The organism is Mycolicibacterium sp. XJ870, from assembly GCF_053483975.1.
Window position 1 is genome coordinate 399,179 of record NZ_JBEFTI010000001.1, and the last position, 55,646, is coordinate 454,824.

Annotated in this window: 57 protein-coding genes and 1 pseudogene (2 of these 58 running past the window's edge); 42 read left to right on the top strand and 16 right to left on the bottom strand. The window is 65.2% G+C overall.

All coding sequences use genetic code 11. The features are described from left to right. Both rpoB and ABQF30_RS01960 read left to right on the top strand, forming a co-directional pair. On the top strand, positions 1-108 hold the 3' portion of the coding sequence (gene rpoB / locus ABQF30_RS01955; protein WP_448460618.1) for a DNA-directed RNA polymerase subunit beta. 3,405 nt of this gene lie to the left of the window's left edge; 108 of the gene's 3,513 nt are visible here — the last part of the coding sequence; its start codon lies off the left edge, out of view; the stop codon is at positions 106-108. Positions 109-149: 41 nt separating this feature from the next. Beyond that, positions 150-4,103 (top strand): DNA-directed RNA polymerase subunit beta', encoded by a 3,954-nt coding sequence (locus ABQF30_RS01960; protein ID WP_448460620.1) that lies wholly within the window; start codon positions 150-152, stop codon positions 4,101-4,103. A 42-nt stretch (positions 4,104-4,145) separates the two neighbouring features. On the opposite strand, the gene ABQF30_RS01965 is transcribed toward ABQF30_RS01960, so the two are convergent. Further along, the gene (locus tag ABQF30_RS01965; protein WP_448460622.1) at positions 4,146-4,766 is read right to left on the bottom strand and encodes a maleylpyruvate isomerase family mycothiol-dependent enzyme; all 621 of its coding nucleotides are present in this window, start codon (positions 4,764-4,766) and stop codon (positions 4,146-4,148) included. A 92-nt stretch (positions 4,767-4,858) separates the two neighbouring features. Between ABQF30_RS01965 and ABQF30_RS01970 the strand changes: the two genes are divergently transcribed. Then, on the top strand, positions 4,859-5,611 hold the full coding sequence (locus ABQF30_RS01970) for a deoxyribonuclease IV (protein WP_448460624.1): 753 nt from the start codon (positions 4,859-4,861) through the stop codon (positions 5,609-5,611). A gap of 66 nt (positions 5,612-5,677) precedes the next feature. Further along, positions 5,678-6,859, top strand: coding sequence for a phosphatase PAP2 family protein (locus tag ABQF30_RS01975; RefSeq protein WP_448460626.1), 1,182 nt, complete (start codon positions 5,678-5,680; stop codon positions 6,857-6,859). Here the strand turns inward: ABQF30_RS01975 and ABQF30_RS01980 are convergent. Then, positions 6,797-7,063: pseudogene (locus ABQF30_RS01980) on the bottom strand (cupin domain-containing protein); the annotation flags it as partial. The gene ABQF30_RS01975 and the pseudogene ABQF30_RS01980 overlap by 63 nt on opposite strands. Before the next feature lie 139 nt (positions 7,064-7,202). On the opposite strand from ABQF30_RS01980, the gene ABQF30_RS01985 reads away from it, so the two are divergent. From ABQF30_RS01985 to ABQF30_RS02010, 6 genes are all read left to right on the top strand, one after another. Continuing rightward, positions 7,203-7,658 (top strand): peptidoglycan-binding domain-containing protein, encoded by a 456-nt coding sequence (locus tag ABQF30_RS01985; protein ID WP_448460627.1) that lies wholly within the window; start codon positions 7,203-7,205, stop codon positions 7,656-7,658. 16 nt (positions 7,659-7,674) lie between these two features. Then, positions 7,675-8,844 (top strand): hypothetical protein, encoded by a 1,170-nt coding sequence (locus ABQF30_RS01990; RefSeq protein WP_448460629.1) that lies wholly within the window; start codon positions 7,675-7,677, stop codon positions 8,842-8,844. A 53-nt stretch (positions 8,845-8,897) separates the two neighbouring features. Further along, complete coding sequence (locus ABQF30_RS01995; RefSeq protein WP_448460630.1) at positions 8,898-10,523, top strand: acyl-CoA dehydrogenase family protein; 1,626 nt, start codon at positions 8,898-8,900, stop codon at positions 10,521-10,523. Positions 10,524-10,608: 85 nt separating this feature from the next. Next, positions 10,609-11,547: a crotonase/enoyl-CoA hydratase family protein gene (locus tag ABQF30_RS02000; protein ID WP_448460632.1), complete on the top strand. Its 939-nt coding sequence runs from the start codon at positions 10,609-10,611 to the stop codon at positions 11,545-11,547. A gap of 20 nt (positions 11,548-11,567) precedes the next feature. Beyond that, a complete protein-coding gene (locus ABQF30_RS02005; protein ID WP_448463366.1) occupies positions 11,568-12,281 on the top strand; it encodes a PaaX family transcriptional regulator C-terminal domain-containing protein in 714 nt (237 codons plus the stop codon). Beyond that, complete coding sequence (locus ABQF30_RS02010) at positions 12,278-13,042, top strand: crotonase/enoyl-CoA hydratase family protein (RefSeq protein WP_448460634.1); 765 nt, start codon at positions 12,278-12,280, stop codon at positions 13,040-13,042. Before ABQF30_RS02005 ends, ABQF30_RS02010 begins: the two co-directional genes overlap by 4 nt. Positions 13,043-13,123: 81 nt before the next feature. On the opposite strand, the gene ABQF30_RS02015 is transcribed toward ABQF30_RS02010, so the two are convergent. The 4 genes from ABQF30_RS02015 to ABQF30_RS02030 form a co-directional block, all read right to left on the bottom strand. Then, complete coding sequence (locus ABQF30_RS02015) at positions 13,124-14,485, bottom strand: hypothetical protein (protein ID WP_448460636.1); 1,362 nt, start codon at positions 14,483-14,485, stop codon at positions 13,124-13,126. Between the two features lie 583 nt (positions 14,486-15,068). Further along, on the bottom strand, positions 15,069-15,449 hold the full coding sequence (locus tag ABQF30_RS02020) for a MarR family winged helix-turn-helix transcriptional regulator (RefSeq protein WP_448460638.1): 381 nt from the start codon (positions 15,447-15,449) through the stop codon (positions 15,069-15,071). Positions 15,450-15,915: 466 nt separating this feature from the next. Then, positions 15,916-16,320 (bottom strand): DUF3060 domain-containing protein, encoded by a 405-nt coding sequence (locus ABQF30_RS02025; protein WP_448460640.1) that lies wholly within the window; start codon positions 16,318-16,320, stop codon positions 15,916-15,918. Positions 16,321-16,340: 20 nt separating this feature from the next. Beyond that, positions 16,341-16,709 (bottom strand): DUF3060 domain-containing protein, encoded by a 369-nt coding sequence (locus tag ABQF30_RS02030; RefSeq protein ID WP_448460642.1) that lies wholly within the window; start codon positions 16,707-16,709, stop codon positions 16,341-16,343. Positions 16,710-16,849: 140 nt separating this feature from the next. Between ABQF30_RS02030 and ABQF30_RS02035 the strand changes: the two genes are divergently transcribed. From ABQF30_RS02035 to ABQF30_RS02095, 13 genes are all read left to right on the top strand, one after another. Further along, the gene (locus tag ABQF30_RS02035; RefSeq protein WP_448460644.1) at positions 16,850-17,422 is read left to right on the top strand and encodes a DUF3558 domain-containing protein; all 573 of its coding nucleotides are present in this window, start codon (positions 16,850-16,852) and stop codon (positions 17,420-17,422) included. A 1-nt stretch (position 17,423) separates the two neighbouring features. Continuing rightward, the gene (locus ABQF30_RS02040) at positions 17,424-17,948 is read left to right on the top strand and encodes a DUF3558 domain-containing protein (protein WP_448460646.1); all 525 of its coding nucleotides are present in this window, start codon (positions 17,424-17,426) and stop codon (positions 17,946-17,948) included. Between the two features lie 78 nt (positions 17,949-18,026). Beyond that, positions 18,027-18,635, top strand: a complete 609-nt coding sequence (locus ABQF30_RS02045; RefSeq protein ID WP_448460647.1) for a TetR/AcrR family transcriptional regulator — start codon at positions 18,027-18,029, stop codon at positions 18,633-18,635. 297 nt (positions 18,636-18,932) lie between these two features. After that, positions 18,933-19,307, top strand: coding sequence for a 30S ribosomal protein S12 (rpsL, locus tag ABQF30_RS02050; protein ID WP_007167812.1), 375 nt, complete (start codon positions 18,933-18,935; stop codon positions 19,305-19,307). Then, a complete protein-coding gene (rpsG, locus tag ABQF30_RS02055) occupies positions 19,307-19,777 on the top strand; it encodes a 30S ribosomal protein S7 (RefSeq protein WP_448460649.1) in 471 nt (156 codons plus the stop codon). Before rpsL ends, rpsG begins: the two co-directional genes overlap by 1 nt. A gap of 87 nt (positions 19,778-19,864) precedes the next feature. Continuing rightward, complete coding sequence (fusA, locus tag ABQF30_RS02060; RefSeq protein ID WP_448460651.1) at positions 19,865-21,967, top strand: elongation factor G; 2,103 nt, start codon at positions 19,865-19,867, stop codon at positions 21,965-21,967. 83 nt (positions 21,968-22,050) lie between these two features. Beyond that, positions 22,051-23,241 (top strand): elongation factor Tu, encoded by a 1,191-nt coding sequence (tuf, locus tag ABQF30_RS02065; RefSeq protein ID WP_448460653.1) that lies wholly within the window; start codon positions 22,051-22,053, stop codon positions 23,239-23,241. A 268-nt stretch (positions 23,242-23,509) separates the two neighbouring features. Then, positions 23,510-24,316, top strand: coding sequence for a cutinase family protein (locus ABQF30_RS02070; RefSeq protein ID WP_448460655.1), 807 nt, complete (start codon positions 23,510-23,512; stop codon positions 24,314-24,316). A gap of 63 nt (positions 24,317-24,379) precedes the next feature. Beyond that, positions 24,380-25,216 carry an SHOCT domain-containing protein gene (locus ABQF30_RS02075; RefSeq protein WP_448460656.1) on the top strand — a complete coding sequence of 279 codons (837 nt, stop codon included), beginning with the start codon at positions 24,380-24,382 and terminating at the stop codon, positions 25,214-25,216. Between the two features lie 69 nt (positions 25,217-25,285). Then, the gene (locus ABQF30_RS02080) at positions 25,286-25,540 is read left to right on the top strand and encodes a hypothetical protein (protein ID WP_448460658.1); all 255 of its coding nucleotides are present in this window, start codon (positions 25,286-25,288) and stop codon (positions 25,538-25,540) included. Further along, positions 25,537-26,985 (top strand): basic amino acid/polyamine antiporter, encoded by a 1,449-nt coding sequence (locus ABQF30_RS02085; RefSeq protein ID WP_448460660.1) that lies wholly within the window; start codon positions 25,537-25,539, stop codon positions 26,983-26,985. The genes ABQF30_RS02080 and ABQF30_RS02085 overlap by 4 nt, the downstream gene beginning before the upstream one ends. Before the next feature lie 29 nt (positions 26,986-27,014). Beyond that, positions 27,015-28,262 carry an arginine deiminase gene (locus tag ABQF30_RS02090; protein WP_448460662.1) on the top strand — a complete coding sequence of 416 codons (1,248 nt, stop codon included), beginning with the start codon at positions 27,015-27,017 and terminating at the stop codon, positions 28,260-28,262. A 62-nt stretch (positions 28,263-28,324) separates the two neighbouring features. Continuing rightward, positions 28,325-29,176, top strand: coding sequence for a mycofactocin-coupled SDR family oxidoreductase (locus ABQF30_RS02095; RefSeq protein ID WP_448460664.1), 852 nt, complete (start codon positions 28,325-28,327; stop codon positions 29,174-29,176). A 12-nt stretch (positions 29,177-29,188) separates the two neighbouring features. Here the strand turns inward: ABQF30_RS02095 and ABQF30_RS02100 are convergent, their stop codons facing one another. Genes ABQF30_RS02100 through ddaH form a run of 4 tightly spaced genes read right to left on the bottom strand, consistent with a single transcriptional unit; the run spans position 29,189 to position 33,705 of the window. After that, positions 29,189-30,070 carry a universal stress protein gene (locus tag ABQF30_RS02100; protein WP_448460665.1) on the bottom strand — a complete coding sequence of 294 codons (882 nt, stop codon included), beginning with the start codon at positions 30,068-30,070 and terminating at the stop codon, positions 29,189-29,191. Continuing rightward, complete coding sequence (locus ABQF30_RS02105) at positions 30,067-31,575, bottom strand: amino acid permease (protein ID WP_448460667.1); 1,509 nt, start codon at positions 31,573-31,575, stop codon at positions 30,067-30,069. The genes ABQF30_RS02100 and ABQF30_RS02105 overlap by 4 nt, the downstream gene beginning before the upstream one ends. A gap of 28 nt (positions 31,576-31,603) precedes the next feature. Beyond that, positions 31,604-32,842 carry an ornithine--oxo-acid transaminase gene (gene rocD, locus ABQF30_RS02110; RefSeq protein ID WP_448460669.1) on the bottom strand — a complete coding sequence of 413 codons (1,239 nt, stop codon included), beginning with the start codon at positions 32,840-32,842 and terminating at the stop codon, positions 31,604-31,606. After that, positions 32,839-33,705 (bottom strand): dimethylargininase, encoded by an 867-nt coding sequence (gene ddaH, locus ABQF30_RS02115; protein ID WP_448460671.1) that lies wholly within the window; start codon positions 33,703-33,705, stop codon positions 32,839-32,841. Before ddaH ends, rocD begins: the two co-directional genes overlap by 4 nt. A gap of 113 nt (positions 33,706-33,818) precedes the next feature. Between ddaH and ABQF30_RS02120 the strand changes: the two genes are divergently transcribed. The 5 genes from ABQF30_RS02120 to ABQF30_RS02140 all read left to right on the top strand — a co-directional run bounded on the left by ABQF30_RS02120 (position 33,819) and on the right by ABQF30_RS02140 (position 37,624). Further along, positions 33,819-34,265 (top strand): Rv2324 family transcriptional regulator, encoded by a 447-nt coding sequence (locus tag ABQF30_RS02120; RefSeq protein ID WP_448463368.1) that lies wholly within the window; start codon positions 33,819-33,821, stop codon positions 34,263-34,265. Positions 34,266-34,333: 68 nt separating this feature from the next. After that, on the top strand, positions 34,334-35,509 hold the full coding sequence (locus ABQF30_RS02125) for an NAD(P)/FAD-dependent oxidoreductase (RefSeq protein WP_448460672.1): 1,176 nt from the start codon (positions 34,334-34,336) through the stop codon (positions 35,507-35,509). A gap of 121 nt (positions 35,510-35,630) precedes the next feature. Next, on the top strand, positions 35,631-36,197 hold the full coding sequence (locus tag ABQF30_RS02130) for a TetR/AcrR family transcriptional regulator (protein ID WP_448460673.1): 567 nt from the start codon (positions 35,631-35,633) through the stop codon (positions 36,195-36,197). 91 nt (positions 36,198-36,288) lie between these two features. After that, positions 36,289-37,170, top strand: coding sequence for an alpha/beta fold hydrolase (locus tag ABQF30_RS02135; RefSeq protein ID WP_448460675.1), 882 nt, complete (start codon positions 36,289-36,291; stop codon positions 37,168-37,170). After that, a complete protein-coding gene (locus tag ABQF30_RS02140; RefSeq protein WP_448460677.1) occupies positions 37,163-37,624 on the top strand; it encodes a nuclear transport factor 2 family protein in 462 nt (153 codons plus the stop codon). The genes ABQF30_RS02135 and ABQF30_RS02140 overlap by 8 nt, the downstream gene beginning before the upstream one ends. Positions 37,625-37,683: 59 nt before the next feature. On the opposite strand, the gene ABQF30_RS02145 is transcribed toward ABQF30_RS02140, so the two are convergent. Beyond that, positions 37,684-38,961: a VOC family protein gene (locus tag ABQF30_RS02145; RefSeq protein ID WP_448460679.1), complete on the bottom strand. Its 1,278-nt coding sequence runs from the start codon at positions 38,959-38,961 to the stop codon at positions 37,684-37,686. Next, on the bottom strand, positions 38,958-39,473 hold the full coding sequence (locus ABQF30_RS02150) for an RNA polymerase sigma factor (protein WP_448460681.1): 516 nt from the start codon (positions 39,471-39,473) through the stop codon (positions 38,958-38,960). The genes ABQF30_RS02145 and ABQF30_RS02150 overlap by 4 nt, the downstream gene beginning before the upstream one ends. A 118-nt stretch (positions 39,474-39,591) precedes the next feature. On the opposite strand from ABQF30_RS02150, the gene ABQF30_RS02155 reads away from it, so the two are divergent. Then, positions 39,592-40,308 carry a phytanoyl-CoA dioxygenase family protein gene (locus ABQF30_RS02155; RefSeq protein WP_448460683.1) on the top strand — a complete coding sequence of 239 codons (717 nt, stop codon included), beginning with the start codon at positions 39,592-39,594 and terminating at the stop codon, positions 40,306-40,308. Between the two features lie 16 nt (positions 40,309-40,324). On the opposite strand, the gene mftR is transcribed toward ABQF30_RS02155, so the two are convergent. Next, positions 40,325-40,927, bottom strand: coding sequence for a mycofactocin system transcriptional regulator MftR (gene mftR, locus ABQF30_RS02160; RefSeq protein ID WP_448460684.1), 603 nt, complete (start codon positions 40,925-40,927; stop codon positions 40,325-40,327). A gap of 91 nt (positions 40,928-41,018) precedes the next feature. Between mftR and mftA the strand changes: the two genes are divergently transcribed. The 7 genes from mftA to mftG all read left to right on the top strand — a co-directional run bounded on the left by mftA (position 41,019) and on the right by mftG (position 47,541). Continuing rightward, on the top strand, positions 41,019-41,114 hold the full coding sequence (gene mftA / locus ABQF30_RS02165; protein WP_448460686.1) for a mycofactocin precursor MftA: 96 nt from the start codon (positions 41,019-41,021) through the stop codon (positions 41,112-41,114). Positions 41,115-41,173: 59 nt separating this feature from the next. Next, complete coding sequence (gene mftB / locus ABQF30_RS02170; protein WP_448463370.1) at positions 41,174-41,431, top strand: mycofactocin biosynthesis chaperone MftB; 258 nt, start codon at positions 41,174-41,176, stop codon at positions 41,429-41,431. Then, positions 41,428-42,606, top strand: a complete 1,179-nt coding sequence (gene mftC, locus ABQF30_RS02175; protein ID WP_448460688.1) for a mycofactocin radical SAM maturase — start codon at positions 41,428-41,430, stop codon at positions 42,604-42,606. The genes mftB and mftC overlap by 4 nt, the downstream gene beginning before the upstream one ends. Before the next feature lie 4 nt (positions 42,607-42,610). Beyond that, entirely contained in the window at positions 42,611-43,804 is a 1,194-nt protein-coding gene (mftD, locus tag ABQF30_RS02180) for a pre-mycofactocin synthase MftD (protein WP_448460689.1), read from the top strand. 135 nt (positions 43,805-43,939) lie between these two features. Continuing rightward, a complete protein-coding gene (gene mftE, locus ABQF30_RS02185; RefSeq protein ID WP_448460691.1) occupies positions 43,940-44,683 on the top strand; it encodes a mycofactocin biosynthesis peptidyl-dipeptidase MftE in 744 nt (247 codons plus the stop codon). Then, positions 44,680-46,092 (top strand): mycofactocin biosynthesis glycosyltransferase MftF, encoded by a 1,413-nt coding sequence (gene mftF, locus ABQF30_RS02190; RefSeq protein ID WP_448460693.1) that lies wholly within the window; start codon positions 44,680-44,682, stop codon positions 46,090-46,092. Before mftE ends, mftF begins: the two co-directional genes overlap by 4 nt. Before the next feature lie 45 nt (positions 46,093-46,137). Next, positions 46,138-47,541: a mycofactocin dehydrogenase MftG gene (mftG, locus tag ABQF30_RS02195; protein WP_448463372.1), complete on the top strand. Its 1,404-nt coding sequence runs from the start codon at positions 46,138-46,140 to the stop codon at positions 47,539-47,541. On the opposite strand, the gene ABQF30_RS02200 is transcribed toward mftG, so the two are convergent. After that, the gene (locus tag ABQF30_RS02200; RefSeq protein WP_448460695.1) at positions 47,528-49,102 is read right to left on the bottom strand and encodes an MFS transporter; all 1,575 of its coding nucleotides are present in this window, start codon (positions 49,100-49,102) and stop codon (positions 47,528-47,530) included. The two genes, mftG and ABQF30_RS02200, sit on opposite strands and share 14 nt — an antisense overlap. 88 nt (positions 49,103-49,190) lie before the next feature. Between ABQF30_RS02200 and ABQF30_RS02205 the strand changes: the two genes are divergently transcribed. Beyond that, a complete protein-coding gene (locus ABQF30_RS02205; RefSeq protein WP_448460697.1) occupies positions 49,191-49,853 on the top strand; it encodes a TetR/AcrR family transcriptional regulator in 663 nt (220 codons plus the stop codon). Here the strand turns inward: ABQF30_RS02205 and ABQF30_RS02210 are convergent. After that, positions 49,819-51,069, bottom strand: a complete 1,251-nt coding sequence (locus ABQF30_RS02210) for a cytochrome P450 (protein ID WP_448460699.1) — start codon at positions 51,067-51,069, stop codon at positions 49,819-49,821. The genes ABQF30_RS02205 and ABQF30_RS02210 overlap by 35 nt on opposite strands. A gap of 114 nt (positions 51,070-51,183) precedes the next feature. Between ABQF30_RS02210 and ABQF30_RS02215 the strand changes: the two genes are divergently transcribed. After that, positions 51,184-52,773 (top strand): carboxylesterase/lipase family protein, encoded by a 1,590-nt coding sequence (locus ABQF30_RS02215; RefSeq protein WP_448460701.1) that lies wholly within the window; start codon positions 51,184-51,186, stop codon positions 52,771-52,773. A gap of 4 nt (positions 52,774-52,777) precedes the next feature. Beyond that, positions 52,778-53,131: a YybH family protein gene (locus tag ABQF30_RS02220; RefSeq protein WP_448460703.1), complete on the top strand. Its 354-nt coding sequence runs from the start codon at positions 52,778-52,780 to the stop codon at positions 53,129-53,131. On the opposite strand, the gene ABQF30_RS02225 is transcribed toward ABQF30_RS02220, so the two are convergent. Beyond that, the gene (locus ABQF30_RS02225) at positions 53,119-53,598 is read right to left on the bottom strand and encodes a hotdog fold domain-containing protein (protein ID WP_448460704.1); all 480 of its coding nucleotides are present in this window, start codon (positions 53,596-53,598) and stop codon (positions 53,119-53,121) included. The genes ABQF30_RS02220 and ABQF30_RS02225 overlap by 13 nt on opposite strands. Before the next feature lie 499 nt (positions 53,599-54,097). Between ABQF30_RS02225 and rpsJ the strand changes: the two genes are divergently transcribed. The 3 genes in view from rpsJ to rplD are tightly spaced (at most 14 nt apart) and all read left to right on the top strand, a layout consistent with a single transcriptional unit that may run on beyond the window. Then, complete coding sequence (gene rpsJ, locus ABQF30_RS02230) at positions 54,098-54,403, top strand: 30S ribosomal protein S10 (protein WP_003883485.1); 306 nt, start codon at positions 54,098-54,100, stop codon at positions 54,401-54,403. A 14-nt stretch (positions 54,404-54,417) separates the two neighbouring features. After that, complete coding sequence (gene rplC / locus ABQF30_RS02235) at positions 54,418-55,071, top strand: 50S ribosomal protein L3 (RefSeq protein ID WP_448460706.1); 654 nt, start codon at positions 54,418-54,420, stop codon at positions 55,069-55,071. Continuing rightward, positions 55,071-55,646: the 5' portion of a 50S ribosomal protein L4 gene (rplD, locus tag ABQF30_RS02240; protein WP_448460708.1), read on the top strand. 81 nt of this gene lie beyond the right edge of the window; only the first 576 of its 657 coding nucleotides appear in the window; its start codon is at positions 55,071-55,073; its stop codon lies beyond the right edge, outside the window. Before rplC ends, rplD begins: the two co-directional genes overlap by 1 nt.

A 55,646-nucleotide genomic window follows, 5' to 3' on the forward strand; every position in this document is an offset into this window, starting at 1 on the left:
GCAATCGAGATGCGTGACGGTGACGACGAGGACCTGGAGCGCGCTGCCGCGAACCTGGGAATCAACCTGTCCCGCAACGAGTCCGCGTCGGTCGAAGATCTCGCCTAAGTGTTATTGGCTACAAATCCCGCAAGGGGAAAGGGAGTTACGTGCTAGACGTCAACTTCTTCGATGAACTCCGCATCGGCCTCGCCACCGCGGACGACATCCGTAACTGGTCCTTCGGCGAGGTCAAGAAGCCGGAGACCATCAACTACCGCACGCTCAAGCCAGAGAAGGACGGCCTGTTCTGCGAGAAGATCTTCGGACCGACTCGCGACTGGGAGTGCTACTGCGGCAAGTACAAGCGCGTCCGCTTCAAGGGCATCATCTGTGAGCGCTGCGGCGTCGAGGTCACTCGCGCCAAGGTGCGTCGTGAGCGGATGGGCCACATCGAGCTGGCCGCGCCCGTCACGCACATCTGGTACTTCAAGGGTGTGCCGAGCCGGTTGGGCTACCTGCTCGACCTGGCCCCGAAGGATCTCGAGAAGATCATCTACTTCGCGGCCTACGTGATCACCTCTGTCGACGACGAGATGCGCCACAACGAGCTGTCCACGCTGGAGGCCGAGATGGCCGTCGAGCGTAAGGCCGTTGAGGACCAGCGTGACTCGGACCTGGAGGCCCGCGCCCAGAAGCTCGAGGCCGACATGGCCGAGCTGGAGGCCGAGGGTGCCAAGTCCGACGTGCGCCGCAAGGTGCGCGACGGCGGCGAGCGGGAGATGCGTCAGCTCCGCGACCGGGCCCAGCGTGAGCTGGACCGGCTCGAGGAAATCTGGACCACCTTCACCAAGCTGGCTCCCAAGCAGCTGATCGTGGACGAGGTGCTCTACCGCGAGCTGCAGGACCGCTACGGCGAGTACTTCACCGGCGCCATGGGTGCGGAGTCGATCAAGAAGCTCATCGAGACCTTCGACATCGACGCCGAGGCCGAGAGCCTCCGCGAGACGATCCGCAGTGGCAAGGGCCAGAAGAAGCTGCGTGCGCTCAAGCGGCTGAAGGTCGTCGCGGCGTTCCAGACCAACCGGAACTCGCCGATGGGCATGGTGCTCGACGCCGTGCCGGTGATCCCGCCGGAGCTTCGCCCGATGGTGCAGCTGGACGGTGGCCGCTTCGCGACCTCCGACCTCAACGACCTGTACCGCCGCGTGATCAACCGCAACAACCGGTTGAAGCGACTGATCGACCTCGGCGCGCCCGAGATCATCGTCAACAACGAGAAGCGCATGCTTCAGGAGTCGGTGGACGCGCTGTTCGACAACGGCCGTCGTGGTCGTCCGGTCACCGGACCGGGCAACCGTCCGCTCAAGTCGTTGAGCGATCTGCTCAAGGGCAAGCAGGGCCGGTTCCGTCAGAACCTGCTCGGCAAGCGCGTCGACTACTCGGGCCGTTCGGTCATCGTGGTCGGCCCGCAGCTCAAGCTGCACCAGTGCGGTCTGCCGAAGCTGATGGCTCTGGAGCTGTTCAAGCCGTTCGTGATGAAGCGTCTGGTCGATTTGAACCACGCGCAGAACATCAAGAGCGCCAAGCGCATGGTGGAGCGTCAGCGTCCCCAGGTGTGGGATGTCCTCGAAGAGGTCATCGCCGAGCACCCGGTGCTGCTGAACCGTGCACCTACGCTGCACCGCCTCGGCATCCAGGCCTTCGAGCCTCAGCTGGTGGAGGGTAAGGCCATCCAGCTGCACCCGCTGGTGTGTGAGGCGTTCAACGCCGACTTCGACGGTGACCAGATGGCCGTGCACCTTCCGCTGTCCGCGGAGGCGCAGGCCGAGGCCCGCGTCCTGATGCTGTCCTCGAACAACATCCTGTCGCCTGCGTCGGGTAAGCCGTTGGCCATGCCGCGTTTGGACATGGTGACGGGGCTGTACTTCCTGACCACCGAGGTCGAGGGCGACACCGGCGAGTACGTGGCCGCAGCCAAGGACAGCCCGGAGAGCGGTGTGTACAGCAGCCCGGCGGAGGCCATCATGGCCCTGGACCGCGGTGCGCTGTCGGTTCGCGCCAAGATCAAGGTGCGGCTCACCGATCTGCGTCCCCCCGTTGATCTCGAGCACCAGCTGTTCGAGAACGGCTGGCGCCCGGGCATGGCGTGGACCGCCGAGACCACGCTGGGTCGCGTGATGTTCAACGAGCTGCTGCCGATCTCGTACCCGTTCGTCAACGAGCAGATGCACAAGAAGGTCCAGGCCCGGATCATCAACGATCTGGCCGAGCGCTTCCCGATGATCGTTGTGGCGCAGACCGTCGACAAGCTCAAGGACGCCGGCTTCCACTGGGCCACCCGCTCGGGTGTCACGGTCTCGATGGCCGACGTTCTGGTGCCGCCGCAGAAGCAGGAAATCCTGGAGCGGCACGAGGCCGAGGCCGACGCGATCGAGCGCAAGTACCAGCGTGGTGCCCTGAACCACAAGGAGCGCAACGACTCGCTGGTCAAGATCTGGCAGGACGCCACCGAAGAGGTCGGTAAGGCGATGGAGGAGTTCTACCCGGCGGACAACCCGATCATCACGATCGTGCGGTCGGGCGCCACGGGTAACCTCACCCAGACCCGCACCCTGGCCGGCATGAAGGGCCTGGTGACCAACCCGAAGGGTGAGTTCATCCCGCGGCCGATCAAGTCCTCGTTCCGTGAGGGCCTGACGGTGTTGGAGTACTTCATCAACACCCACGGCGCCCGTAAGGGTCTGGCGGACACCGCTCTGCGTACCGCTGACTCGGGTTACCTGACCCGTCGTCTGGTCGATGTGTCGCAGGACGTCATCGTCCGCGAGACCGACTGCGAGACCGAGCGCGGCATCACCGTCACGCTGGCCGAGCGACAGGCCGACGGTTCGCTGATCCGCGATGCGCACGTCGAGACGAGTGCGTTCGCCCGGACGCTGGCCACGGATGCGGTCGACGCCAAGGGCAACGTGATCGTCGAACGCGGACACGACCTGGGCGACCCGGCGATCGACGCGCTGCTGGCTGCCGGCATCGACCACGTCAAGGTGCGTTCGGTGCTGACCTGCACCTCGGCCACCGGTGTGTGTGCCAGGTGCTACGGCCGCTCGATGGCCACCGGCAAGCTGGTCGACATCGGCGAGGCCGTCGGCATCGTCGCCGCCCAGTCCATCGGTGAGCCCGGTACGCAGCTGACCATGCGTACCTTCCACCAGGGTGGTGTTACCGGTGGCGCCGACATCGTCGGTGGTCTGCCCCGCGTGCAGGAGCTCTTCGAGGCTCGTGTTCCGCGGAACAAGGCACCCATCGCCGACGTCGCGGGCCGGGTCCGGCTGGAGGAGAGCGACAAGTTCTTCAAGATCACCATCGTTCCCGACGATGGCGGCGAGGAAGTTGTCTACGACAAGCTCACCAAGCGTCAGCGGCTGCGCGTCATCACGCACGAGGACGGCTCGGAGGGCGTGCTCTCCGACGGCGACCACGTCGAGGTCGGCGACCAGCTGATGGAAGGCTCCGCGGATCCGCACGAGGTGCTGCGTGTCCAGGGCCCCCGCGAGGTGCAGATCCACCTCGTCAAGGAGGTCCAGGAGGTCTACCGGGCGCAGGGTGTGTCGATCCACGACAAGCACATCGAGGTCATCGTCCGACAGATGCTGCGGCGCGTCACGATCATCGATTCGGGTGCGACGGAGTTCCTGCCCGGCTCGCTGACCGAGCGTGCCGAGTTCGAATCCGCGAACCGTCGGGTCGTTGCCGAGGGTGCTGAGCCCGCGGCCGGCCGTCCGGTGCTGATGGGTATCACGAAGGCATCGCTGGCCACGGATTCGTGGCTGTCGGCGGCGTCGTTCCAGGAGACCACGCGGGTGCTTACCGATGCGGCGATCAACTGCCGCAGCGACAAGCTGCAGGGTCTGAAGGAGAACGTGATCATCGGCAAGCTGATCCCGGCAGGTACCGGTATCAACCGGTACCGCAACATCCAGGTGCAGCCGACCGAAGAAGCCCGCGCTGCGGCGTACACGATCCCGTCCTACGAGGATCAGTACTACAGCCCGGACTTCGGCCAGGCGACCGGAGCCGCGGTTCCGCTGGACGACTACGGCTACAGCGACTACCGCTAGCTAGTCAAGGAAAGAGCCCTCGCTTCGTGCGGGGGCTCTTTTCTATGCCGCGAGGTAGGCGAGGCCCGGGCCGTCGAGCTCGTCGAGCGCGACGTGGCGCCCGGAGACGACGAGTAACAGGGCGAGTGCCGTTCCGAGCACCTCCGGGCCCTGGCCGATCGACAGATCAGCATCGGTGGCCGTCACCCTGACTGTTGTCAGGAGTTCTTTGGCCCCACCGAACGACACCGACATGCGGGCCTGCTGGCGCAAGGACCTGACGACGGCCGCGGTGGGATAGGCCCTCGAGAGTCCAAGAGGCCGACGGATGTCCTCGCCGTGGACGACTTCCTCGACGAGCCGTGTACCGAGAGGCGCGGGCGGAGTCGTCGTCCGCGGGGCCGCTCGGCGAAGCCGTTGCAACGTCTCGTGCGGGGACGCTCCGCGGGCACGTGCGACGCCCCGCGCGTTCTGCCGGTCGAAGTCGAACCGCGCCAGTGCCATGTCGACCATGAAGCCAGTAGGCGTCGTCACCGCCACGTCGACCAGATGAGCGACGACGTCGTGCACCGTCCAGCCGTCGCACAGCGACGGCGTCTCCCACTGGGCGTCGTCGAGATGCTCAAGGTCGGCGATCAATGCGGCGCGCTCTGCGTGCACCATCGGCCATATGCCGTTGTCCATAGTGCTTAGGACCGACGTGGACCGGGAAACTCATCGTCGCGCCCGGACTGCTGCCGGAGGAGCTGTCGGCCGGTCTCACTAGACTTGGCGGCGTGCTCATTGGCTCGCATGTAGACAACGCTGACCCGCTGGCCGCGGCCACCGCTGACGGCGCCGACGTCGTGCAGTTCTTCCTCGGCAACCCGCAGAGCTGGAAGAAACCCAAGCCGCGCGAGGACGCCGAGGTGCTCAAGGCGTCGACGGTCCCGCTGTATGTGCACGCGCCGTACCTGATCAATGTCGCGTCGGCGAACAACCGCGTTCGGATCCCGTCACGCAAGATCCTGCAGGACACCTGTGATGCGGCGGCCGAGATCGGTGCGACGGCCGTGATCGTGCACGGTGGACATGCCGACGACAACGACATGGAGGCCGGCTTCGAGCGCTGGGTCAAGGCGCTGGACTACCTCAAAACCGACGTGCCGGTGTACCTGGAGAACACTGCGGGCGGTGATCATGCGATGGCCCGCCACTTCGACGTGATCGCCCGGCTGTGGGATCAGATCGGCGACAAAGGCATCGGTTTCTGCCTGGACACCTGCCACGCCTGGGCGGCTGGTGAGGCATTGATCGACGCCGTGGAGCGCATCAGGGCCATCACCGGGCGCATCGATTTGGTCCACTGCAACGACTCGCGGGATGCCGCCGGCTCCGGGGCGGACCGGCACGCGAATTTCGGTGCCGGTCAGATCGACCCGCAGCTGTTGGCCGCCGTCGTCAAGGCCGCCGATGCGCCGGTGATCTGCGAGACCGCCGATGCGGGCCGCAAGGATGACATCGCGTTCCTGCGCGGACACGTCGGATGAACACAGTTCGGTAACCGAACGGCTGCCCAACGCTGGGTGATGTCGAGGTGAACTACGCTTATCTGAGTGACCGCAATTGACGAGTCGTCAATTGCGCTGACGCCTGCCCTTGAACCGGCCCCAAAGCGTGAGCGCATCCTGAAGATCGTTCGGTGGGTAGCGATCGTGGTTTGGGCCGCAATCGTCATATACCGCACCGCCACCGACGGGTTCGCGTTCAACCGCGAGCTGTTGCTGCTCTACATCTGCAGCGGGCTGGCGGCGGCGAGCATCGGTCAGGGCCGCCGCGTGCTCTACGTCATCCGCGACTGGCTGCCTTTTGCATTGGTGCTGGTGGCCTATGACCTCAGTAGGGGAGCGGCGGATCTCATCGGCCGGCCGACGATGTGGCACTGGCAGGTCGATGCTGACCGGTGGCTGTTCTTCGGGACGATGCCGACAGTGTGGCTGCAGGAGCGGCTGAAGCTGGCGCACCCGCCCTGGTGGGAAGTTGCGATCAGCACGGTCTACATGTCGTTCTTCATCCTGCCGTACGTGGTGGCCGGAGTGCTTTGGCTGCGCAACCGCGACGAATGGAAGGCGTTCGTGCGGCTGTTCGTTGGGCTGTCGTTCGTGGCGTTGGCGATCTACGCCATACTTCCGGCCGCACCGCCGTGGGCGGCTGCGCGGTGCACGGCCGGCGATGTCGAGGGCGGGCCCTCGGGGCCGCGGTGCATGTTCCGCCCAGCACGCGGCGTTCCTGACGGCGGCCTGCTCGGCAACATGCAGTTCAGTCAGGACGGCGCCAACGATTGGATCGAACGGATCGTCGCCCGCGGCTGGGGCAAGCTCAACCTTCACTCCGCCACTGCATTGATCGACCAGGGGCAGGCGAGCGTCAATCTGGTGGCGGCCATTCCGTCGTTGCATGCGGGGTTGACGGCTGCGGTGGCGGCGTTCCTGTGGCACCGCGTACACCGGGGTTGGCGGCCGCTGCTGGTGGCGTATCCGCTCGTCATGGCTTTCACGTTGGTGTACACCGCAGAGCACTTCGTCGTCGACATACTGCTGGGCTGGGCATTGGCGGCCGTGGTGGTGTTCGCGCTGAACAGGTTTGACGCGTGGCGCCGGTCACGCGCCGGTGAGATAGACCTTCCGGAGAGTCTCGGTGACGGTCCAGACTGTGCTGCGGTCCGCCTTCAACCGGACGACGGCCCCGGGCCCGAGCTGCAACGTCGGGCTGCCGTCGTCGAACTCGACCCAGCCTGAACCTGACAGCACGACGAAAACCTCGTCGGCTTCCACATCGGTCATCACGCCCGGCGTCATCTCCCAGACGCCGATTTCCACGCCGCGGAAGTCGTCCAACGCCACCGCCCCTGTCCGCGGTGCGCCGCTGACCGATTGCTCGGCAGGAACGCGCTCGAGTTCCAGATCGAGGTCGGCGGCGGGCACGAGGGTGTTCGGTGTCATCACCGGACCAGTATGTGCGGAGTTGCCGCGCCATCACTTTCGCGCCGGCGAATTCGGGTAGTCCACTACTCGTGCTGCCGGACGCATACGGAATTTACGCTCCTCTGCATCACCGACACGATGACGTGAGGGGCTCATCATGGCTTTCACCGCAAACTCCCTGAGGCGCGGCGACCGCGGAGACAATGTCAGGAAATTGCAGGCGCGGCTCAATCGGGATTATCCGGAGTATTCCGATCTGGACGAAGACGGCGATTTCGGCGCGAAGACCGAAATGGTGGTCCGCGAGTTTCAGCGACGGTCCGGGTTGCCGGACTCGGGGATCGCCGATGCCGCGACTCTGGCGCGGCTCGGCCTGACATCTGAGAATGGCGACGACAAGTCGTGCGGTGACGGCCTTCTCGTCAGTCCGACGACGTCTTGTGAATTCGCCAGAAACGTCCGTGCGGGGTACTTCGCCGTGCCCGGGGACTCCGTTGAAATTGACGTCTTCAGCCCGGCCACTCAGAAGACCTACAGAATGGCGTGCGTCCGGACCGGCGACCGCGTCACCTGCCGAGGTGGGAACGCCGCGGTGGTCACGTTCCACTTCTGATGGCTGAAGGCACACCGTGAGCATCATCGAGGCACCACCGAACTCGTCGCCGGCGGTGCCTGCTGTCTCCGCCGTCCGGCCCGTCGGAGGTCCCGTGTCGGTGGCCTGGCGGGAGGGCACCCTGACGCGGGCCTACGAACTGGAGACGTTGGTCGACTACCTCGCAGTAGGCAATCCGCGCGATGTCGGCGGTGCGCTCTCCACGGCGATCAAGAGCCATCTGGACGCGGCTCGCGACGCGGCGGGGGGAAAGAAGCCGGCATTCGCCAACCGAATCCGGTTGCCACGCACCGGTCCTCTGCTGGAACGTGCGATGAGCAACCTCGATGCCGCAGAGGCGCAGTTGCTCAACCTGGCCCCGCCCTCCTATCTGGCTGGACAGCTCCCTTCGCTGCTCAGGCATGTCCAGCGTCATCTCCGATCGACGGACCCAGGACGTCAGGCGATGGAGCGGCTCGCCAAGACCCTCGCCAGTACAGATCGCGGTTCCCTGGCGGCGGTGATGGAGCAGGAACGGGACACGGTCGTCTCCACGGTTCGGGCGGCCAGCTCTGAGGCGCTGCGAGAGAACGTCCGGCTGCGGAGTTTTCGCAACATCGTGGTCAGCACAACCGTGCTGCTGTCGATGCTCGTCGTCGGTCTAGCGATCATCGGCTACAACGAGCCGAAGTTGATCCCGTTGTGCTTCGCGCCTGAGGACGCCAACGAGGTGACGGTGGTATGCCCCACCAGCCAGTCCCCGCCGTTTGAACCCCAGCGAGCCGGCGTCGACAACAATCGCGAAGCACGCGAAATCGACGATGTGGTGGCCGAGACCGCCGGCGAGTGGGATCTGATCGTCGTCGTGCTCGTCGGGCTGGTCGCCGCCGCGATCGCCTCGGCGGCCACGATCAGCCATGTCAAGGGATCCTCGGAACGCTATGGGATACCTGTGGCTCTGGCGGCGCTCAAGCTGCCGACCGGTGCGCTCACCGCAATTCTCGGTCTGCTGCTGATGCGGGGTCAGTTCGTGCCCGGCCTCAACGCCCTGGATACCCCGGCACAGATTCTCGCGTGGGCACTGGTGTTCGGGTATGCGCAGCAGATCTTCACCAGGCTCATCGATCAACAGGGCCAAACCGTCCTGAACAGTGTTCGGTCGGCCGAACCCGCGAAGCAGTCCGATCAGAAGCCGCCCGCGGCCTGACCCGGGAGTATTACAAGTATTGTGCGACTGTCGAGAAACTGTAATAGTGGGGTATGGCTACACACGTCGTCACCAACCAGGTGCCTGCCCTCGAGGACTACAACCCCGCCACCTCACCGGTTCTCGCCGAAGCCCTCATTCGCGAGGGCGGTGAATGGGGCGTCGATGAGGTGACCGCGCTCGGGGCCCTCAGCGGCAGCAGGCAGGCCCAGCGGTGGGGCGAACTGGCTGACCGCAACCAGCCGATCCTGCACACCCATGACCGCTACGGCCATCGCGTCGACGAGGTGGAATACGATCCTGCCTACCACGAGTTGATGACGGTTGCCGTCGGCCACGGACTCCATGGCGCACCATGGGCCGACGACCGCGACGGCGCGCATGTGGTGCGCGCGGCGAAGACCTCGGTGTGGACGCCCGAACCCGGGCACATGTGCCCGATCTCGATGACCTACGCGGTCGTGCCCGCACTGCGGTTCAACCCGGAGCTGTCGGCGATCTACGAGCCGCTGCTGACCAGTCGGGTCTATGACCCCGAGTTGAAGCTCGCGACGACGAAAGCCGGTATCACCGCCGGCATGTCGATGACCGAGAAGCAGGGCGGGTCTGACGTCCGTGCCGGCACCACACAGGCCGTCCCCAACAGTGACGGCAGCTACTCACTCACCGGCCACAAGTGGTTCACGTCCGCCCCGATGTGCGACGTCTTTCTGGTGCTCGCGCAAACGGGGAGCGGCCTGAGTTGTTTCTTCCTGCCTCGGGTGCTGCCCGACGGCAGCCGCAACCGGATGTTCCTGCAACGCCTCAAGGACAAGCTGGGCAACCACGCCAATGCCTCGAGCGAAGTCGAATACGACGGCGCCACAGCATGGTTGGTAGGCGAGGAGGGGCGTGGCGTGCCGACCATCATCGAGATGGTCAACCTGACCCGCCTCGACTGCACGCTGGGCAGTGCCACCAGCATGCGCACCGGCCTGAGCCGGGCGGTTCACCACGCCCAGCATCGAAAGGCGTTCGGCGAGTATCTGATCGATCAACCACTGATGCGTAACGTGCTGGCCGACCTCGCGGTCGAAGCCGAGACCGCGACAATGCTGGCCATGCGGATGGCGGGTGCCACCGACAAGGCGGTCCGCGGCGACGAACGCGAGACATTGCTTCGCCGTATCGGTTTGGCGGCCGCGAAGTATTGGGTGTGCAAGCGGGCGACTCCGCATGCCGCTGAAGCCATGGAATGCCTGGGCGGCAACGGCTATGTCGAGGAATCAGGGATGCCGCGGCTGTACCGGGAAGCCCCGCTGATGGGCATCTGGGAAGGCTCGGGCAACGTCAGTGCGCTGGATACCCTGCGCGCCATGGCCACTCGTCCCGAGTGTGTCGACGTGCTGTTCGATGAGCTCGGCAGAACCACCGGCCACGATCCGCGCCTCGACGCTCACGTCACGACACTCCAACGCGATCTGCAAGACCTGGAGACCATCCAGTACCGGGGACGCAAAGTCGCCGAAGACATCTCGCTGGCGTTGCAGGGTTCACTGGTCGTGCGCCACGGCCACCCGGCGGTCGCCGAGGCATTCCTGGCCAGCCGGCTCGGCGGCCAGTGGGGCGGTGCCTTCGGCACCTTGCCCACCGGACTGGACCTCGCGCCGATCATCGAGCGTGCGTTGGTCAAAGCATGATTTTTCTCGCCGAGCAGACGCAAACTCGCACAATGCGGGGTCATTTCATGCGAGTTTGTGTCTGCTCGTGCGGAAAGGTGAGGGCATGACTCACGCGATCAGGCCCGTGGACTTCGACAACCTCAAGACCATGACCTACGAGGTCACCGGCAGGGTAGCTCGCATCACGTTCAACCGGCCCGACAAGGGCAATGCGATCGTCGCCGATACGCCCCTTGAGCTCTCGGCGCTGGTCGAGCGTGCCGACCTGGACCCGAATGTGCATGTGATTCTGGTATCGGGTCGAGGCGAAGGATTCTGCGCCGGTTTCGATCTCGGTGCCTATGCGGAAGGTTCGTCGTCGGCGGGCGGCGGCAGCCCGTACCAGGACACCGTGCTGTCGGGCAAGACCCAGGCCGTCAATCACCTTCCGGATCAGCCGTGGGATCCGATGGTCGACTATCAGATGATGAGCCGGTTCGTCCGTGGCTTCTCCAGCCTGATGCGCGCCGACAAACCGACCGTTGTCAAGATCCACGGCTACTGCGTGGCGGGCGGCACCGACATCGCCCTGCATGCCGATCAGGTGATCGCCGCCTCCGACGCCAAGATCGGCTATCCGCCGATGCGGGTGTGGGGGGTGCCCGCCGCCGGGCTGTGGGCACACCGGCTGGGGGATCAGCGTGCGAAAAGGCTGTTGTTCACCGGGGATTGCATCACCGGGGCGCAGGCCGCCGAATGGGGACTGGCTGTCGAGGCGCCGGAGCCGCAGGATCTGGATGCGCGCACCGAACGACTCCTCGAACGCATCGCGGCGATGCCGGTCAACCAGCTCATCATGGCCAAGCTGGCCTGTAACACCGCCTTGCTGCAACAGGGGGTGGCGACCAGCCAGATGGTCAGCACGGTGTTCGACGGCATCGCGCGGCACACACCGGAAGGTCATGCATTCGTGGCCGACGCGCGCGAACACGGTTTTCGCGAGGCGGTGCGTCACCGGGACGAGCCGATGGGCGATCACGGGCGCAAGACGTCCGGGGTGTGACAGTGGCCGCGCTCAACCGGATGACGGCCCGGTCGGTGGTGCTGAGCGTGCTGCTCGGTGCCCATCCGGCCTGGGCCAGCGCGGCCGAATTAGTGCGGCTGACAGCAGATTTCGATATCAGGGAACCGACACTTCGGGTGGCACTGACCCGGATGGTCAGCGCAGGCGATCTGGTGCGCTCGGAGGACGGCTACCGGTTGTCCGACCGGCTGCTGGGCCGGCAGCGCCGCCAGGACGACGCCATCGACCCCAAGCTGCGTGCGGACAACGGCGATTGGCTGACCCTCGTCATCACCAGCGTCGGCACCGATGCCCGCACGCGTGCGTCGGTGCGGAACACCCTGCAGCAGTATCGTTTCGCTGAGCTGCGCGAAGGGGTGTGGATGCGCCCGGACAACCTGGATCAGATCCTGCCCCGGGAGATCGCCGACAGAGTCCGCGTACTGCACACCCGCGATGACGACCCTGCTGAACTGGCCGGCCGACTCTGGGATCTGCCCGGTTGGGCGCGCACTGCCGAGGTGTTGCTCGACGAAATATCCTCGGCCGCTGATGTACCCGGACGTTTTCTGGCGGCGGCAGGCATCGTGCGGCACCTGCTCGCCGATCCGGTGCTGCCCGAGGGGCTGCTGCCCGGACATTGGCCAGGCGCAGCTTTGCGCAAGGCCTACAACGACTTCGCCGGCGAACTCGTCGCGCGGCGTGACAGCACCGAACTGATGGAGGCGACGTGACCGAGCCTGTCCGGGTGGAGCGCAACGGTGCGGTGACCACCGTCATCATTGACCGGCCGCATGCCCGCAACGCCGTCAACGGGCCCACCGCTGCGGCACTGTTCGCCGCGTTCGAGCAGTTCGACGATGATGAATCCGCCTCGGTCGCGGTGCTCACCGGCGCCGGTGGAACATTCTGTGCGGGAGCAGATCTCAAGGCGTTCGGCACTCCGGATGCCAACCCGGTGCACCGGAGCGGCCCAGGTCCGATGGGCCCGAGCCGGATGGTGTTGTCCAAACCGGTGATCGCGGCCATCAGCGGTCACGCGGTCGCAGGCGGTCTGGAGCTGGCGCTGTGGTGCGATCTGCGGATAGTCGAGGAGGACGCCGTGCTGGGGGTGTTCTGCCGCCGCTGGGGTGTGCCGCTCATCGACGGGGGCACTGTGCGGCTGCCGCGGCTGATCGGTCAGAGCCGCGCGATGGACCTGATCCTGACCGGTCGTGCGGTCGACGCTGCCGAAGCGCACGCCATCGGTTTGGCCAATCGGGTGGTGCCCACGGGAAAGGCCCGTCAAGCGGCCGAAGAACTGGCCGCCGAACTGGCGAAACTTCCGCAGCAATGCATGCGGGCGGACCGCCTCTCGGCGCTGCACCAGTGGGGTGAATCAGAGCAGGCGGCAATGGACTTCGAGTTCGCCAGCATCTCGCGGGTCAAAGACGAGGCAACTGAAGGCGCGGGACGTTTCGCGGCGGGCGCCGGCCGGCACGGTGCCGGTGCGTGAAATCGGCCTGACATACGCAAGACGCTCGGCCGAGGTATCCCGACCGAGCGCCTTGCGTGATCTTCCGGTTATGCCGCGGCGTCAAGCCGCCGTCTGGGGCTTGTCGTTCTGATCGGCGCCAGCGCGGTGTTTGCCGCCATTGCTGCGCGTTTCGGCTCCGCGGTTTTCATGCTTGGCTGCGCGGCGTTGTGCCTGGGCCTCCCGCTTCGCGGCTTTGGCCTTCTGCTTGGCCGTCCGCTTGGCCTCTTTCGCGGCGTTCCGGTCTTCCCCGCCGGTGTTCTTGTCCGCGGCGGCGTCCGCCTCGGTGGTCGAATCAGTGCTGACGCCGGATCCGGCGTCAGCACTGCCGGTTTCGGCTGACGAACCAGTGGTTGGGGCGTCCGCGACTGCGCGTTGCGGTGCGATGGACAGCGTGACGGTTTTGACCGTATCGAGAGCAGAGGCGGTGCTCTCGGTGATGCGGCTCGCATCGGCACGACCAGCAACAGGCCCGCCCAGAATCTGGGCCGATGTGGAGGTCTCGTCCGTTTCCACCGGCAGTTCTGCTGCGACGGCTTCCTGCGCCGGCACGGCGCTGGGACCTTGCCAGCCAATGGCTTTCGCGATTGTCTGCGGAACGGTCACCAGCAGAGTTTCGACCAGACCCCTGTTGAGCTCGGATGTCGCCGGCGTGAACAGGCCGCTTGTCATGCCGCCGGTTCCATGGGTGTACCCGCTCAGGATGGCGCCGGTGATCACGGCGGGACTGTTGAGGACCGAAGTGAACGCCGCGGCCGAATCACCATCGTTGAGCGCATCGAGCACGCTTTGGGCGCTGTCACCGAACGCATTGACCGCACCCTGCACCGGATTCAGTACCCCCAACCCCAGAGGCATCAACATCTGTGGCACTGCAGCGAGGACGTTCATAGCGTTCTGGCCCATTGCGATAGGGATCTGCATGGTGTTGATGAGCGGGTTCGCAAACGCAAAGAGGCGGAACAGGATAGTGCTGACAATAGCCGCCGCGTCGGTGACGTTGCCCGCCGCGAGGTAGTCGGAAGCCAGGCCGACGAAGTACTTCAGCCGGTAGTCCTCATCCGACGTGAAGAACTGGATGTAGCTGTCGGCGGCGGCTTGGACGGATGTGGAGAACAGTTGCCCGTAGCCCGCTTGGTTGGCGATGACCTGGTTCAGGACCGGCATTGGGTTGGCTGACATGTCGTTACCGATTTGCTTCACGTTGTCGAATGCAGTCCCGAAGACACCCAGCCATCCTGTGACGGGGTCGGTCAGAGCTGGATCCTCAAGCATGGCGGTGAGAGCGGTGAGTTCGACCGACGCCGATGAGACATGAGGTGTCGCAACCACGTCGGACAGCGGTGAAGTGACTGGGCTGATCGGACTTACCGCGATCATCCCGGCCCCGGCCAGCGCGATCCCAGCAGTCAGTGGAGATCGCATAGCTAATTGCATAGAAGTTCCATTTCTGTACGTGATTTTGAATGCATCTGAAGATACTTCAGGTGACGCAGGTAGTTGCCGATGTAAGGAAATTGGACGCTGGTCGGGGAGCGGCGACCGCGCATCGGCTATCCGCGATCTACGCAAACACGGTGTTCGCAGGCTGTCAGATCGCCCACGGCAAACTAGAACGCAGGCGAGAATATTTCACTACGCAAGCAGTTCAGACACAATTGGAACGTGTTCATCGTCCCCGGAGGGGTATCGGCATGCTGCATACAAGGCCACTCTGGAGGCTTGTTTAGTCAAGCTCGCTGCTTGGTTCTTCGATTCGGACCATGAATAATCGTCGTCTCGGTCCGCGAACGAAGAGTCCGATGCAAGCAACTTCGGCTGGTACGCCGGACGGTGTGTGCACTGCGTGCAATCGACGCAGATCGAACAGCGTTTCCATGTCCGGCATGAACCGTCGGACCCCTCGCGAAGGCGGAGAAGCAGAATCCGCCGAGAACCCTCCGTCGGGAGGCGCAGAGTCGAGGCAGGTTGATCCCAGCAAACTCGATATTGATTCAGGAAGGCTCGACTACACGTTGTCGAACCACGTGTGATCCGGCGGCAGGGCGACGTTGACTCGTCGGCAGCTGTCGGCCATCGCCGTCATCTGGTTACGCGATAGAGGATTCAGATAAAACTCCCGGACGGCACGTGCGTAGCTACGCATCGCCTTCCCTCCGCATGTTCGACCCGCGTGGGTAATGCTGGCCTGCACTGACCGGCGGTCCTGCGGGTCAGTTGCACGCACCACGAGCCTGCGTGATTCCATCCGCCGGATCCGGGCGGTGACGCGGCTCGGAATCAGCCTCAGGGATCGGGCGAGTTCACCCATCCGGGCGGAGCCGCCATCCGACTTGGCAAGCGCATCGAGCAGCAGAACATCAACCAGTGCGAGATCGTGCTCGTCCATCAACCGTTGGTTCACGGACCGGCAGAGCTGCGTAGATGAATCGAAAAAGCTCTGCCAGCATTCCTGCTCGGCATCCTCGAACTCGGGAAGAGCGCTAGCTGGTCGGCTCGTGCTCGTCTGTCCCACAGTGCGTGATGCTAACAAGCTGAGGGCACGCGGGAAGGTCAGTTTCGAAATAATGTATTCACAGTGAACTCCCAGGCACTGGCTCTGGTCAACGAGGTATATCCATGCCGCGAAAGGGAATTCGAGAAGCGGGAGCGTTCTGAACGCGCGTGTCTCCGGCTGATCAATCGCAAGTAGTATTCAAAATCGTGCTGATCAGATACGGCAGGCAGAGGCCACCGAGGCGGTCATGCCGCCCGGTGCGTGCGTATGCGAGAAATTGCTGACTCGTGGCGAGCGGACACCAAAGTGCCCAAAACTGGTTGTTCTAGGGCTCTTTCGCGTCTGCCCGCGCAGGAACTCAGCCCTTGCTGATCTTGTTGCCGCTGCCCGTGTCGTTGATCTTGGGGTCGCCGTCCCTGTAGGTGACGGTGTTGTTGAGCCCGACGACCGCCAGGTCTTTGTCGATCCGGTCGATGGTGATCGTGTTGTCGGACCCGCCGATGTTCACGTTGGCGCAGGTGCCCGTCACCGTCAGGTTGTTGTTGGCGCCACCGACATTGAGGGACTTGCCGTCAGCGCAGTCGATGTCGGCCGTGGTGCCGACCGATCCGTAGTTGATCGTATTGCCGACCTCGACGTTGATTCCGGACGAACCCGCCGTCGCCGACGGGGTGTTCGTGTCCTGACTGTCCGAGCCGCAGGCCGCCAACCCGAATGCGGCGACTGCCGCCGCGGTGGCGCCAAGAATCCTGGTGATGCGCATGTGCTCCCTTGCTTTCTTCCTCAGGCGGGTACCCGGTCGAGCCGGTTCGTCATACCCAGTTCGCGGCCGCGGTCGATCAGTGCCGGTGCGCCGTTCTTGAAGAACACCGTCTGGTCATAGCCATACACCGTGATGTCGTTGATGACGTTGTCGGCAATGACGACGTTCGACGAGCCCTGCACGGTGACCGCCCAGCACGTGCCTATCGCATTGATCGTGTTACCGGTGCCGTTCACGATCAGGGTGGACTCATTGCAGTCCAACGTCTGCTCGATGCCCTGGCCCGTGATGTGGGTGTCGCCGTTCTTCGCCCCAGCGGTGGGCGCGCCCACCGTCAGTCCCACAGGCAACGCGACGAGGCAGGCGGCCACAGTCCGGCCCACAGTCATCCAATGCACGATGCTCCCCTTCCGATCCGCTGCCTGGAAGAGTACGTGGCGGCTGCGGATTCCCGGCACCTGTTCGTCACTTCCTCCCGCTGAGGCCGACGGGTCGCGGGAGTTGGCGGTGCTCGGTAGCGTGTTGTGCGATGTACCGGCGTGTTTTGCAGGCTGCTGCCGTCGCGGTCACAGCCGTGGCCGCCGCGGCGTGTTCGCACACCGTCTCCGGGACGGCGCAGCGGGCCGAGCCCGATCCCGCTGATCCGAATCGGAGCTACGGCTACGTCGATGACCGGTGTGGGCTGCTGGCCGACAGCACCGTGCAGGAGATCCTTGCCGCCGACAATCTGGTTCGGCCGTACAGCGGCGCGGTATGCCAGTACGTCCTGTCCCGAAAAGCCCCGCACGCCGCACCGGAGGCAGCGGCCCCTCCGGTCATGGTCGACGTCGTCTTCTCATGGTTCGAAACCGGCAGCCTGCAACGGGAACGCGCGGTGGCGCAGCAGCGCGGCGCGCAGATCACCGACACGATCGTCGAACGACACCAGGCCGTCCTCGCGCGCCGCGACGTCACCGGGGCGGCGTGCTCGGCGACTGCGGCAGCAGGTACGGGTGTGCTCAGCTGGTGGGTGCAGTTCCGCGCTCAGGACGGTCCGAACAGTGGCGATCCCTGCGAGGACGCCGAGAAACTGCTGTCCCAAACTCTCCGATCGGAACTCTGAGGTGTCCCGGGCCCGGCCATTGCTGGTCGGCTTCGCCGTCGGAGTCGTCCTGCTGACCGCGTGCGGTTCACCCGACCCTTCCGAACATCCCGCGTCCCCGGCTCCGACGGGCGACGGATTCCGCAGCGCTGACTGCAACGGCGTCTCCGACGCCGATGTCGCCAGCGCCGTCGGCTCCGCGATGTTCACCAAGGCGGTGGTCAGCGATGCCGGCTGCTTCTGGCAGGAGAACTCTGTGCTGGGCACCTTCGGTGCAGGCATGGGCATCTCGACGTGGTGGTACCGGGGCAGTGACATGGATACCGAGCGGGCATTGGAACAGCGGGCCGGCCGCAGCCTGACCGAACTGTCCCTCGACGGCAACAAGGGCTTCAAAGCCGCCGACGCCAACGTCTGCAGCATTTACGTGGCCAAAGGCGGCGACGTCATCACCTGGTCGATCCAGACGATGAACCCCGCATCGTTGCCCGAGCTGTGCACGATCACCGAGCAACTCGCCCAACTCAGCCAGGACCGAGTGAACTGATCTGAACGGATCGAGGGACTAGAGTTTCACGGCGACCCACTCCTGGGTCATCATCGCCGACCCGAAGGCAGGGCGCACATGTCAGTTCGGCCCGAGCAGCCGTCGACTGGCAGCCGAACGCGTCCGGCTCGGACCACCAGGCTCAGCCGCGACGCGATCGTCAACGCCGCACTGTCCTTTCTGGACCGTGAGGGTTGGGACGCGCTGACCATCAACGCGCTGGCCAGCCAGCTCGGCACCAAAGGCCCTTCGCTGTACAACCACGTACACAGCCTCGAAGACCTGCGCCGCACCGTCCGGATGCGCGTGGTCGACGACATCATCTCGATGCTCAACACAGTCGGCCAGGGCCGCACGCGCGACGACGCCGTGATAGCGATGGCCAGCGCATATCGCAGCTACGCCCACCATCATCCCGGCCGGTATGCGGCCTTCACCCGGATGCCGTTCGGGGGTGACGATCCGGAGTACTCGGCGGCCACCAAGGCTGCCGCCGGCCCGGTCATCTCAGTACTGGCGTCCTACGGGATGGAGGGGGAGGACGCGTTCTACGCTGCACTGGAGTTCTGGTCGGCGTTGCACGGGTTCGTCCTACTGGAAATGACGGGCGTGATGGACGACGTTGACACCGATGCGGTGTTCACCAACATGCTGCTGCGCCTGGCCTCCGGGATGGAGCGTCGATAACCGTAGGCTCTGACCTGCGATTAGACAGCCGCGGACGAGTTTGGTTCGGCGCGGTCGCCCCTGGTATTGTGGTGGATCGTGCCTGGCCGGAAAGGCGCATGCGGCTGAGTTCGTTCGCAAGCGTGCCCGCACGCCGGGCCAATTCGCATGTCTAACACGCATCGAAATTTTGGCGGTACGGACAGGTGCGACACGCCCGGATGCGGGGTACGTAGCCGGGGGATAACTGCAGCACAGAGAACTTCAGAACGACTTACGAGCCACGAGCAACACAAGCAACACAGAGAAAGCCGGTAGATGCCAACCATCCAGCAGCTGGTCCGCAAAGGCCGCCGCGACAAGATCGCCAAGGTGAAGACCGCGGCCCTCAAGGGCAGCCCTCAGCGTCGCGGCGTGTGCACCCGCGTGTACACCACCACCCCGAAGAAGCCGAACTCGGCGCTTCGGAAGGTCGCGCGCGTCAAGCTGACCAGCCAGGTGGAGGTGACCGCTTACATCCCAGGTGAGGGTCACAATCTGCAGGAGCACTCGATGGTGCTGGTGCGCGGCGGCCGGGTGAAGGACCTGCCCGGTGTCCGCTACAAGATCATCCGCGGCTCGCTCGACACCCAGGGTGTGAAGAACCGCAAGCAGGCCCGCAGCCGCTATGGCGCGAAGAAGGAGAAGAGCTAATGCCGCGCAAGGGTCCCGCACCGAAGCGCCCGTTGGTCAACGATCCGGTCTACGGATCGCAGCTGGTCACCCAGCTGGTCAACAAGGTCCTGCTCGATGGGAAGAAATCGCTGGCTGAGCGCATTGTTTATGGTGCCCTCGAGCAGGCCCGCGACAAGACCGGCACCGATCCGGTCGTCACCCTCAAGCGCGCTCTCGACAACGTGAAGCCGGCCCTCGAGGTCCGCAGCCGCCGCGTCGGTGGCGCGACCTACCAGGTTCCGGTCGAGGTCCGCCCGGAACGTTCGGTCACGCTGGCCCTGCGCTGGCTGGTCAGCTTCTCCAAGGCACGTCGCGAGAAGACCATGATCGAGCGCCTGGCGAACGAGATCCTGGATGCGAGCAACGGCCTGGGTGCCGCTGTGAAGCGTCGTGAGGACACTCACAAGATGGCCGAAGCGAACCGGGCTTTCGCGCACTACCGCTGGTGATACCCGCGCCCGGCATCCAGCGTCGGGTGCCGGCCGGCGCGCAATCGAACACCTAATCAAGCAAGCGAGAGAGTTGGGAAGACTTCCGTGGCACAGGACGTGCTGACTGACCTGAACAAGGTCCGCAACATCGGCATCATGGCGCACATCGACGCCGGCAAGACGACGACGACAGAGCGCATCCTCTATTACACCGGCGTCAATTACAAGATCGGCGAGACGCACGACGGTGCCTCCACGACCGACTGGATGGAGCAGGAGCAGGAGCGGGGTATCACCATCACCTCCGCGGCCGTCACCTGTTTCTGGAACAACAACCAGATCAACATCATCGACACCCCCGGGCACGTCGACTTCACCGTCGAGGTGGAGCGCAGCCTGCGGGTTCTCGATGGTGCCGTCGCGGTGTTCGACGGTAAGGAAGGCGTTGAGCCCCAGTCCGAGCAGGTGTGGCGGCAGGCCGACAAGTACGACGTGCCCCGGATCTGCTTCGTCAACAAGATGGACAAGCTCGGTGCGGACTTCTACTTCACCGTGCAGACCATCAAGGACCGCCTCGGCGCCAAGCCGCTGGTGATCCAGCTGCCGATCGGTGCCGAGAACGACTTCGAAGGCATCATCGACCTGGTCGAGATGAAAGCCAAGGTGTGGCGCGGCGAGACCAAGCTCGGCGAGAGCTACGAGACCGTCGAGATTCCTGCCGATCTGGCCGAGAAGGCCGCGCAGTATCGCAGCGAACTGATGGATACGGTCGCGGAGACCGACGAGGCGCTTCTGGAGAAGTACTTCGGCGGCGAAGAGCTCACGATCGATGAGATCAAGGGCGCGATCCGCAAACTGACCGTGAGCAGCGAGCTGTACCCCGTGCTGTGCGGCAGCGCGTTCAAGAACAAGGGCGTGCAGCCCATGTTGGACGCCGTGATCGACTACCTGCCCTCGCCGCTGGACGTCGAGTCCGTCAAGGGTCACGTCCCCGGCAAGGAGGACGAAGAGGTTCTTCGCAAGCCGTCGGTCGACGAGCCGTTCTCGGCACTGGCCTTCAAGATTGCCGTGCACCCCTTCTTTGGCAAGCTCACCTACGTCCGTGTGTACTCCGGCAAGGTCGAGTCCGGTGCGCAGGTCATCAACGCCACCAAGGGCAAGAAGGAGCGGCTGGGCAAGCTGTTCCAGATGCACGCCAACAAGGAGAACCCGGTGGAGTCGGCTTCCGCCGGTCACATCTACGCGGTGATCGGCTTGAAGGACACCACCACCGGTGACACCCTGAGCGACCCCAACAACCAGGTCGTGCTGGAGTCGATGACCTTCCCCGATCCCGTTATCGAGGTGGCCATCGAGCCCAAGACCAAGAGCGACCAGGAGAAGCTCGGTACCGCGATCCAGAAACTCGCCGAGGAGGATCCGACCTTCAAGGTGCACCTGGATCAGGACACCGGCCAGACCGTGATCGGCGGCATGGGCGAGCTCCACCTGGACATCCTGGTGGACCGCATGCGCCGCGAGTTCAAGGTCGAGGCCAACGTGGGCAAGCCGCAGGTGGCTTACCGCGAGACCATTCGCCGCAAGGTGGAGAAGGTCGAGTTCACCCACAAGAAGCAGACGGGTGGATCCGGCCAGTTCGCGAAGGTCCTCATCGACCTCGAGCCGTTCGCCGGCGAGGACGGTGCCACCTACGAGTTCGAGAACAAGGTCACCGGTGGCCGTATCCCGCGTGAGTACATCCCGTCGGTCGACGCCGGTGCGCAGGACGCCATGCAGTACGGCGTGCTCGCCGGCTACCCGCTGGTCAACGTGAAGGTAACGCTGCTCGACGGCGCCTACCACGAGGTCGACTCCTCGGAAATGGCGTTCAAGGTGGCTGGCTCGCAGGTGCTGAAGAAAGCGGCACAGGCAGCCCAGCCGGTCATCCTCGAACCCATCATGGCAGTCGAGGTCACCACGCCCGAGGACTACATGGGTGAGGTGATCGGCGACCTGAACTCCCGCCGTGGTCAGATCCAGGCCATGGAGGAGCGCAGCGGTGCACGCGTCGTCAAGGCGCAGGTTCCGCTGTCGGAGATGTTCGGCTACGTCGGCGACCTTCGGTCGAAGACCCAGGGCCGGGCTAACTACTCCATGGTGTTCGATTCGTATGCCGAAGTGCCGGCCAACGTGTCGAAGGAAATCATCGCGAAGGCCACCGGTCAGTAACCGGTAGCGTCGCAGACCACACAACTGAACACATCTGAAACTGCTTTAAGTAAAAGCACCAACAAGTCCAGGAGGACACCACAGTGGCGAAGGCGAAGTTCGAGCGGACGAAGCCGCACGTCAACATCGGGACCATCGGTCACGTTGACCACGGCAAGACCACGCTTACTGCAGCAATCACCAAGGTTCTGCACGACAAGTACCCCGAGTTGAACGAGTCGCGCGCATTCGACCAGATCGACAATGCGCCTGAAGAGCGTCAGCGCGGTATCACGATCAACATCTCCCACGTGGAGTACCAGACCGAGAAGCGTCACTACGCACACGTCGACGCCCCCGGTCACGCTGACTACATCAAGAACATGATCACCGGTGCCGCCCAGATGGACGGCGCGATCCTGGTGGTCGCCGCTACCGACGGCCCGATGCCGCAGACCCGCGAGCACGTGCTGCTGGCCCGCCAGGTGGGTGTGCCCTACATCCTGGTCGCGCTGAACAAGTCGGACGCGGTGGACGACGAGGAGCTCATCGAGCTCGTCGAGATGGAGGTCCGCGAGCTGCTGGCGGCACAGGACTTCGACGAGGACGCCCCGGTCGTTCGGGTTTCGGCGCTCAAGGCGCTGGAAGGCGACGAGAAGTGGGTCAAGTCGGTCGAGGAGCTCATGGAAGCCGTCGACGAGTCGATCCCGGATCCGGTCCGTGAGACCGACAAGCCGTTCCTGATGCCCGTCGAGGATGTCTTCACGATCACCGGCCGCGGCACCGTGGTCACCGGTCGCGTCGAGCGTGGCGTGATCAACGTGAACGAGGAAGTCGAGATCGTCGGCATCAAGCCGACCGTCACCAAGACCACGGTCACCGGTGTCGAGATGTTCCGCAAGCTGCTCGATCAGGGCATGGCGGGCGACAACGTCGGTCTGCTGGTCCGCGGCATCAAGCGCGAGGACGTCGAGCGCGGCCAGGTCGTCGTGAAGCCCGGCACCACCACGCCGCACACCGAGTTCGAGGGCCAGGTCTACATCCTGTCCAAGGACGAGGGCGGCCGCCACACGCCGTTCTTCAACAACTACCGTCCGCAGTTCTACTTCCGTACCACGGACGTGACCGGCGTGGTGACCCTCCCCGAGGGCACCGAGATGGTGATGCCCGGTGACAACACCGACATCTCCGTCAAGCTGATCCAGCCCGTCGCCATGGACGAGGGCCTGCGCTTCGCGATCCGTGAGGGTGGCCGTACCGTCGGCGCCGGTCGGGTTACGAAGATCAACAAGTAGTAGTTTCTCTGCGCGAGCAGACGCGGAAGCCCCCGAGATCTCCGGATTTCGGGGGCTTTTTCGTGTCACCGGCGCCGAGTGTGCGGTTCAATCCGCGCGCGTCGGCGAGCCGCGTATGAAACCGCACATCGACACAATTTTCATCCTCCACCACGGCGCGCAGCCCCCCGGATAGCTGCTCGCCGAACGGCGGTGTAACGCATGTGACCCGTGGGGCGATGAACAGCTCGTACACCACGGGTAGGGGGTTCTGCTGATGTTTCGACGGATGAGTGCGCTGGTCGGCGCCGCCGCAGTCGCTGGTGCGGCACTGATCGGTTTGTCGGCCGGCACGGCATCGGCAAGCCCCGAATGTCCGGACCTGCACTGGATCGGTGTCGCCGGTTCAGGTGAGCGGGACGGAAACCCGACGGCCAACGGCGGGATGGGCCGCGTGGTCTACCAATCCCTGCAGGATCTTTCCCGGCTGGTCGAACAAGATGGCCGCACCATGACGGCGGAAGCGGTCGCCTATCCCGCGACCGCGGTGCCCGTCGACGGCGACCTGCTGGGCTGGGGCGGCTTCATGGGCAGTGTGGACACCGGAGTGGCCGCGCTCGGTAACCAGTACGCGGCGTTCACCCAGCGGTGCCCGAGCAGCAAGGTGGTGCTGGCCGGTTACTCGCAGGGCGCGATGGTGGTGCACCGCAACCTGCACGCGCTGGCGGCTAGCCCGAACCTGGCCGCCGCATTGCTGGTCGCGGACGGCGATCGGTTGCCGACGGACCCCACCCTCAACCTGGGCACCGCGGTGCCCGGCGGCGACGGACTGGGCGTCGCGCAGGATTGGCCGATCCTCGCCCACGCTCCGGCACCACTGCCGGCTTCCGTGGGGAGCCGCACGATCAGCGTGTGCGACCGCGGCGACGCAGTCTGCGACTATGACCCGGAAGCCGAAGAGGTGACGGCATACGCGGTGGCCGTTCACACCGGCTACGCCCGCAGCGGCAGCAGTGGGCTCGCCTGGACGTGGCCGCTGTACCAGCTGCTCACGCAGTCGACGATGGGTGGACAGACGGTGCCCGCAGGGGCCTGACTAACGCCCCAATTGACGCCCTCGACGTTAGGCTGATTCCCGGCCGACCGACGGGAGCAGGCGATGTCGACTTTGTGGCGGTACATCCGCATTCAGGCGTTCGTCCTGTTGTGCGGCATCGTAGGGCCGATCTTCCTGGTCATCTACTTCATGAGCGGTGCCCAACCGATGATGAAGTGGATGTTCTGGGCCGGTCTGCTCATCACTGCGGTCGACGTGTTGATAGCACTGGCGATCACGGCCTACGGCTCGAAATCAGCGGCGAAGAATCAGCAGCTCGAGCAGGACGGCGTGCTGGCCCTGGCCCAGGTCACCGGCATCCACGAGACCGGCACCCGGATCAACGACCAGCCGCTGGTGAAACTGGATCTGCAGATCTCCGGGCCCGGTATCGCGCCGTTCACGAGCCAGGACCGGGTGATCGCGTCCATCACGCGGTTACCGATGATCACCAACCGCAAGCTCGTCGCGATTGTCGATCCGACCACCAATGAGTATCGAATCGACTGGGAGAGAAGCAGTTTGGTGGGCGGGCTGATGCCGGCCACCTTCACCATCGACGAGGACAACACCACCTACGACCTGACCGGCCAGACCGGACCGCTCATGGAGATCCTGCAGATCCTCAAGGCGCACAACATCGGAATGGACCACATGATCGATCTGCGTGCCAATCCCGCGGCGCGCGAACAGGTGCAGTCGATCGTGCGGCGGGCAGCTGCATCGCAGGCCGCACCGGCGCCCGCGCCCCAACCCGCCTCGCCGGCCGCCCCGTTCCTGACTGCCCCGGAGCCCTCGACCGCGCAGCGCCTACAGGAACTCGAGACATTGCGCGCTACCGGCGCTGTCACCGAGGACGAGTACGCCGCGAAACGGCAGCAGATAATCGCCGATCTGTAACCATGCTGCCATGCGGCGGTGGTAACGTCGCCAGTCGTGCGATCGAATACATCGCAGGACGTATGAACGATGGCGGAATCGCCAGCGCCCCAAGCGGTTCGGCCGTCTTCGCTGGCTGATGCCATCATTCCCCTTGTCGCACTCGCGGTTCTGATCGCGAGCTCCGTCGCGCTGTTCGGATTGGGCGGCCTGGACGGTCCCATTCTGGTTGCGCTGGTGCTGTGCTGGCTGGTGGCCGCGCTCATCGCGCCGCCGCTCAGCGTGATTTACGGGGACACCGGGTTCAAAATCGTCAGATTGCAAGGAATCGGGGACGAGACATGACCTCCACTGAAGGACAGACCGAGAAGGCCGAAGGCAAGGTCAGTCTCCTCACGCTGACCGCGATGGTCGTCGGTTCGATGATCGGATCAGGCGTCTTCCTGCTGCCCCGGCGATTCGGTGTGGAGACCGGCGTTCTCGGCGCGCTGATCGCGTGGTCGATCGCCGGCGCCGGAATGTTGATGCTGGCCTTCGTATTTCAGCGCCTGGCCACCCGGAAACCCGATCTGGATGCCGGCATCTACGCCTACGCGCGGGCGGGGTTCGGCGACTACGTGGGCTTCAACTCCGCGTTCGGTTTCTGGGCCTCGGCGTGTGCGGGCAACACGTCGTACTGGGTGTTGATCATGACGACCACCAGCGCGCTGTTTCCAGCGCTGGGCGCCGGGGACACTGTGGCCGCGGTGATCTGCTCGTCCATCGGGGTGTGGCTGTTCTTCTACCTGATCCTGCGGGGAGTCAAGGAGGCGGCGATCATCAACAGGATCGCCACCATTGCCAAGGTGATCCCGATCCTGGTGTTCATCGTCATCGCGATCATCGCCTTCAAGGCGGATGTCTTTGCCGACAACTTCTGGGGCGGTGACGGCAACTACTCGTGGAACTCGCTGTTCGAACAGGCCAAGGGCACGATGTTGATCACGGTGTTCGTCTTCCTGGGCATCGAGGGCGCCAGCGTGTACTCCCGGTTCGCCCGCAAGCGGGAAGATGTCGGCCGGGCGACCGTCATCGGGTTCTTGTCCGTGTTGTCGGTGTTCATGCTGGTGACCTTGGCGTCGTACGGCGTGATGTCGCAGTCGGATTTGGCGAGCGTGGCGCAGCCTTCGATGGCTTCAGTACTGGAGTCCATTGTCGGGGAATGGGGTTCGGTCTTCATCCGGGTGGGCGTGATCCTGTCCGTGCTGGGCGCCTATCTGGCCTGGACCCTGATGGCTGCCGAGATCCTCTACATACCGGCCAAGGCCGAGGACATGCCGAAATTCCTTGCCAAGGAGAACGCCAACGGTGCACCGGTGAACGCGCTCGTCATGGCCGGCGCGTTGGTCCAGGGGTTGCTCATCCTGTTGCTTTTCACCTCCGAGGCACTGGATTTCATGCTCGATCTGACCGCGGCGCTGGCCTTGATCCCGTACCTGTTGGCCGCCGGGTACGCGCTGAAACTCACCATCACCCGGGAGACCTACGAAGATCGGCGGTCACTGGTTCCGGACATGGTGATGTCGGCGCTGGCCACCATCTACACGTTGTTCCTGGTGTACGCCGCGGGCTGGGACCATCTACTGCTGTCCTGCATCCTGTACGCGCCCGGCGCGCTGCTGTATTGGATGGCACGCCGTGAGCGCAACCTCCGACTGTTCACGCCCGCAGAGGCGGTGCTGTTCGGAATCATCGCGCTCGGTGCGGTTCTGGGCATCTTCGGCTTGATATCCGGCTCGATTCAGATCTAGTTCGCCGACGAACCATCGAAAGGACCGAGATGAGTAATCCCTCTGAGCGCTACGGCGTCCATTCCGAGGTCGGCAAGCTGCGCAAGGTTTTGGTGTGCTCGCCGGGTTTGGCGCATGAGCGGTTGACGCCCACCAATTGCGATGACCTGTTGTTTGACGATGTGCTGTGGGTACAGAACGCGCGACGGGACCACTTCGACTTCATGGACAAGATGCGCGACCGCGGGGTCGAGGTGGTCGAGCTGCACAACCTGCTCACCGAGACCATGGACATCCCCGAGGCGAAGGCATGGCTGCTGGACCGCAAGATCGTGCCCAACGAGGTGGGCCTGGGACTCGTCGACGACACCCGCGGATTTCTCGATTCGCTGGTATCGCGCCGGTTGACCGAACTGTTGATCGGCGGCATGTCGATTCGGGACCTGCCCGCCGAAATGCAGTCGGGCTACCGGGCTTTGGCGCGTGAGGCCACCGGGGTCACCGAGTACCTGATGCCGCCGCTGCCCAACACGCTCTACACCCGCGACACCACCTGCTGGATCTACGGCGGGCTGACGCTCAACCCGTTGTTCTGGCCGGCGCGTCACGACGAGACGCTGTTGATGAAGGCGATCTACGAGTTCCATCCGGATTACGTCGGCTCCACGGTGTGGTGGGGGGATCCCGAACAGTCCTGGGGTCTGGCGACCATCGAGGGCGGCGACGTGCTGGTTCCCGGCAACGGCGTCGTGCTGATCGGGATGAGCGAGCGGTCGTCGCGGCAGGCGATCACGCAGGTGGCGGCCAAGCTGTTCGCCGAGAACGCCGTGGAGAAGGTGATCGTGGCGGGGATGCCCAAGCTGCGCTCGGCGATGCATCTGGACACCGTGTTCACCTTCGCCGACCGGGACGTGGTCACGATCTACCCGGACATCGTCGACTCGATACAGACGTTCGTCCTGCATCCCAGCGACACCGACCCGGGCGTGGAGGTCGAGGAGGCCGCCAAGCCGTTCGTGGAGGTCGTCGCCGATTCACTTGGGCTGAGTAGCCTGCGCGTCGTCGAAACGGGCGGCACCAAGTACGACTCCGAGCGCCAGCAGTGGGATAGCGGCAACAACCTCGTCGCGGTCGAGCCCGGAGTGGTGTTCGCCTACGACCGCAACACCCACACCAACTCACTGCTGCGCAAGGCGGGTGTCGAGGTGATCACCATCGTCGGTGCCGAGCTGGGCCGGGGACGTGGTGGTGGGCACTGTATGACCTGCCCGATCATCCGCGATCCGCTCGATTGGTAGGGATCTGGAACACGTTCTACTTTGGCTGTTAGCCTGGGCCGGGGATCGCGAAAGGACCGGTGATGGCGGCAGGTAAGGGAACGCTCGAGGGGCGCGTGGCATTCATAACCGGCGCAGCCCGCGGGCAGGGGCGTGCACACGCGATCCGGCTGGCCAACGAGGGTGCGGACATCATCGCCATCGACGTGTGCGCAGCGGTCGACGAGACCATTACGTACCCGCCGGCGACATCCGAGGAGCTGGCCGAGACGGTTGGCGCGGTCGAGGCGGCGGGTCGCAAGGTGCTCGCCCGCGAGGTCGACGTCCGCGATCTGGCTGCGCAGCAGCAGGTGGTCGCCGACGGCATCGAACAGTTCGGCCGTCTCGACATCGTCGTGGCCAACGCCGGGGTACTCAGCTGGGGCCGGATGTTCGAGATGTCGCCAGAGCAGTGGGACACCGTCATCGACGTCAATCTCAACGGGACGTGGCGCACCATCCGGGCTGCCGTGCCCGCGATGATCGAGGCCGGCAACGGCGGGTCGATCATCGTTGTCAGCTCGTCTGCCGGCCTCAAGGCCACCCCGGGCAACGGGCACTACGCCGCGTCGAAGCACGGCCTGGTCGCCCTGACCAACTCATTGGCACTTGAGGTGGGGCAGTACGGGATCCGGGTGAACTCCATCCACCCGTACTCGATCGACACCCCGATGATCGAGCCGCAGGCGATGGCGGCGGTGTTCGCCGAGAACCCGAGCTATCTGCACAGTTTCGCACCGATGCCGCTGCACCCGGTGGGGCAAGATGCCGAGGGACTGTCGACCTTCATGACGCCCGAAGAGGTTGCCGATGTGGTGGCCTGGCTGGCCGGTGACGGCTCGGCGACACTGTCGGGCAGCCAGATCGCCGTTGACCGCGGCGTCATGAAGTACTGATTTTCTCCGCGACTAGCCGGGCAGCACGAGAACTGGAACCGGGCTGTGCCGCAGGATCTTTGACGCGCGTTCACCGAGGAACACCCGCGCCACCGCGCCCGTTGGCGAAGTACCGATGGCCAGGATCTCGCCGTCGAGCCACTCGACTGCGTCGAGTGCCTCGTCCCAGCCGTCCCCGGTGACGACCTCAAGTTCGATGTCTGCGCCGACGATTCCATCGATCCTCAACTGCTGCAAGGATGTCCGGGCCTGCTCGGCCCATTCCTTGAGGATGGAATCCTCGGCGCGCAGCCCCACGAGCGGCGGATACATGCTGCGTCCGCGGACCGCGAAGGTCACCACCCGCATCGACGCGTCCAACTGCTCGGTGAGCGTGATGATCTGCCGCACCACGCCGACGGATTCGCGGCTGCCTGGGTAGGCGCAGGTGATCCGAGACAGTGCACCGCTTTTGGGCCGCCGGTACCCGCGCGGGCTGATCGCCAGTGGCACCGGGCAGGAATGCAGTAATCGGTCGGCGGTGGACCCGACCACCACTTGGCCCAGTTTCCCGTCCGCGGCCGAGCCCAGCACCAGTGCCTCGGCGCCCAGTGACGTGACCGCCTCGAGTAGACCGTCCGAGACCGAGCGGTGCGCGAACTTGTGGAAGCTGACCTCGAGCTCGTCGTCCAGGGCGGTGATGCACTCGCGGGCCTGATCCGCCGACGACGCCGCGAGTTGCGCTGCGTACTGGGCATATTCGGCGTCGATGCGAGCCGGCGACGGCGTCATCCACGGTCGTGGTACCACCGTCGCGACTGCCAGCGACGTCTTGAGGGTCTTGGCCGCGCCGACCGCGAGGTGCAGCGCCGACGATCCACCCTTGCCTGCCAGGTATCCGACGATGACGGTCACGACGAGGCCTCGGGCGGATGCGTGGTCATCACGTCGTCCTCGCCCGCGGCCGGGCCGGGGATGTAACCGTCGCCCCCGTCATTGAGCGCACTGTGATGGCGGCTCCAGAACAGGTAGAACAGCAGAACCGCACCGACCCACAGACTGAACCACAACCAGGTGACCGGCGGCAGCCCATAGAGCACGAACAGGCAGGCGATCACCGAGAGAATCGGTGTCACCGGGTAGCCCGGAACTTTGAACGAGCGAGGCAGATCCGGTTCGCGGACCCGTAGCAGGATCACCCCGATCGACACCACGATGAACGCGACGAGCGTGCCGATCGACACGAGGTCCCACAGGTAGTCGAGTGGCACGAAGCCGGCCAGGGTGCCGGTGACGACGGCCACGATGATCGTGTTGTTCACCGGGGTCATGCTGCGCGGATTGACCTTGGCGAAAAGCGGTGGCAGCAGGCCGTCGCGCCCCATGGCGAACAGGATGCGGGTTTGGCCGTACATCACCACCAGGGTGACCGAGAAGATCGAAATAACAGCGCCCGCAGCAAGAATGGTGCTTGCCCAGGTCTGGCCACCCAAGATGTTGGTCAGCATCACCGACAATCCGGCTTCGGCCTGTTCCTCGGATCCGAACTCGTCGGCCGACTGGGTGCCCAGCCCGGCGAACGCCACGAGGATGTAGACACTGGTGACGACGATCAACGCTCCGATAATGGCCCGCGGCATGGTCTTCTGCGGATTCTTGACCTCGTCGCCGGCCGTGGAGACGGCGTCAAGTCCGATGAAGGTGAAGAAGATCGTGCTGGCGGCCGCCGTGATTCCGACGAAACCCTTGTCCCAGAACCCGGCGAAGTGATCGGTGGTGAATGCGGTGAACGCGACTGCGACGAACAGGCCCAGTACGGCAAGCTTGAGAATCACCATGATGGTGTTGGCTATGGCGGACTCGCTCGCACCGCGAATCAGCAGCAACGCGCACATGACGATCAGAATCGTGGCGGGCAGGTTCATGATGCCCGGCGATTCGCCCCACGGTGCCGCGGTCAGCGCGTGTGGCAATCGGACACCGAACAGGTTGTCCAGCAGTTGATTGAGGTAACCACCCCAGCCGATCGCGGTCGCCGACATGGAAACGCCGTATTCCAACAGCAGGCATGCGGCCACACCCATCGCTACGAACTCGCCCATCGTGGTGTAGGCGTACGAGTAGGTGGAGCCCGAAACCGGAACGGCAGAAGCCATTTCCGCGTAGCAGATGGCCGACAGCCCGGCTGCGATACCGGCGACGACGAATGACACGAGAACGGCGGGCCCGGCTTCGGGCACCGCTTGCTGCAGCACGATGAAGATGCCCGTGCCGACTGTCGCGCCGACACCGAACAACGTGAGTTGGAAGGTGCCGATACTTCGCTTCAGGTGATCGGACGCGCCGTGGGCAACCGGTGCGCCGAACACCGGCCTGCGTCGCATCATCTGACCGGGCAGGCTCGTGGCTGGGGCTGACATGATGCCTCCTAGGGTGCCGATCCGGCGATTATGCGCGCGCCGCGGCAAGGGCGTCGGCAAATTGCTCAACGGCCCAGTCGATCTCGTCGAGCGTCACGACCAGCGGCGGCGCGAACCGCAACGTCGAACCCTGGGTGTCCTTGACCAGCACTCCGCGTTCGGCCAGCGCCATGCTGAGTTGCTTGCCGGTACCCAGGGCGGGGTCGACGTCGACGCCCGCCCACAGGCCCAGACCCCGCACGGCGAGCACCCCGTGACCGATCAGCGCGTTCAGCCGTGTGTGCAGATGCGCGCCGAGTTCGGTTGAGCGGAGCTGAAATTCGCCACGGCGAAGCATCGCCACCACGGTGTTGCCGATCGCGGCCGCCAAAGGGTTGCCACCGAATGTCGATCCGTGCTCGCCGGGGTGCAGCACGCCGAGCACGTCGCGGTCGGCCACCACCGCCGACAGCGGAATCACGCCGCCGCCGAGCGCCTTGCCGAGCAGATAGACATCGGGAACCACACCCCAGTGCTCACACGCGAAGGTCCGTCCGGTGCGGGCCAGCCCGGACTGGATCTCGTCGGCGATCATCAGCACCATCCGCTGCGTGCAGACCTCGCGGACCCGGGGCAGGAAGTCTGCGGGCGGCACGATGACGCCCGCCTCGCCCTGGATCGGCTCGATCAACACGGCGACCGTGTTCTCGTCGATAGCGTCGGAAACAGCGCCGGCGTCCCCGAACGGCACCGAGCGGAACCCCGGCGTGTACGGGCCGAAGCCGCGGCGCGCCGTCTCATCGTCCGAGAAGCTGATGATCGTGGTGGTCCGGCCATGGAAGTTGTTCTGTGCCACAACGATATTGGCCTGACCGGCCGGGACACCCTTGACGTCGGCGCCCCACTTACGGGCCACCTTGATGCCGCTCTCGACTGCTTCGGCGCCGCTGTTCATCGGCAGCACCATGTCCTTGTCACACAACTCGGCAAGCGCTTGAGCGAACGGGCCCAGCTGGTCCGAGTGGAAGGCCCGGCTCACCAGGGTCAACCGGTCCAGCTGGGCGTGCGCGGCGGCGATGACCTCCGGGTTCCGGTGGCCGAAGTTGACTGCGGAATAGGCAGCCAGGCAATCCAGGTAGCGGCGACCGGTGACATCGGTGATCCAGGCACCGGCCGCGGAGGTGGCCACCACCGGTAGCGGTGAGTAGTTGTGTGCGACATGGCGATCGTCGAGTGCGATTACCGCCGCTGTGGTGGCGTCGTTGTCCACGCTGTCCAGGATGGTCATTGATGCAGTTCCAAGGTGCAGCATTTGACGGATCCGCCGCCTTTGAGGAGTTCGGAGAGGTCGACGCCAATCGGTTCGAATCCGGCTTGGCCCAGCTGTTCGGCGAACGCGGTGGCGGCCGCGGGCAGCACCACGTGCAGACCGTCGGACACCACGTTGAGGCCCAGCACGTAGGCGTCGGCGGTGGCGACTTCGATGGCATCAGCGAACAGTTCGCGCAGGCGGTGGCGGGACGCGTCGCTGAATGCGGGCGGGTAGTAGGCGATCGTGGTGTCATCGAGCACCGCCAGCGCGGTGTCCAGGTGGTAGAAGCGTGGATCGACGAGTTCGAGGCTTTCCACTGGCAGCCCGGTGATTGCCGCAATCTCGTCGTGGGCACGGCGGTCGGTACGAAACCCCCAGCCCGCCAACAAGTTTGACCCAACGAGCAACAGGTCGCCCTGGCCTTCGTTGACGTGCCGGGTATGCGTGGGCTGATATCCTCGCGCAGCCATCCAGTCGGCGTAGGCGTCGGCTTCGGCCGCGCGTTGCGGGTAGGCGAACCGGGCGACCACCGCGGTGCCGCCCACCAGGAATCCGCCGTTGGCCGCGTACACCATGTCGGGCAGGGCGGGGCGCGGCGTGACCAGTTCAACGGTGTGGCCGAGATCGGTGTAGACACCGCGCAGCGTCTGCCACTGACTCAGCGCGCGACCGGTGTCGACAGGCGTGGAGGTATCCATCCACGGATTGATGGCGTAATCGACGGTGAAGTACTCCGGGGCGGTCATGGCGTAGTGGCGGGTGCTCGCTCTGCGGGCAGGAGTCGGCGCGGCGACGGGCGCAGCCATGACCGCCGGCAGGATTTCGTCGGAAATCGTCATTGATCGACGATATGTACATGTGTTCGCGCAATCAATCACCACCCGTTGCGCGCAGGACATCGATATATTGCAGGAACGCACTGACAGCGGCGGTTTATTGCGTGGGAGTTGATGTGGAGCGTCTGGACGAGACCGACGAGCAGATTCTGGCCGAGCTCGCCGAGCACGCCAGGGCCACTTACGCCGAGATCGGATTGCGGGTGAACCTGTCCGCGCCGGCGGTCAAGCGGCGGGTGGACCGCATGCTGGCCGACGGGGTCATCCGCGGCTTCACCACGGTGGTCGATCGCAATGTGCTGGGTTGGCGCACTGAGGCTTATGTGCAGGTGTTCTGTCACGGCACCATCGCCCCCGACCAGCTACGCGCGGCCTGGGTGGATATCCCTGAAGTGATCGGCGCGGCGACCGTCACCGGCACCGCAGACGCCATTCTGCATGTGCTGGCCCGCGATATGCGGCACCTGGAAGAGGCGCTGGAGCGGATACGGTCGTCGGCCGACATCGAGCGCAGCGAGAGCATCGTCGTGCTGTCCAACATCATCGAACGGACGCGACCGTGACACGTCGATCAGCGGCGCAAATGCAGGGTGGCGCACAACGCTCGCGCGTCATCGTGTAAAAAGCCCACGTGACTACATCTGGGGGCATTGTGATCGTCGGCGGCGGCCTGGCCGCGGCCCGGACTGCCGAACAACTGCGGCGTTCGGAATACAGCGGGGCGATCACGATCGTCAGCGACGAAGACCATCTGCCCTACGATCGGCCTCCGTTGTCCAAGGAAGTGTTGCGCGCCGAGACCGACGACGTCACGCTCAAGCCGGCCGAGTTCTATCAGGAGAACGACATCACGCTGCGGCTCGGGTCTGCAGCACAATCGGTCGACACCGCCGCCAAGACGCTGAAGCTGGCCGACGGCACTGAACTTGCCTACGACGAACTCGTCATCGCTACCGGCCTGGTGCCGAAGCGGATTCGTTCCTTCCCAGACCTGCCGGGCATCCGGGTGCTGCGCTCGTACGACGAGAGCGTGGCCCTGCGCGAGGACGCAGGCAATGCCCGGCGCGCTGTCGTGGTCGGCGCCGGATTCATCGGCTGCGAGGTGGCGGCCAGCCTGCGCAAGCTCGGGGTGAACGTGACCCTTGTGGAGCCCCAGCCGACGCCGCTGGCCTCGGTGCTCGGCGAGAAGATCGGCGCCCTGGTGACGCGGCTGCACGAGGCCGAGGGTGTCGACGTGCGCTGCGGTGTGGGGGTTACCGAGGTGCGCGGCACTGACCGCGTCGAACAGGTGGTGCTGGGCGACGGCACCGAACTCGATGCCGATCTGGTGGTCGTGGGCATCGGCTCGCATCCGGCCGTCGACTGGCTGGAAGGCAGCGGTATCGCGCTGGACAACGGCGTGGTGTGCGATGAGGTCGGCCGGGCCGGCACGGCCAACGTGTGGGCGATCGGCGATGTGGCCTCCTGGCGGTCTGCGGTGGGAGACCAAGCGCGCGTTGAGCATTGGAGCAACGTCGCCGATCAGGCGCGGGCCATGGTGCCGGCGCTGCTGGGGCAGGAAGCCTCGGCCGTGGTGTCGGTGCCGTACTTCTGGAGCGATCAGTACGACGTCAAGATCCAGTGCCTCGGTGAGCCTGAAGCCGAGGACATCGTGCATGTGGTCGAGGACGACGGCCGCAAATTCCTGGCCTACTACGAGCGCGACGGTGTCGTGGTCGGCGTGGTCGGGGGCGGCATGCCGGGCAAGGTGATGAAGGCCCGCGGCAAAATCGCCGCCGGGGCTCCCATCGCCGACGTCCTCGGCTGACTTTCCTGCCGCGAGCAGACACAGAATCGCCCTTTTAGACCCTGGAAAGTGCGATTCAGCGTCTGCTCGCCGAAGATCAGTAGCATGGAGAACGATTGTTCTCAGTGTGAGGGGATGTGCCATGCCCGACGAATCGGACAAGCATCGGGTGCTGGCCGCAGCGCAGCAGCTGTTCAATGAGCGCGGTGTGCAAGCCGTCGGGATGGACGCCATTCGGGATGCCGCCGGAATTCCGCTGAAACGGCTCTACCGGTACTACCCCTCGAAAACTCAGCTGGTGACCGCTGTGCTCAAGCAGCGTGACCGCGAAATCCAGCGCGGTATGGCCGAGTTCGTGGACAGCCGGACTGATGATCCGCGCGAGCGGGTCCTGGCGGTCTTCGACTACCTCGCGCAATGGTTCGCCGAACCCGATTTCCGCGGTTGCATGTTCATCAACTCCGTCGGCGAACTCGGCGGTACATCCACTGACGTCAAGCGCATCGCCCGGCACAACAAGCTGGCTTTGCGGGCCTATATTGCCGACCTCGCGGAAGCGGCGGGGTTGACCGGCAAGATCGCCGAACAACTCGCGATGCTCGCCAACGGAGCGATAGTCGCCGCCACCATTTACGACGGCGCCCACGCCGCGGATGTGGCACGCGAAGCGGCTGCCGCCCTCTTGGACACGGCCGAACGCTCCGGATAGCCCTTGCGCAGAGAACGATCGTTCTCCTACACTGGCGACGGCGGGGAGAACGATCGTTCTACCAGCGCCCGGAAACCGAAGGAGCTTTGAGATGGCCAGTTTCGACACACGATTCAGGACGACGACGGTTGACGGTTGGGAGGTGTTCTACCGGGAGGCCGGCGATCCGCGAAATCCCACACTCGTGCTGCTGCACGGATTTCCGAGCAGCTCACACATGTACCGCAATCTGATTGCCGAGCTGTCCGACGAATACCACCTGATCGCGCCGGATTACCTGGGCTTCGGCAACTCGGCAGCGCCTTCGGTCGACGAGTTCGCCTACAGCTTCGACGCGTTGACAGCCATTGTCGAGGGACTGTTGGATCAGGTGGGCGTGCAGCGCTTTGCGCTCTACATCCAGGATTACGGCGCGCCGATCGGGCTGCGGATCGCCAGCCGCCACCCCGAGCGGGTGACGGCGTTGGTGAGCCAGAGCGGAAACGCCTACGTCGAGGGTTTCACCCCGTTCTGGGACGTCCTGTTCGCACATGCCAAGGATCGTGCCGCGAACGAGGCGGGAGCTCGGGAGTTCTTGCAGCCCAAAGCGACTCGCTGGCAGTACACCCATGGTGTGCCCGCCGACCGGTTGGACCGTGTCGCGCCGGAGACCTGGCAGCTGGACCAGGCCGGCCTCGATCGGCCCGGCAACGAGGCAATCCAGCTGCAACTGTTCTGGGACTATCAGTTCAACCTCGACGCATACCCGGCGTTCCAGGAGTACTTCCGGACGCACCAGCCGCCGACCCTGGTGGCGTGGGGCCGCAACGACGAAATCTTCGGTCCGGCCGGTGCCGAGGCCTACCGTAAGGACCTGCCCAATGCCGATGTTCATCTGCTCGACGCGGGACACTTCGCCCTCGAGACCCACGGCGCGGAGATCGCCACGCTCATCCGCACCTTCCTCGGGAGGGTCGGCGGTCGTCATGGCTGAAACCCGTCCGCCGTTCCCGCCGTTCACGCTGGAAACGGCGATCCAGAAGGTGCAGGCTGCCGAGGATGCGTGGAACACCCGGGATCCGGATCGGGTGAGCTTGGCCTACACGCCGGATTCGCAGTGGCGCAACCGCGACGTGCACATCGTCGGACGGGAACAGATCGTCGCCTTCCTCACCCAGAAATGGCAGCGGGAACTCGACTACGCGTTGCGCAAGAGCCTGTGGGGGTTTCGCGGCAACCGCATCGGTGTCCGGTTCCAGTACGAATGCCGAGATACCGCCGGGCAGTGGTACCGCAGCTACGGCAACGAACTGTGGGAGTTCACGCCGGACGGGTTGATGTCGCGGCGCGAAGCCAGCATCAACGACGTCAAGATCGACGAATCGCAGCGCCGTTACTTCGGTCCGCGGCCGGCATCCGAGCACGGGCAAGACATTCCATTGTGGTGACACCTGCGATTTGTGGAGTTTCAGCCGTGCGCAACACGGCTGAAACTCCACAAATCGCACTAGAACTGGCCGAGGTAGAAGCGGCCGCCCTGGTCGTCGGTGCATTCTGCCGTCAACCCGTACGGCTGCTGGGCCGGTTCGGCCAGCACCGTGCCGCCGGCCTCGCGGACCCGCGCCACCGCGTCCTCGATATCGGCGACGGTCCACATCGGGACCGTCGTGGCCGCGGTATTTCCGCCGGCCAGGCCTGACATCGGCTGACTGCCCTGCACGCCCCAGCCGTCGTCGATGCGCCCGGGCTCAAATGTCCAGAAGAGCACCCGGCTGTAGAACGCCTTGAACGCCGTCGAGTCAGGCACCTCATAGGTGATGTACGAAAGTTCGCCTGGCCCAGAGCCATTGAGTTCTGGACGCGGGGTGCCCGGCGGGGGCTGGAACACCGCGAACGACGTCCCCGAAGGATCGGTGGCATCCAGGACGGTGCCGAAGTCGAACTCACGCTGCTCGCCGACCTGTCCGCCGCCATCGGCGATCGCCTGTCGGGCGCCGTCCAGATCGGCCACCGCGTAGCAGCAGAACAGCGTGGCGGGCCGGGCGACGCTGAAGATGCCGATGTGCTGTCTGGTATTGGTGACCTGACGGGTGCGGGGATCGTAGGTCCAGCCCAGCACGTGACCGTAGAAGGCCGCGGCACGGTCGGCGTCCGGGACCCAGACCGACACATAGCCGACGTCGCCGTGCTGGATGGTGACGGCCGCACCGGTGACCGGCCCGGACAGCATCCACCGGTGACCGAACGGGTCGACGAGCGTCGCGTTGCGGGCGCCGTAGTTCTCGTAGGATTCCCGCTGCACGACCGCCCCACGCTCACGCGCCCGTTCCAGGGTGGTGTCGGTATCGGCCACATGGAGCATCAGGCTCACCGAACTCGTCTGTGGGTCAGGTGCTTTCAGGCCGAGCTCGGGGTACTCGTCGGCCAGGTACAGAACACCGTCGCCGATCTGCAGTTCGGCGTGGCCGACGCGCCCGTCGTCCATCTCGTACATCTGTCCGACGAGGGAGGCGCCGAACGCGTCGGTGTACCAGGCGATGGCCGCGCGTGCATCGGGTACGGCCAGGTACGGGATTGCGGCGGAGCGCGGGGGAGCGGCTGCCTCAGCGGGTTCATTGAGTTCTGCGATTGCGGTGTCGGTGCCGGTCATGACGACTCCTTCGGTTCGGTTCGGAAGTGTGAGAGCCGATTCCAGACGTGCGCGCAGCCGAGCGGCGAAATCGGGGTCCGGGGCAACCGGAAGCTCGTCGCCATTGAGCACGGTCAGCGGATCGTGGTCGTTCACGGCGTCCCTCCTTCCCGCTGTGGATATTGCGCTCGGAATGCCCGACGGGCCCGCACCAGCAGCGCCTCGGTGGCGTGCACGGTGCGGCCGATCAACTCGGCGCATTCGGGCACCGTGCGGTCGTCCATGTAGCGCAGGGCAAGGACGGTGCGGTGTTGTTCGGGCAGTCGGGCCAGAACGCTTTCGGCGACGATGCGATCCAGTTCGGCGTCCCAGTCGTCGGCTGGAACCACCGGTTCTGGCAGGTCGGCCACCGGGACGGTGAACCGGTCGTGCCGCCGCCGGTAATGGTCGGCCAGTTTGTGCCGCGCAACCCCGATCAGCCAGGGCACCGAGAGCTGCGGCGGAGCGGGCTTGCGGGCGGCATCCATTGCCGCGAGGAACGTCTCCGACGTCAGGTCCTCAGCAGTTCCGCGGTCACCGCAGCGCCGGATGAAGTACCCGTACACCACCGGCAACGCCTCGTCGTACAGCGTCAGCAGGGTGTGCGGAGCATCTGTTTCGGCGCTCACATCTCTATCGTCGCCCCTGGAGGCCAAACTCCGACGGGTCTGTGCAAAGTTTTTCAGGCCGCTTGTTCTGGCGGGAAACCACTGGCATCCCGCGAACCGTTACGTCAATGTGGTGACAGTGATCGATGTCAATGCATTCATGCACGACGGATTCGTCATGCTCGAACAGGCGGCGCCGTCTGAGATAGCCGATGCGGCAAGAGTTCTGCTCTGGAAGCAGATCGGACTGTCGCCGGACGAACCCGAAACCTGGACCCAGCCCGTGGTGTGGGCGGCAGACCTCACCGGTCAGGGGCCGTTCAGTCAGATTGCTCGTAGCGCGACGCTCGCGAGCGCGCTCGATCAACTGTGCGGCAAGGACGGCTGGACGCCGCGTTACGCGCTCGGGAACATCCCGGTCCGATTTCCCGTCGCGCCGCCTGCCGAGGACCGGGGCTGGCACATCGACGCCAACACCCCGCTGTCCGCTGACCGCTGGGTGGTCAGCGGGCGGCCGCACACGATGCTCCTGTTGACTCTCCTGTCGGAGGTCGGGCCCGACGATGCGCCGACGCGGATCAGGGTGGGTTCGCATCGTGACGTCGCCGCCGTGCTCGGTTCGGAACCGGTCGAGTTCGCCGAATCGGGCGCTTTGGTGGACGAGGCCAGCGCCGGACGCCCGGTGGCCCATGCGATCGGGCGGCCCGGCGACATGTATCTGGTTCACCCGTTCACGGTGCACGCCGCTGACGAACACCGAGGCAGGACACCGCGATTCATGGCGCAGGCGCCGGTCATGTTGGCCGAGCCACTTGCCCCGCAGAGTTCGTCGCCGCTTGCTCAGGTGTGGCGCTAGTCCTTCGCGCCACCGCTCATCGGTGCTCCAGCGCGTCCAGGCCCGGCCAGGCGACGTCGAAGGCTTCGGCGATCGCGTGCGGGAGCGACACCGACTCGTCGGCCAGCCAGTGTTCATAGGCCGACAGCGCCACCCCCAGCATCAGCCACGCCACGGTCTGCGGCATGAGATCGCTGGTTCGTTCACCGATCCGGTGCGCCACATAGTCGGCGATGACGTTGCGCCAACCGGCGTACATCGTCATCGAATAAGCCTGTAATCCTTCAGTTTCCAGGATCACCCGCATGCGCTGACGATGCTGCGCCATCTCGTGTTCGCCGTATGTGTTGAATGCCAGTAGCGCCTCGCGCAGTGCCTCACCCAGTGACACCTGCGGGCTCAACGTCGACAGCAACTCACGTAGGTGTTGCAGGTGCGCATCGAAATCGCCCCACGGTATGGCGTTCTTGGAGGGGTAGTACCGGAACAGCGTCCGCCGGGAGATGCCCGCCGCCGCCGCGAGGTCGTCGACGCTGACCTCGTCGAATCCGCGTGCGGCGAACAGCTCGATCGCGACCCCGGCGATGTGGTCCTGCGTCGTCGAGCGGCGCCGTCCCACCCGGGACGCGGATACCTGCATCAAACCCACCCTTCCATTCTGGCACTCGATGCCATATCCTTGCGATCTCGATCACAATTATCGAGACCCTACGGGATGAAAGGCAGCTCTCATGGACCAGAATCAGCACGTTGAAACCGAGGCCGAGCTCGTCACCGAGACCCTCGTCGAAGAGGTTTCGATCGACGGCATGTGCGGGGTTTACTGACCGTGTCTACTCAGGTCGCCGACGCGGCTGAGCAATTCGGCGTCGCCTTCGACCCGGATATGAGCTGGCGGATGCACCACCAGGTGGCGGTGCGGCCGGAACCGTTCGGCGCCCTGCTGTACCACTTCGGTACCCGCAAGCTGTCCTTCCTGAAGAACCGGACGGTCGTCGAGGTGGTCAACTCGTTGGCCGACCACCCCGACGCCCGATCGGCCTGCCGGGCAGCCGGGATCGACGACGCCGATCAAGCGCCCTACCTGCACGCGCTGAGCGTGCTGGTCCAGTCCAACATGCTGATACCCGGGAATTCCAAATGACTTCTGTTCAGCCCGTGCCCCGGCTCGTCGAACAGTTCGAGCGTGGTCTTGACGCGCCGATCTGTTTGACCTGGGAGCTCACCTACGCCTGCAACCTGGCGTGCGTCCACTGCCTGTCGTCCTCCGGCAAGCGCGACCCGCGCGAGCTGTCGACGCAGCAGTGCAAGGACATCATCGACGAGCTGGAACGCATGCAGGTGTTCTACGTCAATATCGGTGGCGGGGAACCCACTGTGCGCCCGGACTTTTGGGAGCTCGTCGACTACGCCACCGCCCACCACGTCGGGGTCAAGTTCTCCACCAACGGGGTACGCATCACCCCCGAGGTGGCCACGAAACTGGCCGCGAGTGATTACGTCGACGTCCAGATATCGCTGGACGGCGCCAACGCCGAGGTCAACGATGCCGTGCGGGGCAAAGGCTCGTTCGACATGGCGGTCCGCGCCCTGGAGAACCTGAACGATGCCGGTTTCAAAGACGCCAAGATCTCGGTGGTGGTGACCCGGCACAACGTCGACCAGCTCGATGAATTCGCCGCGCTGGCCGCACATTACGGTGCCACGCTGCGCATCACGCGGCTGCGCCCGTCCGGGCGCGGTGCCGATGTGTGGGACGACCTGCACCCCACCGCCGAGCAGCAGCGTCAGCTGTACAACTGGCTGGTGGCCAAGGGCGACGGGGTGCTCACCGGTGACTCGTTCTTCCACCTGTCGGGTCTGGGCGCGCCCGGCGCGCTGGCCGGTCTGAACCTGTGTGGCGCCGGCCGGGTGGTCTGCCTCATCGATCCGGTCGGCGACGTGTATGCCTGCCCGTTCGCCATTCACGATCGTTTCCTGGCCGGAAACATCGTGTCCGACGGTGGTTTTGACAGTGTGTGGAAGTACGCGCCGCTGTTCCGCGAGCTGCGTGAGCCCCAATCTGCGGGCGCTTGCGGAAGCTGCGGGCATTACGACAGCTGCCGCGGAGGCTGCATGGCGGCCAAGTTCTTCACCGGTCTGCCACTGGACGGGCCCGATCCCGAATGCGTCGAGGGCTGGGGCGCGCCGGCCTTGGAGCAGGAGCGGATCAAACCCAAGCCCAGTGGTGACCATTCCCGCGGCACCAAACAGGGCCCGATTCCACTGAAATTACTGACCAAACCCCCGGCCCGAATCTGTAACGAAAGTCCGGTGTAATCCCATGGCACGAGATACCTGGTTCGAGACCGTCGCGATCGCACAGCAACGTGCCAAGAAGCGGCTGCCCAAGTCTGCCTACTCGTCGCTGATCTCCGCCAGTGAGAAAGGCGTGACGGTCACCGACAATGTCGAGTCGTTCGCCGAACTCGGCTTCGCCCCGCATGTCGTCGGCGCATCGGAGAAGCGTGAGCTGGCCACCACGGTGATGGGTCAAGACATTTCGATGCCGGTGATCATCTCACCGACGGGTGTCCAGGCGGTCCATCCCGACGGCGAGGTCGCGGTTGCCAGGGCTGCTGCCGCCCGGGGCACCGCGATGGGTCTGTCATCGTTTGCCAGCAAGCCGATCGAAGACGTGATCGCGGTCAACGGCAAGATCTTCTTCCAGATCTACTGGCTCGGCGATCGCGCCGCGATCGCCGCCCGGGCCGAGCGGGCGCGCGCCGCGGGTGCGGTCGGGTTGATCGTGACGACAGACTGGAGCTTCTCCCATGGGCGCGACTGGGGCAGCCCCAAGATCCCGGAGAAGATGGATCTGAAGACCATCGTCAAGATGAGCCCGGAGGTCGTGACCAAGCCGCGCTATCTGTGGCAGTGGGCCAAGACCATGCGGCCGCCGGCTCTGTCGGTGCCCAATCAGGCGGCCAGAGGTGAGGCGGGCCCGCCGTTCTTCCAGGCCTACGGCGAGTGGATGGGCACCCCGCCGCCCACCTGGGAAGACATCGCCTGGCTGCGTGAGCTGTGGGGCGGCCCGTTCATGCTCAAGGGTGTGATGCGGGTCGACGACGCCAAACGTGCTGTTGACGCGGGTGTTTCGGCAATCTCGGTGTCCAACCACGGCGGCAACAACCTGGACGGCACCCCGGCGTCCATCCGCGCGCTGCCTGTGATCGCCGACGCGGTCGGCGATCAGATCGAGGTTCTGCTCGACGGCGGCGTCCGGCGGGGCAGCGATGTGGTGAAGGCCGTTGCGCTCGGCGCCCGCGCAGTCATGATCGGTCGCGCCTACCTGTGGGGCCTGGCGGCCGAGGGGCAGGCCGGGGTTGAGAATGTGCTCGACATCCTGCGCGGTGGCATCGACTCGGCATTGATGGGATTGGGCCGTTCGTCGGTACACGATCTGGTTGCCGAGGACATCTTGGTTCCCGACGGCTTCACCCGCGCCCTCGGCGTGCCGAGGGACTCTGGTTCCTGACCGAGGCCCCTCGGCAGATCTCCGTCCGACGTGACAGGGGTGGCAGAAGGGGCGCACGTGATGCCGACGGGGGGTGCCGGGGAAAATTCCGGGAAATCAATTGCTGCGCATGCTCCAACAATTGGCGCACGCCAGGTGAATTCGGCCTACCATCGGCACGTGGCTTTTCCCAGCGGGCTCGGGAACTCAACGTCGAGGCAGCTACGCGGCATGTCCCCAATGTTGATCACCCCGGTTGGTTCTACCGAACAGCACGGTCCGCACTTGCCGCTGGACACCGACACGCGGATCGCTACCGCTGTGGCCCAGGCCGCGGCAGAACGGCTTGACGCGCCGGTGGGCGGCGAATGGATCGTGGCGCCTGCGGTGAGCTACGGGGCCAGCGGGGAGCACGAGGGATTCCCCGGCACGGTATCGATCGGAACCGCCGCGCTGCGCCTTTTGCTGGTGGAGTACGGCAGGTCGGCGGCGAGTTGGGCGCCCCGCTTGGTGTTCGTCAACGGGCACGGTGGGAATGTCGAGGCGCTGGCGTCCGCAGTCGCGTTGCTCCGCGACGAGGGTCGCGACGTCGGATGGGTCGCGTGCAGCTCAGTCAATGCCGATGCGCACGCCGGTCACACCGAAACATCTGTATTGCTACATATTTCGCCCGGCGATGTGTGGACTGACGAACTCACGCCGGGGAACACCGCTCCGTTGCCGGAGCTGATGCCACGCATGCGCGCAGGCGGAATCGGAGCTGTCAGCGAACTCGGAGTGCTCGGCGATCCGACGACTGCCACCGCGGGAGAGGGGGAGCGTATCTTTGCTGAGATGGTCAATGGCTGCGCCGACCGGATCAAGCGGTGGCAGCCCGACCGGAACGGGATGCTGACATGACCGGACCGAGGCTGCCCGACGGTTTTGCCGTGCAGGTGGATCGCCGAGTCAAGGTGCTCGGGGAGGGCGCGGCGTTGCTGGGCGGTTCCCCCACCCGCCTGCTGCGGCTGGCTCCGACCGCGCAGGACATGCTCAATGGTGGTCGCCTCGAGGTCCACGACGCGCTCAGCGCGCAACTGGCACGGACCTTGCTCGACGCCACGGTGGCCCATCCGCGTCCGGCCAGCGGGCCGTCCCATCGCGACGTTACCGTCGTTATTCCGGTTCGGGACAACACATCTGGACTTCACCGGCTGATCGGGACGCTGCGTGGCCTTCGCGTGATAGTCGTCGACGACGGTTCGGCGGTGCCCGTCGCGCAAGCCGAGTTCGCCGGGATGTACTGCGACGTGCAGGTGCTTCGGCACATCCGTAGCAACGGTCCGGCCGCCGCCCGCAATACCGGCCTGGCAGCCTGTGAGACCGATTTCGTCGCGTTCCTCGATTCGGACGTGGTACCGCGACGAGGCTGGCTGGAAGCGCTGCTCGGGCACTTCTGCGATCCCGCGGTGGCGCTGGTGGCGCCGCGCATCATCGGTCTGCACAACGCCGACAACCTGGTGGCCCGCTACGAGGCCGTGCGGTCCTCGTTGGACCTCGGCGTGCGCGAGGCGCCTGTTGTGCCGTACGGGACGGTCTCCTACGTGCCGAGCGCAGCGATCATCTGCCGGCGGTCCGCGCTCGTCGCGGTCGGCGGGTTCGACGAGACCATGCATTCCGGAGAGGACGTCGATCTGTGCTGGCGCTTCGTCGAGGCCGGCGCCCGCCTGCGGTACGAGCCGATCGCTCTGGTTGCCCACGATCACCGCACAGATCTACGAAAGTGGTTTATCCGCAAGGCATTCTATGGATCGTCGGCGGCTCCGCTGACGGTCCGGCATCCGGGCAAGACAGCGCCGTTGGTGATCTCCGGCTGGACGCTGATGGTGTGGCTGTTGATGGCCATGGGGTCGTGCCTGGGTTACCTGTCCTCCCTGGCGGTGGCTGTGGTCACCGGCAGGCGTATCGCCCGCTCGCTCAGCACGGTCGACACCGAACCCAAGGAAGTCGCGGTGGTCGCGGCTCATGGACTGTGGTCGTCGGCGCTGCAGTTGTGTTCGGCGATCTGTCGGCACTACTGGCCGATAGCGCTGATCGCTGCGCTGCTGTTCCGGCGGGCCAGACAAGCGGTCCTGGTGGCGGCCGTGGTCGACGGGGTGGTGGACTGGGCGACCCGGCGCGGGAACGCCGACGACGACACCAAACCGGTCGGACTGTTCACGCACATCGTGCTCAAGCGCGTCGACGACATCGCCTACGGGACCGGCCTGTGGACCGGCGTGCTGCGCGAACGGCATCTGGGTGCGCTCAAGCCGCAGTTGCGGAGTTAAACCGACATCTTGAGCGATTCCACATCCGCTCCGCGCGTGAGCGACATATTGATCGTAGGTGCAGGCAGCGCCGGATCGGTTTTGGCCGAACGTCTTTCCGCCGATCCTGGCTGCCAGGTGACCGTCGTCGAGGCGGGTCCGGCTCCGTCCGATCCACGGGTGGCCGCGCAGATCAGTGGCCTGAGGCTGCCGATCGGCGCCGCCAGCTCGGTGGTGCGGCACTATCAGTCGACCCTTACCGAGTGGCCACGCCGGCACGCCGAGATCATCCGCGGCTCGGTGGTCGGCGGCTCGGGTGCGGTGAACGGCGGGTACTTCTGCCGTGGGTTGCCGACCGACTTCGACGACTGGGCGGTCCCCGGTTGGAGTTGGGACGACGTGCTGCCGCATTTCCGGGCGATCGAGACCGACCTGGACTTCGACACTGACCTGCACGGTTCGCAGGGGCCGATCAAGGTCCGGCGCGTACGTGAATTCGACGGCTGTACAGCATCTTTCGTCGACGCAGCTACCGCGGCCGGATTCGGTTGGCTGGATGACCTCAACGCTTCGGATGCGGGTGCCCCGCTGCCCGCCGGGGTTGGCGCGGTCCCGCTCAACATCAACGGCGGTACCCGCCTGGGCCCTGGCGGTGCATACCTGCAGCCGGCATTGGACCGCCCGAATCTCGTGGTGCGCACCGACACCAGGGTTCTCCGGGTGATCGTCGCCGGTACCCGGGCGGTCGGGGTCGAGTGTGCTGACGGTGAGATCGTCAGTGCGGGGCGAATCATCCTGTGCGCCGGTGCAATTGGATCCGCTCAGCTGTTGATGCTCTCCGGGGTCGGACCGCCCGACGAGTTGGCGGCACTGGGAATCGACGTGGTTTCCGGGCTACCTGTCGGCATGGCGACGGTGGACCACCCGGAGTGGGTCTTACCGGTGGCCTGGACGCCCACCCATGACCTGCCGCCACTGGAGGCGGTGCTGACCACGGCCGACGGGTTGGAGATCCGGCCCTATACCGCGGGCTTCGCAGCGCTGGTGCACGGCCCGGATCACGACCCGGCTGAGCTTCCGCATCTCGGGGTCGCCCTCATGCGGCCATCCTCGCGTGGCCGGGTCAGGCTGGCGTCGGCTGATCCGGCCGTGCTGCCCGTCATCGAACACCGCTACGACTCCGTTCCGGAGGATGTCACCGCATTGCGGGAGGGGGCGGCAATGGCGCGCGAATTAGTCAGTCACACAGTCGAAGTCGGTGAAGACTCATGGTCCACCTCGCAGCACCTGGCCGGCACTGCGCCGATCGGTACCGGTGCCGATGCGGTATTGGACCCGACCTGCCGGGTGCTCGGGGTGGACGGGCTGTGGGTGGTTGACGGATCGATCATGCCTACGATCCCCAGCCGTGGCCCACATGCGACCATCGCGATGATCGGCCACCGGGCCGCCGAGTTCATCGTGACCTGAGCCGGCGGACCCACCGGTGCTGTCGCCCGTCGCGGCCAGGGGCCCAGATTCCGACGAACACCGCTGCGACGCCCAGGACCAACGCCATCACCAAGGCCGCAGAGTTCGTCGCGTCGAGGAACGCCCCGCGGGCAAGGTCGGCAAGGCGCACGCCGTCGGAACCCATATGCTCGGAGACGGTCAACGCCTCGGCGAGTGAGCTCAGAATGGGACCGCGCAGGTTGTCGGGGACAGCCGTAAGCGCGGGAGCCAACTGCTGCTGGTACTGGGCGGCCAGGATGGAACCGGCCACCGCGATGCCCAGTGCGGCGCCTACCTCGCGCGTGGTGTCGTTCACCGCGGATGCCACGCCCTGTTTTTCGTCGGGCACCGCACCCAGGATGGCGGAAGTCGTTGGTGCAGTGCTCAACCCGATACCTGTGCTGATGATCAGCAATGGCCATGCGAAATCGAGATAGGACGAGTCGATTTCGAGGAATCGTAGACACAGCAGACCGGCCGCGATGAGCAACAGTCCGATGAAGACCGTCAGCCGCAACCCGAGCCGGGGCAGGTACAGATAGGTGGTGGCGCCGAAGAGTAGTACCGGTATTGCCAACGGTGACAACGCAACTGCGGTCTGGATGGCGCTGTATCCCATGACCAGCTGGATGTATTGCATGCTGACGAAGAAGAACCCGAAGTTGGCGAAGAACAGGAATGTCACTCCGATGGAACCGGTGGCGAACTCGGGCTTGCCGAACAACCGCACATCCAACAGGGGATGTGCGCGCCGCAGCTGGGCAACGGTGAAGGCGCCGGCCAGGGCCATGCCGCCGGCCATGCATCCCCAGACCATCGGATGGGTCCAACCACGGACCGGCGCTTCCACCACGCCGAAGACGAAGACCGCCACCGCCGCGCCGATCAATAGCGCACCCATCCCGTCCAGGGGCGCGGCGTTGTCGTCACGCGAGGACGGCACCGTGCAGGTGAGGACGAACATCGCGAGGCCGACGATGGTGAACGTCACGAAGATGGACTGCCACGCCCAGAAGTGCAACAGACCGCCGGTCGCCAAAAATCCGACGATGGCTCCGGAGCCGACGACGCCGGCCCAGATCCCAACGGCCTTGCTGCGCTCGGACTTTGGAAATGCCGCGGTCAGCAGTGACAGCGTGGCGGGCATGATGAACGCCGCTCCTGCGCCGGCGACCGCTCGGGCAGTGATCAGCTGAATGGGACTGTCGAAGATCAGTGGCGCCGCCGAGGCCAGCGTGAAGACGGTGAGCCCGATCAGCAGGGCGCCGCGCCGGCCGTACCGGTCGCCGATGGCGCCCGCGGGCAGCAAGAGGCAGGCCAGTACCAACGTGTACCCGTCGATCACCCACGTGAGTTGGGCCTGGGTCGCCGACGTCTCCCTGGCGATATCGGGCAGTGCGGCATTGAGCGCCACCATGGACGAGATCACGATCGACACGTCCATGCACGCCACCGCGAGTAACCAGTAACGCCGGCGAACCGACAGTTCTGCCATCCCCGGGTCGATACTCTGTGCAGACTCGACGAGGGCATCGGCCATGCTGTGCTCCTTCGTCGGACGGCAGTTTTGAGACTAACAGTCTTGTAGCGAGACTGTAAGTCTGTTTTATCTGGAGGTGGGAGGCGTTATGACCGCCGGGAGTACTGACCCGCGGCCGGCCCGGTCGCGGGCCCGTCTGGTGGAGGCGGCGACGTCGCTGCTGCGTTCCGGTGGACCGAGCGCGGTCACCGTCGACGCGGTGACTCGAGCGGCCAACGTGGCCAGGGCCACCCTGTATCGGCATTTTCCCAGCGGAAATGACTTGTTGGCGGCCGCATTTCGCTCACTTATTCCGGCGGCGCCGTTACCGCCCGAGGACGGCTCGCTGCGCGACCGGCTGATCGCGCTGGTTCAGGCGCAGGCCGAGTTGATCGCGGAGGCGCCGATCACCCTCACTGCGATGTCGTGGTTGGCGCTCGGCGGCGATATGGACCAACTGCCATGGCGGGCCCCCGAGAGTCAGGAGGTCCGCACGCTGCGGGAGCGGGTCGCCGAGCAGTACGCGCTGCCGTTCGAGGCCATCTTCGACAGCCCGGACGCGATCGCGGAACTCGGGCAGGTTGACCGCACGCAGGCCGCGGCGCTGCTGCTCGGCCCCATCGTGCTCGGCAAGCTGAGTACCTTGCCGGAGTTCGATTACTCTGCGTGCGTGCGGTCGGCGGTTGACGGCTTCCTGGCGACCCACCGCCAAGCGGCGGCGGCTGAGCCGCCGGCTGTCAGCGAATCGAGTAACGAATCGGCAGGTGTTTGAGTCCGCCGACGAACGTCGTAGCGGAAAGCTCTGGAGTACCGGCCAATTCGATGGATTCCAGGCGGGATAGCAGTTCGGTTATCAGACTGTTCATCTCCATCCGGGCCAGGGCCGCGCCCAGGCAGAAGTGCACACCGTAGCCGAATGCCACATGCTTGTTGGGGTCGCGTCCGACGTCGAAGCGGAAGGGGTCGGTGAAGACCTCCTCGTCGCGGTTACCGGAAACGTAAGCCAGGTAGACGGCTTCGCCCTTGGCGATCGGCACACCCCGCACGGTGGTGTCGGCGGTCGCGGTTCGCATGAACTCCTTGACCGGAGTGGACCACCGGATCATCTCTTCGACCGCGGTGCCCATCAGCTCGGGTTGCTCGCGCAACCGGGCCAGCTCGCCGGGATTCTCGATGAGCGCATGCAGCCCGCCGGAGATCGCATCCTTGGTGGTGTCGTGGCCGGCGCTGGCGACGATGACGTAGTACGACGCGGTGTCGACATCGGAGAGCGGCTCCCCGTCGATGCGGCCATTGGCGATGGCCGATGCCAGGTCCTCGGTCGGGTTCACCCGCCGCGACGCGGTCAGCTTCGAGAAGTAGGCGAAGAAATCCAGCAGCACCGCAAGCCCGTCCTCCAGGGACTTGCCCCGTTGGTACTCCTCGTCGTCCCCGCCGAACATCTCCTGGGTCAGCATGTGCATCCGGGAGTAGTCCTCCTCGGGCAGACCCAGAAGCGACATGATCACGTAAAGCGGGAAGTCGACAGCGATCTCGGTGACGAAGTCGCATTCCGGACCGATGTCGCGCATCTTGTCGACATAGCGCTTGGCGAGCTCGTCGACGCGGACCTTGAGATCACGCATTGCCTTGGGGCGGAACCAATCCGCACCGATGGCCCGGACCTTGCGGTGGTGCGGATCATCCATGTGGATCAGCGTGCGCAAACCCGTGCCCGCCGCCAGCTGCTCCTTGGCCATGTCGTCGGCCGCCGCGGTGGACAGCAACGGGCGCGGTTCGCTGATGAAGAGATTGTTCTCCCGCTCGATCGCCATGATGTCGGCGTGTTTGGTGATGGCCCAGAACGGCCGGTACGGCGGGTTGTCGACCCACGCCACCGGGTTGTTGGCGCGTAGATGAGTCAACGCTGCGTGTAGTCGCGCCTCGTCGGCATACGCCGACGGGTCGGCCAGGACTTTGGCGGCATCATCCATCGTCGGCGCACTCATTCGACTCCTCCTGAGGTGGGGCTGTTCACTTGACGGGTGTCAAGAATCACCATATGTGAGCGGCGCCACTCAAGGAAGCCAAATCTATGATGAGCCCCAGTACGCTCATGGTTCATGCGGCCGGGGCGTTGGGTGATCGCGTTGCTGGCAGTACTCGCGGTGACGATCGGTGGGTGTACCCGCAGCGGCGGCCAGGCTGAGCCGCTGCCGGTGGGTGGCGACCCTGCGCTGGTTCACACTGCATCCGGGACGCTACGCGGAATCGTCGCGGCCGATCACCGGCTTTTTGCCGGAATTCCTTATGCTGCACCGCCGGTCGGTCAGCTGCGGTTCTCGGCTCCGGCACCGGCCACCGGATGGTCCGGAGAACGAGACGCGACCCGTCCCGGCCCGCGGTGCATCCAGGATCCGGCCGCCGATCCCGAACGCGGCCATAACACCGACGAGGACTGTCTGACACTCAATGTGTGGACGCCGCCCGTCTCCGGGGAGCGGCGCCCGGTGATGGTGTGGATCCACGGCGGCGCTTTCGTCAACGGCTCCAGCGGTGTCTACGATTCCCGGTGGCTGGCTTCGCGCGGCGACATCATCGTCGTCACCGTCAACTATCGGCTGGGCACCCTCGGATTCCTCGCCCACCCGGCCCTCGGGCCGGGCGGCGACGTCGGCAACTACGGACTGGCCGATCAACAGGCGGCCCTGCGGTGGGTGCGCGACAACATCGCCGATTTCGGTGGCGATCCGGAAAAGGTCACCGTGGCAGGCGAATCCGCCGGCGGGATGTCGGTGTGCGATCACCTGGTCGCGCCGGATTCGGCCGGCTTGTTCCAAGCGGCCATCTTGATGAGCGCGCCGTGCCGGGCGCAGGCCGACCTCGCGGTGGCGACGCGCCGCAGCCTCGACTACGCGGCCGCGGCCGGATGCGCCGATCCGGCGACCGCCGCGGCGTGCCTGCGGGAATTGCCGGTGGACGAACTGCGAAAACCCGTGTGGTACTACAATATCGGCAGCGACGAGCTGACCGGTCCGGTGACTGGTACTGCGGCGCTTCCCGTTTCGCCACTGGACGGGTTCAGATCCGGGCACGCGGCACGGGTTCCCGTCCTGATCGGCACCAACCACGACGAGTTCACCCTCTTTGCGGCACTGCGGTACCTGCGGGAGGGGCTGCGGTTCACCGCGGACGAGTATCCCGGGCTGCTGGCCGAGACGTTCGGGCCCGACGCCGGTGCCGTCGGGGTTCACTATCCCACTGACCGCTACGGCGGTGTGGCGCAAGCATATTCGGCTGCCGTCACCGACGACGAGTTCTCGTGTGTGAGCGAACGCATGGCTGACGGGTTGACGCGCACCGGTGCCGTCTATGCCTACGAGTTCAACGACCGCGGCGCGCCGGCTCCGGAAGCCATGCGGACACTTCCCTTTCCGGTCGGCGCGAGTCACTCGCTCGAGTTGCGTTACCTGTTCGACGTCGGCGGTGCACCGCCGTTGAACCCGGCACAGCAGACGCTGTCGGACCAGATGATCAGGTACTGGAGCGAGTTCGTCCGCTCGGGTAACCCGGCTGCGCACGATCAACCGGCATGGCCCGCACTCGACGGTGCGGGGGAGCGGATGTCACTGCGCCCGGACGGCAGTCGCATGATGGATGGGTTCGAGCAGGAGCACCAGTGCCCGTTCTGGGACGCATTGAAGGAGAAGTGAGCTGATGTCGACTCCGGAGCCGCAGGCTTTCGCCGAGGAATGGGTCCGGGCCTGGAACGCCCACGATGTCGACGCGGTGCTCGCGCACTTTCACGACGACGTGGTGTTCAGCTCACCCGTGGCGGCCCGCGTGCTTCCAGACACGGGCGGGTTGGTGCGTGGAAAGGACGCGCTGCGCCATTACTGGATCACCGCGCTCGCGGGGATGCCCGATCTGCACTTCGAGGTCGTCGACGTCTACCGGGGCGAGTCCGCCCTGGTGATCAACTACCGCAATCAGCGCGGCGGACTCGTGAACGAGGTGTTGCTCTTCGATGGCGACTTGGTGCGCGAGGGGCACGGCACCTACCTGGAGTAGGGCGTGACCCAGGTGGTGATGTCGGCGTGCACGACTTCGACACCGTGGCGGTCGGTGATGCTGACCGGGATCACGATGTCGACGCCTTCCACAATCGCGCTGAAGTCGGGCGGGTCGAGCAGGGCCGTCGCGCGCAGCGACGTGGTGGCCTTGGCGAGGTAGGCGACGTTCATCGCCTTGGGGATCCACCGGTGGGTCGTCGGCACCGTGGCCTCCATCAACATCCCCATCGCCATCTCCGCGGCATTGCACGATGCGATCGCATGCACGGTGTGCAGGTGGTTGTAGACGAAGAACCACTTCGGCATCTTCACCTCGGCGAGGCCGGGCTCCATGCGGACCACGTGCGGCAGGATCGACGCGAAGTAGGGCACTCGCGCCATCGCCGCGGCAGAGAAGATGCGCGTGCCCAGGGGCTTGGCGGACAGTTGCTGCCAGGCGCGGTATGTGGAGGTCGGCTGTGTCACCGTGCCGACCTTACTCGGGAGTAAGGTCGGTGTCGGCTCGGATTGGCTCGGCGCCGATCCACTCCAATGCGCCGAAATGCACACCAGGGACCGATCTGGCCGTAACCTGGTCCGCGGAGTGAATCTCGGTGAGTACGCGGCTTGGCCAACGGCCGCCTCCGGCCCTGCCGGAAGCTACTCATTCTGGGATTTGGAGGACGCCCAGATCTAGGGCATACTATTCGGGTTGCCTTGCGCCGGGTTTTTGACCTGGCCGGGCATCCGATCGGCGCCCTCACGGGCGCATCCGGTCCCAACACCGAACGTGACGGATTTTCGACGCGGGCGAGTGTGCGTGAGGGCGACACGCCCGACCGCGGGGACCGGTGGACCACAGACAGGTAAACAGCGGCGGCAATACTCGGCGCGACCGCGCCGGGGCACCAGGCCCGAATGGGTTCCCAATGGGAATCTGTGCACGGCCGGCCGATGTACGAAGCAGGAGCGAGGTAGGAGAAGCGTGGCGGGACAGAAGATCCGCATCAGGCTCAAGGCCTACGACCATGAGGCCATTGATGCCTCGGCGCGCAAGATCGTCGAGACGGTCACCCGTACCGGTGCCAGTGTGGTGGGCCCCGTGCCGCTGCCGACCGAGAAGAACGTGTATTGCGTTATCCGGTCCCCGCACAAGTACAAGGATTCGCGGGAGCACTTCGAGATGCGTACGCACAAGCGGCTGATCGACATCCTCGACCCGACGCCCAAGACCGTTGACGCTCTCATGCGCATCGATCTGCCGGCCAGTGTCGACGTCAACATCCAGTAGGAGATACCCAAAACATGGCTACAAAAGGCATTTTGGGCACCAAACTGGGCATGACGCAGGTGTTCGACGAGAACAACAAAGTCGTCCCGGTGACGGTCGTCAAGGCCGGCCCCAACGTGGTGACCCGTATCCGCACCCCTGAGCGCGACGGCTACAGCGCCGTGCAGCTCGCCTACGGCGAGATCAGCCCGCGCAAGGTGAACAAGCCCGTCACGGGCCAGTACGCCGCCGCGGGCATCAACCCGCGTCGGCACCTCGCCGAGCTTCGGCTCGATGACGAGGCCGGGGCCGCCGAGTACGAGGTCGGCCAGGAGCTGACGGCGGAGATCTTCGCCGACGGCGCCTACGTCGACGTGACCGGCACCAGCAAGGGCAAGGGCTTCGCCGGCACCATGAAGCGTCACGGTTTCAAGGGCCAGGGCGCCTCCCACGGTGCGCAGGCCGTGCACCGTCGTCCCGGCTCCATCGGTGGGTGCGCCACCCCGGGCCGTGTCTTCAAGGGCACCCGGATGTCGGGCCGCATGGGCCACGACAAGGTGACCACGCAGAACCTGAAGGTGCACAAGGTCGACGCAGAGAACGGCGTGCTGTTGATCAAGGGCGCCATCCCCGGACGTAACGGTGGACTGGTAGTTGTCCGCAGCGCAATCAAGCGAGGCGAGAAGTAATGACACTCAAAGTTGATGTGAAGACGCCAGGCGGCAAGAAGGACGGCTCCATCGAGCTGCCCGCCGAGCTGTTCGACGTCGAACCCAACATCGCGTTGATGCACCAGGTCGTCACCGCACAGCTGGCCGCCAAGCGCCAGGGCACGCATGCGACCAAGACCCGCGCCCAGGTCTCCGGCGGCGGCAAGAAGCCGTACCGGCAGAAGGGCACCGGCCGCGCGCGCCAGGGCTCGACCCGCGCGCCGCAGTTCACCGGTGGTGGCGTCGTCCACGGCCCGCAGCCGCGCGACTACAGCGAGCGCACACCGAAGAAGATGATCCGCGCCGCGCTGCGCGGGGCGCTCTCGGACCGTGCTCGCAACGAGCGGATCCACGCGATCACCGAACTGGTCGAGGGCCAGACCCCGTCGACCAAGAGCGCCAAGTCGTTCCTGGCCACCGTGACCGAGAACAAGAAGGTTCTTCTGGTCATGGCCCGCACCGACGAGGTCAGCGCCAAGAGCGTGCGCAATCTGCCTGGCGTGCATGTGATCTCGCCGGATCAGCTGAACACCTACGACGTGCTCAACGCCGAC

Excerpts from the sequence above, each read along its gene's own strand:
- ABQF30_RS01965 (WP_448460622.1), bottom strand. The coding sequence starts at position 4,766 with ATGGACAACGGCATATGGCCGATGGTGCACGCAGAGCGCGCCGCATTG.
- ABQF30_RS01985 (WP_448460627.1), top strand. The coding sequence starts at position 7,203 with ATGGCTTTCACCGCAAACTCCCTGAGGCGCGGCGACCGCGGAGACAAT.
- ABQF30_RS01995 (WP_448460630.1), top strand. The coding sequence starts at position 8,898 with ATGGCTACACACGTCGTCACCAACCAGGTGCCTGCCCTCGAGGACTAC.
- ABQF30_RS02000 (WP_448460632.1), top strand. The coding sequence starts at position 10,609 with ATGACTCACGCGATCAGGCCCGTGGACTTCGACAACCTCAAGACCATG.
- ABQF30_RS02005 (WP_448463366.1), top strand. The coding sequence starts at position 11,568 with ATGACGGCCCGGTCGGTGGTGCTGAGCGTGCTGCTCGGTGCCCATCCG.
- ABQF30_RS02015 (WP_448460636.1), bottom strand. The coding sequence starts at position 14,485 with ATGCGATCTCCACTGACTGCTGGGATCGCGCTGGCCGGGGCCGGGATG.
- ABQF30_RS02020 (WP_448460638.1), bottom strand. The coding sequence starts at position 15,449 with ATGGACGAGCACGATCTCGCACTGGTTGATGTTCTGCTGCTCGATGCG.
- ABQF30_RS02025 (WP_448460640.1), bottom strand. The coding sequence starts at position 16,320 with ATGCGCATCACCAGGATTCTTGGCGCCACCGCGGCGGCAGTCGCCGCA.
- ABQF30_RS02030 (WP_448460642.1), bottom strand. The coding sequence starts at position 16,709 with ATGACTGTGGGCCGGACTGTGGCCGCCTGCCTCGTCGCGTTGCCTGTG.
- ABQF30_RS02035 (WP_448460644.1), top strand. The coding sequence starts at position 16,850 with ATGTACCGGCGTGTTTTGCAGGCTGCTGCCGTCGCGGTCACAGCCGTG.
- ABQF30_RS02045 (WP_448460647.1), top strand. The coding sequence starts at position 18,027 with ATGTCAGTTCGGCCCGAGCAGCCGTCGACTGGCAGCCGAACGCGTCCG.
- rpsL (WP_007167812.1), top strand. The coding sequence starts at position 18,933 with ATGCCAACCATCCAGCAGCTGGTCCGCAAAGGCCGCCGCGACAAGATC.
- rpsG (WP_448460649.1), top strand. The coding sequence starts at position 19,307 with ATGCCGCGCAAGGGTCCCGCACCGAAGCGCCCGTTGGTCAACGATCCG.
- ABQF30_RS02070 (WP_448460655.1), top strand. The coding sequence starts at position 23,510 with ATGAGTGCGCTGGTCGGCGCCGCCGCAGTCGCTGGTGCGGCACTGATC.
- ABQF30_RS02075 (WP_448460656.1), top strand. The coding sequence starts at position 24,380 with ATGTCGACTTTGTGGCGGTACATCCGCATTCAGGCGTTCGTCCTGTTG.
- ABQF30_RS02080 (WP_448460658.1), top strand. The coding sequence starts at position 25,286 with ATGGCGGAATCGCCAGCGCCCCAAGCGGTTCGGCCGTCTTCGCTGGCT.
- ABQF30_RS02085 (WP_448460660.1), top strand. The coding sequence starts at position 25,537 with ATGACCTCCACTGAAGGACAGACCGAGAAGGCCGAAGGCAAGGTCAGT.
- ABQF30_RS02090 (WP_448460662.1), top strand. The coding sequence starts at position 27,015 with ATGAGTAATCCCTCTGAGCGCTACGGCGTCCATTCCGAGGTCGGCAAG.
- ABQF30_RS02095 (WP_448460664.1), top strand. The coding sequence starts at position 28,325 with ATGGCGGCAGGTAAGGGAACGCTCGAGGGGCGCGTGGCATTCATAACC.
- ABQF30_RS02105 (WP_448460667.1), bottom strand. The coding sequence starts at position 31,575 with ATGTCAGCCCCAGCCACGAGCCTGCCCGGTCAGATGATGCGACGCAGG.
- rocD (WP_448460669.1), bottom strand. The coding sequence starts at position 32,842 with ATGACCATCCTGGACAGCGTGGACAACGACGCCACCACAGCGGCGGTA.
- ddaH (WP_448460671.1), bottom strand. The coding sequence starts at position 33,705 with ATGACGATTTCCGACGAAATCCTGCCGGCGGTCATGGCTGCGCCCGTC.
- ABQF30_RS02130 (WP_448460673.1), top strand. The coding sequence starts at position 35,631 with ATGCCCGACGAATCGGACAAGCATCGGGTGCTGGCCGCAGCGCAGCAG.
- ABQF30_RS02135 (WP_448460675.1), top strand. The coding sequence starts at position 36,289 with ATGGCCAGTTTCGACACACGATTCAGGACGACGACGGTTGACGGTTGG.
- ABQF30_RS02140 (WP_448460677.1), top strand. The coding sequence starts at position 37,163 with ATGGCTGAAACCCGTCCGCCGTTCCCGCCGTTCACGCTGGAAACGGCG.
- mftR (WP_448460684.1), bottom strand. The coding sequence starts at position 40,927 with ATGCAGGTATCCGCGTCCCGGGTGGGACGGCGCCGCTCGACGACGCAG.
- mftA (WP_448460686.1), top strand. The coding sequence starts at position 41,019 with ATGGACCAGAATCAGCACGTTGAAACCGAGGCCGAGCTCGTCACCGAG.
- mftB (WP_448463370.1), top strand. The coding sequence starts at position 41,174 with ATGAGCTGGCGGATGCACCACCAGGTGGCGGTGCGGCCGGAACCGTTC.
- mftC (WP_448460688.1), top strand. The coding sequence starts at position 41,428 with ATGACTTCTGTTCAGCCCGTGCCCCGGCTCGTCGAACAGTTCGAGCGT.
- mftD (WP_448460689.1), top strand. The coding sequence starts at position 42,611 with ATGGCACGAGATACCTGGTTCGAGACCGTCGCGATCGCACAGCAACGT.
- mftF (WP_448460693.1), top strand. The coding sequence starts at position 44,680 with ATGACCGGACCGAGGCTGCCCGACGGTTTTGCCGTGCAGGTGGATCGC.
- ABQF30_RS02200 (WP_448460695.1), bottom strand. The coding sequence starts at position 49,102 with ATGGCCGATGCCCTCGTCGAGTCTGCACAGAGTATCGACCCGGGGATG.
- ABQF30_RS02205 (WP_448460697.1), top strand. The coding sequence starts at position 49,191 with ATGACCGCCGGGAGTACTGACCCGCGGCCGGCCCGGTCGCGGGCCCGT.
- ABQF30_RS02210 (WP_448460699.1), bottom strand. The coding sequence starts at position 51,069 with ATGAGTGCGCCGACGATGGATGATGCCGCCAAAGTCCTGGCCGACCCG.
- ABQF30_RS02215 (WP_448460701.1), top strand. The coding sequence starts at position 51,184 with ATGCGGCCGGGGCGTTGGGTGATCGCGTTGCTGGCAGTACTCGCGGTG.
- ABQF30_RS02220 (WP_448460703.1), top strand. The coding sequence starts at position 52,778 with ATGTCGACTCCGGAGCCGCAGGCTTTCGCCGAGGAATGGGTCCGGGCC.
- rplC (WP_448460706.1), top strand. The coding sequence starts at position 54,418 with ATGGCTACAAAAGGCATTTTGGGCACCAAACTGGGCATGACGCAGGTG.